The following is a 56,496-nucleotide window of genomic DNA, read 5'->3' on the forward strand; positions in this document are numbered from 1 at the left end:
GTTACCAACAAGGCGTCATGAGCGCAGCTTTCCACGATGTGTGAAAAAGAAACCATCTAAATATCCCTATAAAAAAAAGCCAGTCAGTGTTAACTGACTGGCATTAGGCATTTAAAACCAGCTTTTTATGATTGAATTTATTAGAGCAAGTTACGGCGCCCAATAAACCTCAATATTAATACTTGGGTGATTTAGCACTGCGCGCAGTGGCATGTCGTTTACATCTCCGCCCGCTTTGGCTTGCTTATACACAGCGAGTTTTTCATCACCGCTAATAAGTAGCTTAACCACTTTAGATTGCGCTATCGCGTTTAATGTAAGTGTCATACGCTCAGTTATACTGCCAGTTACATCACTTTCAATGGCATTAATTGCACACACCAGTTGATCCGAGTTTAGGCCTATTTCTAAACCCTCTGCATGTGGGAATAATGACGCAGTATGGCCATCTGGGCCCATACCTAAAATAGTCACATCATACGGGCGTTTTAACGCAGCATAAGCAGCTTCACACACTGCAGTGCCTTGCTGCGCTGTCTCGGCGCTATTTTTCATCGTGACAAAGTTAGCCGCAGCACCATAGTTTTGTAATAACGTGCTGTTAATAAATGCTTCGTTACTTTTTTCGTGGCTCGCATCTACCCAACGCTCGTCAACCATAGCAACATCAACATGTTGCCAATTTAAATCAAGGGTTGATAAATGCTTATACGCCGCAGCAGGGGATGAACCACCCGATACCATTAATACTGCACGGCCATCATTGCTTATACCATCACGTAATGATTGTTCAAGTGTTGCTGACAGCTCCGCTGTAAGCGCCTCTTTACTATCAAAAAATTTTTCAATTATTGTTGCCATTATGCTCCCTTATCACCGGTGTTAAACCATACATGGTTGTTCTCTGCTAATAATTCGTCTGCATCTTCTGGGCCCCAGCTACCTGCACGATAAAGCGCCGGTTTGCCTTTTTCTTGCCAGCGGTCGATGATTGGATCAATCCACTTCCATGCTTGGCGTACTTCATCACGATGGATAAATAACGAAGGATTATTAGCGGCTGCATCTAGCATTAAGCGCTTGTAGGCATCTGAGTGAAAACCATTGCTATAGGCTTGTGAAAGCTCAATATTCATCGTTACTGGCTCAAGCTGCATTTCAAGGTTATCTAAGCGTTTAGACATCAATGTTAGCTGAATAGTTTCCTCTGGTTGTAGGCGAATCACCAAGCGGTTTGGCTCTATTTCGCCTACGCTGTCTTCGTATACATTGTGTGATACTTTTTTATATTGCACTACAATTTCAGCACAGCGTTTAGCCATGCGTTTACCAGTGCGCAAATAAAATGGCACACCTGCCCAACGCCAGTTATCAATATGCGCTCGAATACCTACAAAGGTTTCGGTTTTACTTGAACCTTCATTAAGCTCTTCTAAGTAACCTGGTACAATTTTACCGTTTAGATCACCTGGTACATATTGGCCACGAATAATATTTTTATCTACGTCGCTGCCAATAAGTGGACGCAGCGCTTCTAATACTTTGAGCTTTTCGTTGCGAATACTATTGGCATTAAGTTTATGGGGTGATTCCATTGCTACTAAACATAACAGTTGTAACAAGTGGTTTTGAACCATATCACGCAGCGCACCGGCTTTGTCGTAAAAGCCTGCACGGGTTTCAAGGCCCACAGTTTCTGAAATGCTAATTTGAATATTATCGATTGATTTAGCATCCCACATGTTTTCAAACAACGAGTTTGAAAAACGTAGTGCCATTAAGTTTTGAACAGTTTCTTTACCTAAGTAATGATCAATTCGGAAAATTTGCTCTTCGCTAAAATACTCTGCGATTTTTCCATTGATAGCCTCAGCAGATTCACCACAATAACCAATAGGCTTTTCAACCACTACACGTGAAGTAGGCGTTATTAAGTTTTTAACAGATAATATTTCACAGCAAGTGCCGTACACAGCAGGTGGTAGTGATAAATAAAATACGCGAGATTTAGTGCTGTCGTGCTCATCTAAAATACCTTTTAGCACATCCCAGTTATCGTCAGGGGCTGTTACATTGCTAACAACAGGTACTAAAAAAGTAGCAAAGGCTTTCCAATCTTTAGCATTAAACTCATCCTTTGCTAAAAACTCTTTTAAGGCTTTGTGTGCTGTTTCTATGTACTCAGCACGTTGGGTTTCTTCGCGTACCGTTGGCAAAATACGTGAGCCTTCAGGTAAATTACCTTCTTGATATGCTCGATACATTGCAGGTAGTAATTTGCGTAACGCAAGGTCACCACCGCCCCCAAAAATTATAATATCAAAAGGATTAAGCATAGTTACTCTCTACGTTTGTGCTACCTGGCACTACCCGTTAGGTAATCAGATATAGCGGTTTATTGCTTGAATGATGTCGGTTTTTATAAATATGTTTGCACAAAAACCTGCTTTGTTATGCTGTGATGATGATGTTTTTTATTTAACCGCACTGCTGGCTATTTATTTTTAATTTTATCATCTGCGCTTAAAAATGGGCCTTAGGGAACTGTAATTCCTCTCACAAAAATACAGTCCCTAAGTACACCAGCGCTACCCGTTCAAAGGTATTTGGTTGCTTATGTTACTAAGCTAATTTTTTACTGCGTACGATATTGCTTATAATACGCCATTAAGCCATTAGTTGAACTATCATGAGCATATTTAACGCGCTCATCAACTAACTCGGCTTCTATTTTTGATGCTAATCCTTTACCTAGCTCAACACCCCATTGATCAAATGAGCAAATTTCTAAAATAATGCCTTGGCAAAAAATCTTATGCTCATACAACGCAATTAAGCGCCCTACCGTTTTAGCGTCTACGCTATCTAGTAACATAGAGGTAGTTGGGCGGTTGCCTTGATGAATTTTGTGCTTTAGTAACTCATCTATTTGTGCCTGAGATTTACCCTTAGCGGTTAAATCTGCGGTGATCTCTTGCTCATCTACGCCATTCATTAGTGCTTCTGTTTGCGCAAAAAAGTTCGATAATAAAATATCGTGATGTTTATCAACGTTTACTTGCGGCTTAATTGAGGCAATAAAATCAGCCGGTACAATAACATTACCTTGATGCAAACATTGGTAAAATGCGTGTTGCCCGTTAATCCCAGTCATACCCCAAATAATTGGCACTGTTGTATAAGGCACAGTTTCACCCGCAAAGTTAACATGCTTGCCGTTACTTTCCATTTCGCCTTGTTGTAAGTACGCAGGCAACATGTGCAGCGCTTGGTCATAAGGTAAAATAGCTTGCGAGGTATAACCTAAAAAGCTGGTATTCCACACACTTAATAATGCCATAATAAGCGGAATATTTTGCTCTAGTGGTGCGTTTTTAAAGTGCTCATCAACTTCGTACGCACCCTCTAAAATTGCTTCAAAAGCGTCATATCCTGCATATAATGCAATCGGTAAACCAATAGCGCTCCATAATGAAAAGCGACCACCAACCCAATCCCACATCGTAAATACGTTGTCGTTACTAATGCCAAACTCGGCTGTTTTTTCTAAATTAGTGCTCACCGCAACAAAATGCTTAGCAATAGCGGCGTTATCTTTAGCTGTTTGTAAAAACCAATCAACCGCTGTTTTAGCGTTGGTCATTGTCTCTGACGTAGTAAACGTTTTTGATGCAATAACAAACAAGGTTGTTTCAGCATCAATATTTTTTAATACCGAGGCAATTTGTACCCCGTCAGCATTCGACACATAATGTACATTTAAGGTATCGTCACTTAATGCTTTTAATGCTTCGGTTGCCATTTGCGGGCCAAGGTTTGAACCACCTACACCTATACTTACTACATCTTTTACTGGCTTACCACTGTAGCCTAACCACTTACCACTGCGTACTTTTTCAACAAACAGTTTAATTTTAGCAAGTTCGTTATCAACCAACTCAGTTACATTTTCACCATCAACAATAAGTGGCGTATGAGCGCGGTTACGTAATGCTGTGTGTAACACTGCTCGGTTTTCGGTGATATTAATTTTTTCACCGTTAAACATTTTTTCACGCCAAGCGCTAATGTCACACTCTTTAGCTAATGCAATTAACTGCGTAAAAACATCTTTATCAATACGTTGTTTTGAGTAATCAAATAATAATCCAGGGATTTGCGTAGAAAATTGAGAAAAACGCGCGTCATCTTTAGCAAATAAATCCCTAAGATGGCTTTGTTTCATCTTGGTTGCACTTTTTTCAAGCGCTTGCCAACTTGCTAATTGCGAACGGTTAGTCATGTAAACATCCCCTAAAATATTAATCTATTGATTTAAATGTATTTATTATATAAAACTTAGTTAATTAACATATATAGCAAAGTTAAAAATGAGCTGTTTTTATATTTTATGCTGTGAATGATAACGTAATTTTTTGCTTTTGACACCGGTATCATAAAATTAATATATTAATTTAACAACCCATTCAGAGGCGACTCAGTTAGCTTAATTTGGCAAATAAATAAAAAGGCCGACAAATGCCGGCCTTAATTATATTTATTTGCTAACTAATTTTAACTTCCCAGTGCCAAACCGCCATTTAAATTATAAACCGAGGTATAACCTAGCTCAATTAAATTAGCTGCTGCCAACTTTGAGCGGTTACCACTGCGGCACACTAAAATATATTGATTATTTTTATCTAGCTGCTGCTCTACTATTGCGTTTGCCATACGGCTAAGCGGAATATTTAAGGTTTTAGCTGTAGCAACATTTAACAGTGATGAAATATTATTAGCGCCATGCTCATAGGGTTCGCGCGTATCAATTAAATATACATTGCCGTGGCTGAGCATTTCTTTTGCCTGTGAATAACTCAATTGCTGTGTATTTGTATCTGGTTGCGCATTTACATAACCACAAAGTTGGTTGTTATTATCTGTTTGTTTTTGCTCATCGTGCTGCTGCTTTTTAGCAGCAAATTCATCTTTCGTTATTTGCTTAGATAATAATGCGCTCAATAAAGGAGTTTGCTGTTGTTGCACCGCCCAGTTCATAGCAAAACACTGTTGGTAATCGTGTCCTGAGCAAATAACCGCCTCTGGGGTTAACTGCTGCGCTAATAATATTAACGAGTCAGCCATTTGCTCTGCACTACCACCAAGCAAATGAGTATTACCCAGCCCCGCTGGTAAAATGAGATCACCACAAAAACAATAGCGAACCTCACCCGAGGCTTCTTTTAATAAGTAACTCACACTGTCTTGGCTATGCCCAGGTGTGGCAAGTTTTTCTAGGCGTTGCCCATTTAAATTAATCACCGTTTGGTTAACTGGCCAACCCAATTGATCAACCTCTCCTGCTACTAAACGTGCTGCTAACACACTGCGTAATAGGGTAATTGCACTATTACGCTCTTGGTGAGCATGGGTGTCTAAAATAGCGGTTATGGTTAAATTTTGCGTATTGGCTATTTTTTCAAAGCGCGGTATTAACTCTATAATAGGGTCGATGATCACCGCTTGGTTGTTGCTATTAACATATAACCAGCTGCACGCGCCTTGGTGCCTAAATTGGGTTAAGCCTAGTGCACATAATTCCTGCGTAGGTGTAGCGCTGTCAGATACTACCAGGCAATTTGCTTGTAATACTTGTTTAAGGGCGCGAATTCGCTCACAGGCATGGTCAATATCTTGTTGCGTGGCGGCAGGTCCAAACGATAAACGTATGGCGTTTTCACTTTGCCACTGGCTTGCACCCATTGCATCTAGTACAAAACTTTGTGAAGCACCAGTACTACACGCAGAGCCGCCGCTCACGCGTATGCCGGCAGCATCAAATAAATCAATAACTTCTTTACTGGTTAAGTCGTTAACCGCAAAATTAAGCGTGGTGGGCACTGAGTATGCAAAATCATGGTTAAAGGTAATGGCACCAAATGTATCGCTTATTGCATTGTGTAATTGGCTGCGATATTGCGCAAGCACAGCACTTGATTTAAACGTGTCATCGGTTTTATCTAATAACAAACTAAATAACTTATTAAGTCCTGCAATACCAGGGAGATTTTCAGTACCTGAGCGCATACCACTTTCTTGCCCGCCACCGGCTATAAATGCCGTATAAGCACTGCCTTGACGAATATATAATAAGCCAATGCCTTTGGGAGCGTAGAGTTTATGGCCCGAAAACGGTGCGTAATCTATTGTTGTTTCGCTCAACATAAGCTGCTGCTTACCTAATGCTTGAACGCAATCGACCATCCAAGACACGCTGCTATTGCGATTACGAATAACCTGCTCTATTGCCGCTAGATCTTGGTATACACCGGTTTCATTATTAACCGCCATAGTGCAAATCATCAGCGCATCATCAATATGCTGAGCAATAAAATCTAAGTCTAAAATACCGTTACTATCAACCGGAATAGCAAGTACTTGAGCGTTAATCTCTAGCACTTGATTCCAATGTTTTAGGGTATTTGGTACTGCTTTGTGCTCTGTAGCGCCATAAAGTAACACCGGATTTTTTTTATTATGGGTTTTAGCATTTATCAGCGTAGACACTACAGCCGTTTGAATACCTTCGGTTGCCCCAGAGGTAAATAAAATATCACCATTATTAGCGCCAATTACCGCGCGTGCTTTTTGTCGAGTTTGCTCCAATAAGTGCTTAGCTTGAATACCCGTTATGTGTGGGCTAGAAGGATTACCAAAACAGGTTTGCATTGCATGGCACACCACATCAACTATGCATGGCAACACAGGGGTCGTTGCATTTGCATCAAGGTAAACTTGTTTTACTGGCTCATCGGGTAATAAATACTCAGACATTAAAAAACGCACCTTATTACTAATAAATATATCTTATACCAATATTACATAGTTTTGGCTGCAATAGATAATAATCAATTAGTTTTAAAGATGCGTTTTCTATGCTTTTTTATACTTAAAGCGGTGTTAACTTTTAGCTCAGCTCTTTAATGATTTCTTCTTGAGTAGATGACCACGCATTGATCAGCGCTTTGACTAATGACGCCAGTGGAATGGCAAAAAATACGCCCCAAAAACCCCACAAGCCACCAAAAAACAATACCGCTACAATAATAAATACCGGATTTAAATCAACCGCTTCAGAGAACAATAAAGGCACTAGTACATTGCCATCAAGCGCTTGAATAATACCGTAAATAATTAAAATGGTCCAAAATTGGGTTTCAATTCCAAACTGAAACAACGCCACTGCCGCCACCGGAATGGTTACCAATGCCGCACCCACAAAAGGGATCAACACCGAAAAGCCCACTAATACTCCCAATAACGCAGCATAGCGTAAATCAAGTACCGTAAAGGCAATAAACGACACCGAGCCAACAATCAGTATTTCAAACACTTTACCGCGAATGTAGTTCATTATTTGCTGATTCATTTCATTCCACACCTGCATTATTAAGCGTCGTTGTTGCGGAATAAGTTTAGCAATACTGTGGCTAAGCTCTAGTTTGTCTTTAAGCATAAAAAACACTAACAAGGGCACTAAAATTAAGTAAATTAACCACGCAACCGCATCTTTTAAAGACGTGAGCGACACCGACAGCACTACTTGACCAAATTCAATTACTTTAGTCTCTACTGTTAATACAATTGTTTGTACTTGTTCTGCAGTAATTAAACTAGGGTACTGCGCAGGCAAGGCCAATAAAAACGATTTTCCTTGCTCTACCATATGCGGTGTTTCTTGAAATAAATTACTGGTTTGCTGCCACAGCACAGGGCCAATAACTAAAATAAGTGTCAGCATAATACCTGTAAATATAAGCATAACAATTACTGCAGCGGTAAAACGCCTTAACCCAAAACGCTCTAAGTGCAGTACCGGCCAATCGAGTAAATAGGCAATAATAAGTGCCACTAATACCGGCACTATCAAAGATCCAATAAAATATAATAAGGCTACTAACGCCAATAATAAAAATAATAAAGTAACTGAATGAGGATCAGAAAACTTTTTTTCGTACCACGCTTTTATATATTCAAACACGTAATGGCTCCACTAATAACATTCCTTGGCGCTTATTTAAGGTATAACAATATGCATGCTTTTGTAAAAATCGTTCAATGTCGTTTATATTTTCTGCATTATTAAAACTAAAAGTAATACTTTGTTGTAACGACACGGCTTTACGCAGCCCAAGTTTAAATTGAATAAACTGCTGTGGGCATTTATAAGCTGATAAATTTTGCTCTAGCATACTCGTTTCACCTTGAGTTCACATCAATAATAAGTCCCATAGTCACCACCTAAAAATGTATTAAGTGTGAACATGCATAACTTTTCCTTAAAACAACCTCGGCAATAGTTTATCCTTAGGGCATAATTAGCAGTAAGGATAGGTTAATGCCTGGCACGCATAATAAAGCGCAATTACCCAGTAATCCAACACTCAAAGAGATTAATTGGTATAAAAAACAAATAAATTGGGGCGAATTACCACCTTTTTATCACCTTGTTGCCTCATCGGTCAGCGAAGCTGAAGGTATTTTAGAACATGGGTTTGATAATGCAGTAAAAAGCCTTTTAGACAAACGTAATTGGAACCTTGATCTACTTGACGGCTACGAAACCGAGCTAGGCGAAATTCAATGTAATAAAAAGCCACGCATTGCACTGCATCAAGTATTTACCGAGCGTGGTTTTGAGCTTTGGGCTCAACCGTATGCTAAAGATGTTATTATTGATCAATACGTTAAAAATAATCGTTTTATGGAATTTAAAGTATGGGATCCACTTTCCATGAAGTGCTTAATTAGAATAAATCAATTACATACATTTATTGGCTTTTATTTTGAACGTGGAGACAAAGCCGATAAAGCTATTATTTTACACGCACACAAGGTAGTGCATAAAATTATTACTTTTTTACAAATACAATTGAACGTAGTAAAGCTAGATGGGGTCACAATAAAAGCGCTTTATCAATTATGTGAAAAAGACAGCCGTGCATGCAGTGACGAAATAAACATTGCCAAAATTGCTCTTGGTGAACCAATTAACAGGGAATAAAATGCAGCTAAAATCAGCCTTTATCACTTTATGTAGTGCCGCGCTTACATTTAGCCTATTAGTAAGTGAGCCTTTAAAGGCGCAAACAAACTTTAAATTGCCAGATTTAGGTACCTCAGCCTTACAAGTGCTGCCGCTCGAAAAAGAACAAGCGATTGGCGAAGTAATGATGATGCAAATTAGAGGCTCGTCGCCAATAATTAACGACCCTGTGCTTGATGAGTACTTAACCACAGTGGGCCGTAAACTTGTGGCTAGCGCCAATGATGTGCGGTTTCCGTTTTCATTTTTTTGGTTAAATAACTCTGAAATAAACGCCTTTGCATTTTATGGCGGCCATGTTGGCGTACACACAGGATTAATTGCGCAAGCTGATGATGAAAGTCAATTTGCATCGGTACTTGGCCATGAAATTGCCCACGTTACCCAGCGCCATTTAGCACGGCGCCTACAGCAGCAACAAGACAACAGCGCAATGACTATAGCCGGAATGATTGCCGGTATTTTAGCCGCTGTCGTCGTGCCCGATGCTGGTATTGCTATTATTTCAGCAAGCCAAACACAATCGGCATTTAGCCAACTAACGCATAGCCGCTCAGCAGAGCAAGAAGCCGACCGTATTGGTATGCAAACGCTTAATAATGCAGGCTTTGATCCGCGTGCATCAAGTGAATTTTTAACTAAACTCGCTGCGCAAATTCGTTATAAATATAAGCCACCTGCGTTTTTACTTACTCACCCGCTTCCTGAGAGCCGTGTGTCTGATGTAAGATTGCGTGCGCAGCAATACCCTAAACGCCAAGTAAACCCGAGCCTTGAGTTTAACTTAGCAAAGAGTCGCGTGCTGGCAAGATACGACAATAAACCAGAAGCAGCAGAATCGCTGTTTAGAAAATTAATTCGCGAAAATAGCTACAATAATGCCGCCCTAAAATATGGCTTAGGCATTAGTTTGCTGGATCAAAAAAAGCTTGATGAAGCGCAGCCTATTTTAGATGAACTACTAAAAAGCGATCCTAAAAACTTATTTTATATAGATACCTATACCGATTTATTAATAGCGCAAAAAAAGGCCGCTGAAGCCGTTACCTATTTAGCAGAATTAAACAATTACCGCCCTAACAATCAGGTAATTACGCTAAACTATGCCAACGCAGCCCTAGAAGCAAAGCAATACGAGCTTGCCGAAAACATCTTAAAAAGCTTTTTACTAGAAAAACCAGATCACAGCTTAGGTAAGCAACTATTAACCGACGCCTATAAAAAGCAAGAAAAACTCGCCGCCTATCACGAAGCCAATGCCGATGTATTATCGCAATACGGCGCTTATTTAAAAGCTGCCGACGAAATACAAAAAGCACTCAACTTTATTGAGCCAAACGAGCTAGTTAAACAACAAAGGTTAAAAGCGCTACTTACACAATACCGACTTTTACAAAAAGAGCTTGCTAGGCTTTAAGTCTACAAGCGCTTGGCCTAAAATGGCCGCAACTCATTTATTGGAAGCATTTTATGTCTGTAACTATTTATCATAATCCGCGCTGCTCTAAATCGCGCGAGACCCTAGCTTTATTACAAAGCAAAGCTATTGAGCCAAGTATAGTTGAATACTTAAATACGCCTTTAAGTAGCGAGCAGCTAACTACATTAGTTAAGCAGCTGGGTTTTACATCTGCACGCGAGTTAATGCGCACCAAAGAAGACATTTACAAAACGCTAAACTTAAAAGATGAAACCAGTGAAGCTGCACTTATTAATGCTATGGTACAAAATCCAAAACTAATTGAGCGCCCTATTGTGGTTAACAATGATAAAGCTGCTGTTGGTCGCCCTCCAGAAAACGTATTAAGCGTTTTATAATGAGCACGACCATAGTGGTACTTTACCATTCAAGCCATGGCTCAGTTGAAGCTATGGCTCATGAAATTGCCGAGTCTATAGAGCAACAAGGGGCCAGCGCTTTGCTGCGCACTTTTGTTGCTAAAAACCCACACGACATTATTATCACTAAAGACGATTTAATAAACTGTGATGGCCTTGCCTTTGGCACACCTACTCGCTTTGGTATGATGGCCTCTCAAGCAAAAATGTTTTGGGAAACCACCAGCGAATTATGGTTAAAAGGGCAATTAATTGACAAGCCAGCCTGTGTTTTTTCGTCGTCAAGCAGTATGCATGGCGGCAACGAAGCCACATTACTGAACTTATCGCTACCGTTACTGCACCATGGCATGATGTTACTCGGTGTACCTTACGATGTACCCGAATTGCTGGCAACACAAACCGGTGGCACGCCCTATGGTGCAACACATGTTGCTGGTAGTAGTAATAGTACTGAATTAAGTAAAGACGAAATTAAAATATGCCAAAGTGTTGGCAAACGCCTCACTCAAATTGCGAGAAAACTTCAATGAAAACAGCTGAAATTCCAGCTAAAAAGCCAATTACTATTAAATTTCAACGTACCGCGATTTTTGGTTATGTCGGTTTATTAATTTTAATGCCGTTATGGATGTTTGTATTTTCACCGAGAGAAGGCCACAGCAATGGCTTTATTTTTGCCGTGTACATACTGCCATTATTATTTCCTCTTAAAGGCATAATTCAAGACAAAGCGTATACGTATGCATGGGCAAACTTTATTGTTATGCTTTACTTTATTCATGGCCTTACATTGCTTTGGGTAGCGCAAGATGAGCTGGTATGGGTATTGTTAGAGCTACTATTTGCCTCTGCTATGTTTATTGGCTGTACCTACTATGCTAGGCATCGTGGGCAAGAACTTGGCTTAAAAATTCGTAAATTGAAAGACGATCTCGCCGAAGAAAAAGCAGCGCACGAGCACGAAAAAACAGATTAAATTATAATTTAAACACAAAAAACGCGCTAATTAGCGCGTTTTTTATTTATGCATCGTTATCGCCTATTTATGGGGAACAGCCATACTACATAGGCTCTGCCTTGCCTAAAGGCCAAACACATTGCTGCAAATTTAACCTCGAAAGATAAACTTGCCCTAAATATTTAAACTAAAGAACTTAATGCGGCAAGGGTTACAATAGCGGCTAAACCTAACTGCCCTACTAGGCTAACTAAAGAAAAGCCTCTTAATACAAATAATCCCCACGGGTGTTTAATGTGCGGGTACAGCGCGCAGCGCTTTAAAGTAGCCGCAAAAAAGAAACACACCGCCGCAATCATAGTTAGAGTTAATGTTAATTCGCTTTTTATGGTTATTGTTTCATCAAAAAAGAAAAACAATTGCACCGGCAATAATAAAGTAACCAGAGCATGCAGCGCATGCACTTTTTTAATGCGATCAAACTGCCCTTCAGGCGACAACTCTTTAATACCAAAGTCGCGCTCAAGGCACTTTACTAAGTTACTCGCTTTTATGCTCACCGCTAAGCGATAACAGCTAAGCCCTTCGTTATTACGCACTCTAAAGTCATACCCCGCCTTTAGCAGCAATACCATAAGCGATTCGTTTTTAGAGAGCACAGCATAATGCAAGGCAGTATTCCCCTTATCATCAACTGCTTTTTTATCTTGTTGGCTCAGCAGGGTTTCAACTACATTTACGTAGCCTTTTTCAGCAGCCCACATAAAGGCCGTTTTATTGTGCTCATCGGCAAGCGTACCTGTTGCGCCTTGCTCAATAAAGCGCATGGCCATCATTTGCTTAGCGGTTTTTTTATTTAAATGAGCAAGCAAAGCTTTTTCAAGTAGTACCACAGAATCTACATCCGGCGATACTTGAGTGAGTAAAGTAAAGTAGTCTTTGCCTTTAGCCACTTTTTCACTTGCCAGTTCAGTTAAATGCTCAAGATCGGCAATTGAACCTGGAATATAAGCACTCAAACGCTCTCTAAAATCAACTTCTTGCCACAGAGCTAGCGTGTCAACCGCCGATAATTTACTGCGATTATTTAACGCATGCTCAATTAGAGTAAAGTAGCGTTTAGCAAAAAATAAACTAAATAACGACTGCGGTGTATCAATCTCATTTTGCGCCGATACATTCGCGTATTTTTCGAGCCGTTGGCAAAGCATAAGTACTAAGCTTTCGGGGGTATATTCGTTATCAAAATAATGTTCTTTTACCGCGCTTATATACGTTTGTGCACTTTCGTCATACTCGCAAATATGTTGAAAATAACACTCTTCAAAAGGCTCCAGCGGAGTAAACCACGCTAAATAAAATATGGGCGGTAAAACAGTAGTACATACTCCATCATCTTCATGGGTAGAACGACAGGCAGGCCAAGCTTCTAAAGCATCTAAAATAAAGGCACCATTTTGTTCTACAAGTCCTTTGATAAGTAATGGGTATTCCTTTGGCCAAATCAGTACATTTTCCATTAAAACAACACAACTCCAGTGTAGCTTGGGACAGTGGTCAGTTATAGCAGCTTTTAGCTGACACCACGCTTAATCGACGAGCCGATATTCTAGCACACCTTGATCGCCACGCTAGCGCAAAGTAACGCAATACTTATAAAATAAAAAAGCAGCCAACTACATAACTAGTTGGCTGCTTATTTGGTTGGAGCTGGACTTAATCAGGGTCACATAATCTACTATTAGTTGCTTTTTAATTCGCTAATAACGCTCTCTATACCTACATCTGAAATACGTTGTATAATTTCTTTTTGCTTGGCGCTGAGCAATGAAATGCCTTCTGCAACTATGTCGTATACTTTCCATTGTTCATCTTTCCCTAAGCGCAATTTAAAATGTAAATCTATAGTAGGCGCATTTGCTTGTATTATCTGGGTTTTAACCGTAGCGTACTGTGAGTCGCTCAAAGCGTTATCTTGCTCAAAAACTACTTTTTGACCAGTGTACTTCATTAAAGCACCGGCATAAGTGCCTGTTAAATAATGCTCTACTGCATCAATAAAATTAACTGCTTGCTCGCGCTCAATGCCCTTTATATGTTTGCCTAATAATTTAAATGCTACAAATTTTATATCAATATGCGGCATTAAGCGCTGCTCAACAATGTTAAACATGTCTTCTTTACTTGCATCGCCTTTGGCATTAACTTGGGCTATATCGGCAAATAAAGTATCGGCTACGCTTTTAAGGAGTTGTTGTGGAGATTGTTGCGTTTGAGCAAAAAGTGAGCCGCTAAAGAATACAGCTACAACGAGAAACAGTTTTAAAAACTTCATAATAAATTATTGTCTGTGTGATTAAGATGACGCTAATTTACGCGATAATTACACCTTTAAATAGACTTAAATAAGCAACTTATTAATGCCGATTTAGCACCAATAAAACAAAGTAAATAAATTCAATTAGTTAATCAACCTCGGTTAACACCCTATATACAAACGTATTTTTGTCCCATTGAAAACACCCATGTTGCGCCCTTACTATTTAGTCACTATTTAACTCAGGCACAGCACTGACACCTATGAAAACGTCATTTTTATCATTATTTATATTTGTTTTATTATTCACGAGTCAACACGCATTCGCACAATCGCAGCACGGCTACGCAATTGATCTGCTCAAGGGAGAAGGTGGCGTAAATGGCTTTAAACTAGCCCATCAATATTATCCTACAGGGTTGCAGTCTTTACTTGGCGATACGCGCTTTTATTTCGAAACCAGTGTAAACCTTTGGCAATATAACCATGGCGATAAAACACAGTCTAATGTAGTGCTTGCCATGTCGCCTGTGCTGTTGTTCCCAGCATTTAGCATTAACAATACCCCCATATATGTAGAAGCGGGTATTGGTATTTCATTGGTTGATGAAACCTATTTTGCGGGTAAAAACATTAGCACTCACTATCAGTTTGAAGACAGAATTGGCTTAGTTGCTGATTTTGGCGAAACCAACGTGGCGCTAAGAATTATTCATTACTCTAATGCGGGCTTTAAAGATCCCAACCCCGGGCTAAATTTTTTAACTCTATCGGTAGCAAAACGCTTTTAAATACTGCATTAGCACCATTTTTTAAGTCACTTTATTGCTGTTTTAAACTAAAACGCTCACACTTATACTTTGCTTATAATTAACGGACGTTGCTATGCAAACTTGGCACATGGTTGTTATTGTTATCATTGTATTTGCTATTATTATTGGTAATCTTGCACTGCTAAAGCACTCGGCAAATTTACCCTTTAAAAAAACAAAGCCCGATAAAACTAACTCTACAGATACAAAAAAGCCCTGAATATCAGGGCTTTTTACTGCTTAATCTTTATAACCAACTAACCAACTAACCAACTAACCAGTGCGCCATTAAGGCAATAACTGGTAAAGTGATTAAGGTTCTAAGAATAAAAATAATAAACAATTCAAAAATATTAACCGGTATTTTACTGCCTAGTAAAAGTGCACCCACTTCCGACATATAAATAAGTTGCGTTACACTCATTGCCGCAATAATAAAACGGGTTACGTCGCTCTCAATTGTGCCCGCTGCTAATATTGAAGGAATAAACATATCAGCAAAACCAACCATAATCGTTTGTGAAGCAAGCTCAGCTTCTGGTATTCGTAGCAGCTCTAAAAATGGAATAAACGGCATACCTAAATACTGAAAAACAGGGGTATATGTGGCAATAATTAACGCAAATGTACCTACCGCCATTACGACAGGTAATACAGCAAACACCATATCAAATGCATTGTGTAAGCCTTCTTTTAACGTGCCTTTAAACCCTGGCGATCTATGCGCTTTAGCTAACGCAACATCTAAAGAATGCCCAAACAAGGTTTTACCACTTGGTACAGACTCAGCATGCTCATCGCGTTTACTGCCATCTATAAAGCTATCTTTTTTGAAGCGTAACGGCGGTAAGCGCGGCACAATAATCGCAGCAACCACACCGGCTAAACACACAGTTAAATAAAACGGTGCAAAGTGACTCTCTAAGCCCACTTGTTCAATAACCACTAAGCTAAAGGTAATCGAAACTGCCGAAAACGTAGTACCAATTATGGCCGCTTCACGCTCAGTGTAATGTTTTTCTTCGTACTGACGCGCAGTCATTAAAATACCTACGCTGCCATCACCTAACCACGACGCCGCACAGTCAACAGCACTGCGCCCCGGCACACCAAATAACGGACGCATAAGTTTAGTAAACAAGGTGCCCACTAGCTCTAACAAACCAAAATTTAATAACAGCGGCAGTAATAAACCCGCTAAAACAAATACCGAAAACAAAATAGGCAATAAATCGTTTAAAACCAAGCCGCCCGTATCTGCCGAGGTAATAGCATTAAATACCGGTAATAAAAACGCAGGAAGCGCCGAGCTCACGTCTGCGCCGGTTTGACTAATAAAGGTCAAAACAATAAACAGCATACCCAGTAAGCGAATACCTAGCCAAAGCCAGTTAACATCAAATAAGTGTTTTAGTATAAAAGACTTTTTAATAAAGCTAGGCTTAACAACTTTAGCTAATAGCGAAAGCACACCCGTTACACAAATAATGAATGTAAGCAGCTCAATCATAACAGAGCTAATTCCCTCTTTAATTGCTTTAGCCATTAATGCAATGGGAATGGTCATACCATCAGCAATAGGGATTGGTGTCATAAATAAAAACAAACCAATTAGCGAAGGAACTAAAAAGGTAAGCCAAGTGCGCATATTATATTGCGACGAAGTGGGTAACTGAGACATATTTTTAACCTATAAAAACCACAAAAAGAGCAAAGTGCTCTTTTTGTGGTAAAAACTTATTATTATTAAATATTAATACCGCGCTGAATGAGTGCAGCCACTAATGCTTGCTGTAAACCATTCATAGTACCTGGCTCAAGCGTATCGCCTTGTTCATCCATCCAGGTCAGACTAGTGCCGCCTTGTTTGGTTTTACTTACTAATATTTGATATTGACCTTCATCAATAGGTAATTGGGTTACTTCGTCACCCCAAATAGAATCCCATACACTTGACTCTGGTTTTTTATAATCTGCCGTAATTAAGCCTGTATCTGGGTTAATTTCAACAATAGTGAACGACAAGCGCTCTAAAAACCCTGAAAAACGGTCAAATACAGCTTCATACGACTGCTCAGTTACAAGTGCTGCATTACCTTTGTTATCAAAGCCCATTTCTAAAGAAATAATACCTTGGCGTTTGCGCATATCAACTTCAAGTTGACGATAACGATAATCAAACTCGCTAATAACTTGGTTAAGTGCACGCACTTCTAACTGTTGCTTAAATAAATCACTTAAAGGCTCATCACCTTTAAAGTCAATAAGTTCAGCACTTAATGAAGCCGTACGCTGATGCGACTTTTCTTCAATTGTAAATTTAAAGCGTTCTAAATCAACACTTTCGTCGCTATTCCATAACCAACTTTCTTCTGGCTTAATAATAGCGTACCAATCTGTTTCTATAATGCCTAGTAGCTTGTCTGCTTTAGTCGCTTGCGTGTTATTGTCGGCTAAAACCGCATTAATAGACTCCCAAATAAACTCATCTAGGTCATCAATACCATCGTTTTTATCAAAATAAACACGGGCGTTTTTATCTGTTTCTTCAACCCAACTACCCTTTGCTACTGTAAGTACTTGAGCAGGCGGACGGTAATTTGTAGCATCTGGATTATTACTATATTGGCCTACATCCATTTTATATGTTGGATCTTGAGCGGGTTGTGATAACGATGCAGGCACTTTTACTGCTTCATGAGCGCGATAATTACGCTCGTCATGTGCATCATTAGTAAATACACTACATCCTGATAAACTTACCAATACACTTACTGTTAGTGCTTTTGGGATCCAATACTGCACAGATATTTCTCCTTAGCATACCCTTTAATTGTTTTAACAAGTATATGAGTGGGTAATGCCGATTTGGTTCAGTGTAAAATCAATATTAACTTTACAGTTATAATTTGGTTGCCTGGTTGCTTAATACTCACCTCTGTTAACAAAAGTAAGCAACAAATAGACACATTTGGGCTATGGTACTTTCCCATGCTTGTAAAAACAAGAAACACTGTACTTTTAAACTGCTAAATTAGCAGCCTGTGTAGTTTAAACACGTTTTTGTGTTAAACTTCGCCGCCACGCAACTTTATGTGTTTACTTTTTGTGTTGCCAACTGCGCTGTTGTAATTCAAGTAACTTAGGTATTTAAACCCATGACTGCACACTCAAATCATCAAATTGTTTTAACAGCTATTGGCGAAGACAGGTCTGGCATAGTTAGTGAGTTAACTCAGCTAGTAAGCGATTGCCACTGTAATATAATAGATAGCCGCATTGCTATTTTAGGTAACGAATTTACATTTATCATGCTACTTAGCGGTGACATGTCGGCCATTAGCCGCATAGAACACACCCTGCCTACCAAAGCGATGGAACTGGGTTTGCTCACTATGATGAAGCGCACAGCAAGTCATAACCAAGGAGCGTTTCGCGCCGGTTACACACTAGAGTACACAGGCACCGACGCACCCGGCACTTTGAGTAAAGTTACGCGCTTTTTTGCAGACAACAATATTATTATTTGCTCACTAAAGTCAGACACTTATGATGACGAAGAAGCAGTAATGAGAATGCGCTGTGAACTAGAGTTTAATATTCCTGTTGAAGTAGATGTAGACCAATTTAAAATTAGTTTTGAAAAACTTTCTCACCTTCTCAACGTAGACTATATATTTAGACGTATTCGTTAAATTAAGGAGCAAGCATGAACAAAATCAGCCCATTACAAGCCGGCGACAACGCCCCCGCTTTTAGCTTACAAAACCAAAACGACGAAACAATCACCTTAAGCGAGTTGTTAAAACAGCAACAAGTACTGGTTTATTTTTACCCTAGAGCGTCAACACCAGGCTGTACCGTACAAGCCGAAAACTTACGCGACCAGCAAGCAGAACTGGCAAAATTTAACACCCGCGTAGTAGGCATAAGCCCAGATCCAATTAAACGCCTTAAAAATTTCGAAACTAAAAAAGAACTTAACTTCGATTTACTCTCAGATGAAGATCACGCCATTGCAGATGCATTTGGAATTTGGGGCTACAAAAAATTTATGGGCAAAGAATACGACGGCATACACCGCCTGACGTTTTTAATCGGTCAAGACGGCAAAATTAAACACCTGTTCGATAAGTTTAAAACCAAAGATCACCATCAGGTAGTGTTGGATTATCTCGCAGCAGAATAAGTTAGCGGCAGAGTAAGTTACTCGCTGTTAGAAATTAGACATAAAAAAGCGTTGCTCAAGGGCAACGCTTTTTTGTGGGTGTTGATTAAATTATACTTTTCATCGAAAGGTAAACTCACAGCGACTATCAAACGTTCAATGATGATAATGTCTGAAGTCAAGATTTGACCCCTACGGCTTTAAGATTTGACCCCTACGGCTTTCTATGGTTTTTGTTCTACATTCGCTACGCCCAAGATCGACATATCTATTATCTGATAATTACTGCAAATTTATTTACTCAGCGACGTTTGACAAAAGTAAATTTAAATCATCGATGACTTGAGTCCACATGCTGTTTTTATCCCATTCCTCTTGGAGAAACGTGCGTTGGCTATCATTCCAAATCTTAGATTCTTTTAATGATTCGCCTGCTGCTAATTGATTTTTTTCGATAAACTCATTAATGGCGTCATCCGAACTGTCTAATCCTAATTGCGCAAACAAGTTATTCATCGTATATTCTGATTCTGCTAATATTTTGTTTCTCCTACAATTATTTTAATTTAAACCTTAGCATATTGGCCCGGGTAAGTATACTCAGCCTGGGTAGAGCACGCGGCTTACCCTGTGTTTTGGTTCGTTAATAAATCCCCACATCAAGCCCAGCTGCTATGGTCATACCTAACGCTTCGCATTGCTCAAGAAACGCTGGTTGCCAGTCGCCACGACACACTAATGGTGGATGAGCCCAGTGCCAACGCAAGCCACTACAAATTGATTCAACTGCTCGGCAAGTACCAGTACCATCGTTACCAGCACGAACAAATAATGCACAAGGCAAACCCTGTTTTACATCTAGGCAAGGGTAATAACAACGGTCAAAAAAATCTTTCAATGCGCCACTCATATAACCGAGGTTTTCCGTCGTGCCCATAATTATCGCATCGCAAGCTAATACATCTTCAGGTGTGGCGTTTAATGGTGATACCCAGCGGGCTTGTACTTGCTCAATTTCTGGATGCTGTGCCCCTGTCAAAACAGCATTAACCATTAACTGGGTATTTTTAGAGGGCGCATGGGCAACAATTAACAGTGTTTTCATAGTTTTCCTGCTTTTTATTTTAGCGGCAACTGTTTTTCGCCAGCTGTGTTACTGCCGGTAGAGTAGAATTTTTATACTATAAGATAAAGCCATTGATAAGTTAATACTATGTCATTAGATAAAATACCGGCACAAATTGCCACCGTTCAGCAAAGGCCATGTGAAAAATGCTGCCTGAGACAAAGGTGAGACAAAGGGGTCAGAGACAAAGAGACAAAGGGGTCAAATCTTGACTTCAGACATCACGATTAATTAACGACTGATCTCTAATCGTACGACAATGCTAAATGCTGATAATAATTGGTAAGGGATTTTGCTGTGTCGGATGGCGCTTCGCTTATCTGACCTACGTTTTCAAATATATAATGCGGGTTTATTTGGGGTGGGTATTCGTTGGGTTTCGCTACGCTCTACCCAACCTACGTCGTTTGTCTTAAATTTTTACGCAAGCAAAAATAGCATTGCCCGAATTACCATTCCACGGGGTTATTTGCTCATAGTTATGCTCAAATATATGGATTTCGAAATAAGGCTGCAAAACTGCTTTTAGCTCAGTGAAGCTAAGCGCCACCATGGGGTGTTCATCATTCCAGATGAATGTTTCATCGCTTGTGGTTTTTTCAATACGCAGTTTTAGCGACTGTTTTTCGCCCGTGCCACTGTAATGCCAGCCAGAGCTGAAGGTAAATAAACTATTTTCACTAGTTGCTGTATGTTTTACAAATGAATCGTTATTTATAGTATTTTTATCAACTGCGTTAAAACACAACATGCCACCGGCTTTTAGTGCGTTATGTACGCTGATGATACATGCTTTTAATTTTTCAATGCCATCACAGTAGTGAATTGAATACAAAAAACAGGTAATTAAATTTTGCTGCTGCGCTACGGTAAACTCGCTCATATTTTGCAATGTAAATTGTGCTTCTGGGCAGCGAATAGCGGCTCGATCTAGCATAGGTTGATTAATGTCGAGGCCACTGCTTGTATAGCCAAAATTAATAAAATGCCGTACATGCGGGCCTGTGCCACACGCTAAATCTAGGTGTGTATTTGCGCCATTACCAAAAATTTGGTGTAACCGTTTAATAAAATGGCTTTGAGCTTGATAATCTATATCAGCGCACATTAAGTCATAGTAACCAGAGAGATCTGTGTATAAAGCATTTGCGGACATATTGGCCTAGTTATTAAAGGGTAAGTAATTTGGGTGGCGCATAGTAAACTAGTTATTAGTATTAGCGAAGTAAGCTTTAGGGTAGATGTAATTAAGGGTGTCGGATGGCGCTTCGCTTATCCGACCTAGGTAATATAAATTAACGCCGAGCTGGTATTAGCTCAAAGCTAATCACTTAAAACCCGGCTTAATTATTAGTTAATCCCTAAATACTTATGCACTTGAATTGATAAGCGCCAGTTTTTAGCAATACAGGTTTTAATAGCCAGTTTAGTTGCTGACTCTTTTTGGCTAATAGGCTGTAAATAAACCAATTTAGGGTTAACACCCGTTTTAACAAACAGCTCTTCTAGCTCCTCTACATGCTTTTGCATGGCAACGGGGTGTTTAATTTCGTTGGCGCGCTGCATGGCGGTTGTAAGTACCTCAAAACCGCCGCGCATATTAATTTTTGGCGATACAGTAACCCAAGTTTGCGCTGGGGCAAGTATTTCAAAGGTGCCGCTGGTTTCTATTTGCGTACTGAAGCCGTTTTCGTGCAATAAATTACACACTGGGTTTAAGTCGTACATGCAAGGCTCGCCACCTGTGATCACCACATGCTTTGCGGTATAACCACGTGATTGAAATAACGCTAATATGTTTGCTGCGCTGGCTTGTGCCCAATGATCTGAATCGGCCTTTTTTTCTACTGTTTCGTCAAGCGACACTTTGTACACATTATCAACATCCCATGTTTGTTTTGTATCGCACCAAGAGCACCCTACTGGGCAACCTTGCAAACGCAAAAATATAGATGGTGTACCAGTATAACTAGCTTCACCTTGGATGGTTTCAAACACTTCATTTATTTTGTACAAAAGAGAACTCACTTACGATCAAGCAGCAAAATTGCTACCATTAAGGACTAAATAGCGCAGCGCAAAAATTGTTATTTATGCCGTGGGCATGTAGTATATCGTGCCCTGATATAAACCTCTATTAAAACTAAAGAGCAAAACCAGATATGACGCAAAAAGTAGTAGTTATTTATTCCGGCGGTATGGATTCATTTACCGTATTAAATAAGGCCCTGCAACAAGGACATGATGTTTATGCCTTATCGTTTGACTATGGTCAGCGTCATGTAAAAGAACTTAAGGTGGCAGCCCAGGTATGTAAGCAATTAAATGTGCCACACAAAATTGTTGATATTTCGGCTATTAATCAAATTATTGGCGGCTCATCTTTAACTGATGATATTGACGTGCCAGAAGGCCATTACGAAGAAGACAGCATGAAAAGCACAATAGTGCCAAACCGTAATATGATTTTACTGTCTTTAGCGGTAGGTTATGCAGTGTCGCTTAAAGCGAGCCAGGTTTATTATGGTGCCCACTCTGGGGATCATGCGATTTACCCTGATTGTCGTCCTGAATTTGTGCAAAAAATGGATGATGTGTGCCGCATTGCCAACTACGATGCCGTAGAAATTTTTAGCCCGTATTTAAACAATACAAAAATTGATATTTTAACCGATGGTATTGCAATGGGCTTAGATTACAGCCAAACATGGACCTGTTATAACGGCCGTGAAAAAGCCTGTGGTAAATGTGGGGCATGCCAAGAGCGCTTAGAAGCATTTGAGGTCAATAACTTAACCGACCCGCTAGAATACGAATAAACAATTTATTAAGGCTATCATCGATAGCCTTTTTTATGGGTGCTTGTTTATAGCCAGCGTTTTACTTTGTTTTTGTATTGGATGTAATCCTCACCAAAGAGCTGAGTAAGCGCCCGCTCTTCAGGAATAATTTGAAACAGTGTTAAGTAGGCAATAAAACCCGCCACACACAAAAGTGCCCATAACGAGCTTAACCAAATACCCCACCCTAGTAGTATAAATACAAAACCCACATACATAGGGTTACGAGAAAACCTATAAACGCCACTGGTAACTAAATTTGTCGCTTGCTCTGGTTTACTTGGGTTTACTGTGGTGTTAGCCAAACGAAAACTAACCAATCCGGCAATACAAAATACGCAGCCTATAGTTACTAAACTCACCGTTAAATATAAAATAAAGGCACTAAAATCAATCACACTATAATGTGCAATTAAGGCCATTATTAATGCAAAAAAAAGCACAACAACAAGTGGAGGAATTTTATTATTTAACATAGCAGCTCACTTAATTAGTTAATAAAAGGGGCAAACTCTTTGCTTAATCATTACACAATATAGCCAATGTATAAACTACCAGCACACCGGCAATCAACATTTAGAAAAATAAAGTTACAATTAGGCGCTTTATCGTAAATGTATTACGGTTATACTTTAACCAAAGTAATTAACAGGAAGCGGTTATGTCGGGCACTACCATGATTGTATTAATTGTACTTATATCTGTTGGCTCTGGAGTTATATACGATATGTACAAAAAACATTTAGAATTTAAACACCGTATGCAAAATAATAATAGCGATGCTAATAAGCACCTTGCTGAAGTAAGTGCGCAAGTTCAAGCATTAAAAGAGCGTGTGCAAACCCTTGAAACCATAGTTACCGATTCAAGCTTTGACGTAAAACAAGAAATAAATAAACTATAAATAATTTTCATATAAATGGGCATTTTCTGGCTGCTCAATACCGTGGGCAGCTAAAAAACCACCAATAACCTGACCACAGCCCTGTGGTGCTCGGGTGCTGTCTATTTCAAAGTTTAATTGGTTAGCGTGCTGCTTGCCCATAGAGCACAAGCCTACCGCGTCTGGCGAACGTATAGCTACACTTAACTCCCCTATTTGCTCGGCCATTACCTGTTTGCTAAAGCGTGCAAAATTTTTATATTTAAAGTGCTCGCTTACATACTCGTTACTAATGGCTACAAGCGCTGTAATAAAGCCATGTAAAAAGCTATTTGCCGACGTATCGGTTATTAAAAATGCCATGGTTTTATTATTAAACTCATTTAATTGGCAATCACTGCAATTAAGCTCAAGCGTATATAAGTGCTGTTTACTGGTTATTACTTGATGGTTTTTAATCACTATGCTCATACCGGCAAATATCAGCCGTTTAGCTATCGATTGAGCGCTCGCTTGATCAGTGCTATTACTTACCAACTCAGGGTTTTGCGCCATTAATGACAAGTCGTGATGGTTATTAAATGGCGTACTTGTTGCCCCTTTATGCGTTAATTGCAGCAGCTCTCGCACTTCGTGCTCTCGTGCTATTTTAAGTGCTAAAAACGCAGTTTGAATAAGCTCTGAGGTTGGTAGGTTTTTTTCTACTAGCCAGCGCCTGCCAAATAATAATTTTTTTGCGCGAGTGTGGTTTTTGTTAGCTGCGCTATTTTTCTCGCAGTTTGAATTATTTGAATAGTTGTCTGGGCTAAGCACTGCCACTTGTAAGTAAAGCTGTTCATTTTGCTGGGCAGCAACCACTCTAAAGTGCGCCGAAAAGTCGATATTTTCAAGCACTGTATTAACACTTTCAAGTGTGTGTTGGTAGCGTAAAAAATGCTGTGGAACAACCCAATTATTATTCTTTAATTGCACCAAAGGGGCATACGAAATTGGCTGCTCGTAACTGTATTGCCATTTTTTATTATTGACGAGAGGTATACGGTGGCTGTTTTTATTTGGCATAAATTAGTTCGCACATGGCAATATATTGTCTGTAGCTATTTACGTTATTAGCGGCAATATTAGATCACATTTATGTGCAATTCTAAGTGGCTAATATTTAATTAATTAAGCTCTGCGTTTGTGATGATCGGGTGCAGGAATGCCTGCCTTAAAAGTAAAATCACCTATTACCCCCATAAACACTACTTTAGGTAAATAGCGCCTTAGTAATAAAAATGGCGCATGTATTATAAACATTGCGCCACGGCTCATTTTTTACTGGTAACTAATAACTAAAAACTGGTTATTAATTAAGAGTCATAATTTAAATTAGGCTACTGTTTGCGATGTTTTATAAACAAGCGCTTTTAAGCTTCTGTCACGATCTACTTCAATAAAACGCTCTGTAGCAGCTAACCGTTCAACAAACTCAATAGCGCCCTCTGTGTGCTCTGTAATTAAGGCTTTAAAAGCCTCTTCACTAAGCTCTGGGCTGTTAGCGCAAAGTAATAACTGGGTTGTATCGCTTAATAGCTCAGGTAATCTGCGCAGTACTTTTTGATAGTCTTTCGTTAAAATAAAGCTGCCTTTTTGAAAGCTTGGCGGATCAACAATAATGAGATCAAACGGCGCTGCTTTTTTTAATTTACCAAACGACTTTAAAATATCATGCGGTAAAAAGCTCACCCCTTTATTAAAGCCATTGAGCTGATGATTTTGTTTACCCACCCTAAGCACGCCTTTGCTCATATCCATGTTCATTACATGATCGGCTCCGCCTTGCATTGCCGCCAGCGAAAACCCACAGGTATACGAAAATAAGTTAAGTACTTTTGCCTGTTTACTGTTTGCTTGCACAAACTCACGGCCGCTGCGCATATCAGGAAATATTCCAGTATTTTGGCGGCTGGTTAAATCAACTAAAAAGCCAATACCGTTTTCTTTTACCACATGTTGGCTAGGCAATTGCCCATAAACCAGAGTGTTTTGGCTTTGTACACCCGCGCGCTGCTGATACACAAGCGCAGTAATAAGCTCAGGGTGATGTTGCTGCGCCCATTGCCACAGCACACTGGTTAGTTCGCTCAGCGTTGGCTCATCTATTTCATCATAAGACACTAAAAACAAACTAGGTGGGTAAAAGTCTAAGTTAATATGGCTTAGCGCTTCTACGCTATGGCCGCGGCCATGAAACACGCGGCACAGCTCATTTTTTAATAAAGGGGCATCGGCTAATGCGTCAATAAGTGGAGTAAAATTAGGGGTCATAGTTAATTTATCAACTGTTGTTGGAGTTCGTGTATTTCATCACGCACTGAGGCTGCTTTTTCAAATTCTAGATCACTGGCGTAAGCGTGCATTTTACTGTCGAGTTGCTTAATTTGCACTGTGATTTCTTTAGCACTAAGGACTTTTTTAGACTCTTTACGAATGAGTCTAAGGTTATCTTTTGGCCCTGCTTCTTCGCCTACGTCCATCGAATCTAGAATCTTTTTGGCTAACGAATGTGGTTCAATACCGTGTTCAATATTATAAGCATGCTGAATTTCGCGCCTACGTGCGGTTTCGTCCATCGCCTTAGCCATCGATTTTGTAATTCGGTCACCGTATAAAATTGCGCGCCCTTCTAAATGACGTGCGGCGCGGCCTACGGTTTGAATAATAGAGCGCGCTGAGCGTAAAAAGCCTTCTTTATCGGCATCAAGAATTGCCACCAGTGCTACTTCTGGCATATCGAGGCCTTCACGCAGTAAGTTAATGCCTACTAACACATCAAATACTCCAGCGCGTAAATCGCGAATAATTTCGACTCGCTCTACGGTGTCTATATCTGAGTGAAGGTAGCGCACTTTTACATTGTGCTCACTTAAGTAGTCGGTTAAATCCTCCGACATACGTTTGGTTAGCGTGGTAACCAGTACCCGCTCACCTTTCTCAACACTTTTATAAATTTCTGAAAGCAAGTCGTCAACCTGGTCCCCCACTGGGCGCACTTCAATAAGTGGATCAAGCAGTCCTGTTGGTCGAATTACTTGCTCTGCAATTGCGCCTACGCAGCGATCTAATTCAAAATCGCCTGGGGTTGCCGACACATAAATTGTTTGTGGCGAAATAGCTTCAAATTCTTCAAAGCGCAGTGGGCGGTTATCCATAGCCGATGGCATTCTAAAACCATATTCAACCAGGTTTTCTTTGCGGCTTCTGTCGCCTTTGTACATAGCGCCAATTTGCGACACTGTTACATGCGATTCATCAATAATCATTAATGCATCGTCGGGTAAATAGTCAAGTAAAGTTGGCGGCGGATCGCCCGGTGTACGCCCCGATAAGTAACGGCTGTAGTTTTCTATGCCCGAGCAATAACCAAGCTCGCGCATCATTTCAATGTCGTACTGCGTACGCTGTGTTACGCGCTGCTCTTCTACCAATTTATTGGCACTTAATAGCTGTGCTCGGCGATCTTTTAGCTCTTCTTGTATTTTTTCGATAGCACCAAGAATTTTTTCACGCGGGGTTACATAGTGTGTTTTAGGGTAAATAGTGGTGCGCACTATGTGTTTTTCAATTGCGCCTGTGAGGGGGTCAAAAATACTTAAGCGTTCTATTTCGTCATCAAACATTTCTACGCGTATCGCAAATGTGCTTGATTCTGCAGGAAATATATCAACCACTTCGCCACGTACTCGGTACGTGCCGCGGCTAAAGTCTACATCATTACGGGTATATTGTATTTCGGCTAAGCGGCGTAGCATATCGCGCTGATCCACTTTTTCGCCCACTTTTAAAAGTAGCATCATTTTCATGTATGATTTTGGATCGCCCAAACCATAAATGGCCGACACTGAGGCTACAATTATAGTATCGCGGCGCTCAAGCAGTGCCTTTGTAGCACTTAAGCGCATTTGCTCAATGTGTTCGTTAATAGATGCGTCTTTTTCTATAAACGTATCACTAGAAACCACATAGGCTTCTGGCTGGTAATAATCGTAATAAGAAACAAAATATTCAACTGCGTTTTTAGGAAAAAACTCTTTCATTTCCCCGTAAAGTTGCGCGGCTAAGGTTTTGTTATGTGCCATTATTATCGTTGGACGGTTTAAGTCGTTAATAATGTTAGCCATGGTAAAGGTTTTACCTGTGCCGGTAGCACCTAGCAAGGTTTGATGAGCAAGCCCGGCCTCAAGTCCTTCGCATAACTGCGCAATCGCGGTGGGCTGATCTCCCGCAGGCTTAAAGTGTGACTTTAGTTGAAAATGATCGCTCAATGACTGCACTCCTGTAACGATTGGTTACTTAATGTTTCAAGCTCTTTCATAAACCATTTATAGGCCACCAAAGCGGTAAACAAGTTACCCACAGCAGCGCCAATAAATAACCCCAATAAGCCAGCAAGTTCGTTGCCTATATACGCAAAGGGTAAATAAAAAATAAATAAACGAATAATACTTAAAAACAATGCGTTCATCGGTTTATGTAAAGCATTAAACGATGAGTTTGATAATATGATCACCCCTTGCAAGCCGTAGCTTAATGGAATGGTGTAAATAAATAGTTTTATAACATCAATAACGGCTTGTTCTTTGCCAAATAACTGGCTTAACACGCCTGCACTAGCAATTAGTAATATATAAATAATAAACTGCCAAACCATTACAAATTTTAAGGTGCCGGTGTAGGCGTCTTTCACTCTTGATAATTTACTAGCACCAAAGTTTTGGCTTATAAATGGGGGTAATGTCATCGAAAGCGCTAATACTAACAAGCTGGCAATAGATTCTATTTTACTCCCTACCCCAAATGCAGCAACCGCTTCGGGTCCATGGTGAGCCACTAATGCGGTCATTACTGCCATTGCAACTGGCGTAAGCATATTTGCCCCTGCCGCAGGCAAACCAATTTTTAATATTTTACTAATAGAGCCAATAACCGTTTGTTTACCTGCTTTTAAACTCAATAAACGTTTTTTTAGTAATATATATAAAATAACCACTACCGCTACTGACCAGGCAATAACACTGGAAATAGCAGCGCCTTCAATACCTAATGCCGGAATAGGTCCAAAGCCAAAAATAAGTATAGGATCGCAAATGGCATTTATTAGCCCTGCCCCGCCCATCACAAAGCTAGGCGTTTTGGTGTCGCCGCTGGCACGTAATACCGAGTTGCCAATCATAGGTGTTATTAAACACACGCTGCCTAAAAACCATACATTCATATACTGATGTATTAGCGGTAATACGTTTTCACCAGCCCCTAGTAAAGTAAATATGGGGTCAATAAACACATAACCAAAAAAAGATAATATAAGTACCAAAATCACAGCCACCAATAAAGAAATACTGGCATCAAAACGTGCTTCATTTACTTTGTGGCTGCCCAAGGCTTTTGCAATAACCGCAGAAGTGCCTATGCCCAAACCAATGGCTAAGCTTATTACCATAAAAGTAACCGGAAATGTAAAGCTCACGGCTGCTAATGGCTCTGTTCCTAATAAGCTAATAAAAAACGTATCAACAATGTTAAACATCATCAACGACACCAGGCCAAATATCATTGGAATGGTCATTTTTTTTAGTGTTGGCGAGATAGGATCATTGAGTAAATCAGGGCGAGTATGTTTTTCTGAAATTACGCGCATAGAATAAGTTGGCCTCTTTTTACTGAGCTAAACATTTTAAAGCATCTGGGCAATTCAAGCCATGCTTTATTGAGTATAGAGGGCTAAATACCTAACTAAGGAGTAAAGCTTTGTTTTCAAGCCTTAGCGTATAAATTCACCTTGAGAGCGCCAAAAAACAAATATAGATCATTTAAATTACTTTTATAACATTTAACGCTTCATAAATGGTGCATTATCACACAACATATTTTTTTACTTTATCGTCACGAAAAGTTTTACTTATCGTTAGAGTCGCTTTCAGCATCAATTCGTAACACACTGTTTTTTAATGATTTAAAAAAACATTCTTAAAGACTTGAAATCGTTGCAGCCCCCTAAAATACTGGGGGTACTGAAGTTCATAAAGTTTAATAAACAGAGTTATCCACAGAAACCGTGGATAACTCATTCAAAGCCGCATTTATAAAGGGGTTACAGCGGATCAAATAAAATGCCGTATTAAACTTATCCACGTTACCAATATGAAAACTTTCTTGGGCTTTAATGTAAAGCTTGCTGTTAGCTGCAATCACCACCTTATTGAGCAACCTAAAGGTGTAAATAAAATTATTTAAGCTATTGATTGTGTTGTTTTTGTACAAACCTTTGCGATTGGCTAATTATTAACTAATAAGTAATTAAATAAAGATATTTTTAGTTTTTGCCGTATTCGTTTTTTATGGAATTTAAGTATTAAATCGATTTTAAGCGTTAAATTTTAAAAACCACTCTGCCTGTGTAAGCTCTTTACGGTAATGTTTTTGTAATATTGAGCGCTATTTTTAGGTGTAATGGCTGTTTTTTATATTTTAAATTAAGTAAATACGCCCTTTAATTTAATAATTTTTAAAAACAAAAGTACTTTTTCATAAAAATGATGCGCTTTAATTTTGGCATTTGTGCTATAAAACGTGCAGATCGAACACAAAAACAACGAATAGAGTTCTTTTTTGTATTTATGATCTTTTATGTGTTGACACTTTGCGGCTGGATCATTAATATTTCGCCCCGTTGAAAGGCAAGACGCTTCCCCCTTAGCTCAGTTGGTTAGAGCGACGGACTGTTAATCCGCAGGTCCCCCGTTCGAGTCGGGGAGGGGGAGCCAAGTTTTTTCAACCATAAACGATTCCCCCTTAGCTCAGTTGGTTAGAGCGACGGACTGTTAATCCGCAGGTCCCCCGTTCGAGTCGGGGAGGGGGAGCCAAGTTTATGTTTATGATAGTAGTTCCCCCTTAGCTCAGTTGGTTAGAGCGACGGACTGTTAATCCGCAGGTCCCCCGTTCGAGTCGGGGAGGGGGAGCCAAATCATAAAATAGCACTACTTTAGTTCCCCCTTAGCTCAGTTGGTTAGAGCGACGGACTGTTAATCCGCAGGTCCCCCGTTCGAGTCGGGGAGGGGGAGCCAATTGCTAATAATTCCATAGACATTCCTCTCAATATCTACTACCCTTTCTGATTAATAACTAAAGTATATTCACTCAATTTTCGTGTTACGATTAGTTTATAAATCAAGGATTTGATTCCTTCCCTTTCTGACAATTAAAAGATTGAAAAAATGGCAGGCTTTAAAAAACTCATATTAATACAAATACTCTCTTGGTTAGCATGTGTTGCCGTTGGTAGTTATTTTATAGCTATTAGCTTTAATTACACAGTTAACGAAGCGCAAAAAAATGCACAAGCTACAGTCCAAAATTATATAGATGGTTTAACTTTATCTGATATATCAACAAACAATTTTAAACGCGCTATTACTAATAACGATACTTTTGCAAACTTCATCCTCAGAGACAATCAAGGAGCTGAAGTATTTAAAGTAACGCATTCCCCTGCACTGCCTTTTATTGCCGAATTTGTACAAACAAATTTTAACTCGGTACGTCCCCAGTTTGTAAGCGGTAGTAATACTGATATAAAAGTAGAATTTACACTTAATGTGCAACGTTTTGCACACTTATTACAAAGCGCGTTTTTTATTATTGTGCTTGTTAGTACTTTTTTAGTCCTTATTCCTATGGCGTTAATGAAGACCCTTTCTCATAGAGTAAATAAAAGAATTAGTATGGACGTGGCTGATGTTATTGATGTTTATATAAATCAAAACCAGTTAGATCATGACCTAGAAGTCAGCCTTGATACAAGCAGGCTCAAAAGCCAAGGAAAGAGCTTAGTTCCTAGCTTTAATCGTTTATCGCACTTTTTGAAAAGTAAAAATGAAGATCTGCAAAACGCAGCACTCACAATAAAACACCAAGCCTATAAAGATGGTGTAACCGATTTAGGCAATCGGAATATGTTTGTTGAGTATTATGAAAAAAATATAGAAAACAGCGAAAAAAGCACTTTTGGTACACTCGCTTTAATTAGGTGTAGTGAACTGCAATCTATTAACCAAACCCGCGGTTATCAAAAAGGTGATGAATACATTAAAGGTGTGGCTGATATTATTAAGCACATTAGTGGCACCTACACTGGCAGCCAAGTATTTAGACTTAATAGTTCTGATTTTGTAGCTGTATTACCTAATATACCGCTAAAAGAAGCCGAACGTTTTGGTGAAAACTTACAATCTCGCTTTACTCAGTATCAACAAACCCAAGAGCTCAGCTCAGTGGCTAATACTGGTATTGTGGGTTACGAAAAAGCAAAACCACTTGGTGAGTTACTTTCGGTAGTAGATAACGCCATGAGTATGGCGCAATCAAAACATGCTAACGCTTGGCATGTACAGCGCGAAAGCGATTTAATTAATAATGTAAGTGCTGGATTTGGTAATCAAAATTGGCGCAAAGTTATAAATGAAGTAATTGAAGCTAAACGTGTGCATTTAGTAATGCAAAATATTATGCCTTTGGGCAAAAATATTAAAGCGTATGCTGAGATTCAGGTGCGATTTAAAACCGAAGATAATCAAATGCTACCTACAGCCTCATTTTTAGCCATGGCCGAAAAACTTGATATGGCTATAGAAATCGACAGGCTAATTATTGACTCATCACTTGAGAAAATAAAAAGCCGAAATCTTTCAGAAAAGTTTTTTGGTTTAAATGTTACGCCTTCAAGTGCGCACAACGACCAGTTTGTAATTTGGTTAGAACGCCGATTATTAAAAGATACCCATATTGCATCAAAACTTGTTTTTGAAGTAAGTGAATTTGGGCTACAACAAAACATTAAAGCGAGTAAACGCTTTATTGACATGATTCATCGCGTGGGTGCTCGCATAACAGTTGAGCGTTTTGGTGTTGGCTTAACATCGTTTAAGTTTTTCCGCGATTTAAAACCAGACTTTATTAAAATGGATGCCAGTTATACCCGCGGCCTAGAAGATGATAAAAACAATCAATATTTTATGCGCTTAATGGTCGATTTAGCACACAGGATTGGTGTAAGTGTTTTTGCTGAAGGGGTCGAAAGCCAAGAAGAAAAGCACATTATAGAAACCCTGTGCTTAGATGGTGTACAAGGTTACTACATAGAAAAACCTAAAGACATTTGATATAAGGGCGTAGTTAACCCAAGTTCAGGTTATTTAATTAATAAAAAGAGCACTTGTTGCTCTTTTTTGCTTTATTTTCAGTACTGTCACCCATACTAAAACCATAACGTTAAATAAACTCTACAAACAAATTACAGTAATTTTACATCTTCATTATGCGTTAATTATTTTACCTTATTTATTTGACTGATAACTACTCCACATGTTGTTTATCTCGGCAGAAAAAAGGATAATGCATTGGATTTTAATAGCGCGAGGCACACATGACAGAATATGTATTGTTATTGATTGGCACTGTTCTGGTTAATAACTTTGTATTAGTACAATTTTTAGGCTTGTGTCCGTTTATGGGCGTGTCGAGTAAACTAGACACGGCTATAGGTATGTCTTTGGCTACCACTTTTGTGCTTACCCTTGCCTCTGTAACCAGCTACTTAGTTAACCAATATATTTTAATACCGTTGGATATTACCTATTTACGCACCATGAGCTTTATTTTAGTGATCGCTGTAGTAGTACAATTTACCGAAATGGTAGTACGTAAAACAAGCCCTACTTTATATCGCTTGCTGGGTATTTTTTTACCCCTTATAACCACAAACTGTGCTGTGCTAGGCGTTGCATTACTTAACATTAAAGAAGATCACTCCTTTTTACAGTCGGCGGTTTATGGCTTTGGTGCCGCAGTTGGTTTTTCGTTAGTACTTGTATTGTTTGCTGCCCTGCGAGAGCGCCTTGCAGCGGCCGATGTTCCTACCCCCTTTAAAGGTGCCTCTATTGCCTTAATTACCGCAGGCTTAATGTCGATGGCATTTATGGGGTTTACCGGATTAGTGAAGTTTTAATATGACCTTGTTTTATGCATTAATAGCACTAGGCTCACTGGCATTAGTTTTTGGCCTAATTTTAGGATTTGCCGCTATCCGCTTTCGGGTAGAAAGTAACCCTATTGTTGAGCAAATTGATACCATTTTACCGCAAACTCAATGCGGCCAATGTGGCTACCCTGGCTGTAGGCCATACGCCGAAGCGATTGCCAATGGCGACGAAATAAACAAATGCCCACCTGGCGGCGAAGCTACTATGAAAAAGCTCGCCGAATTAATGGGCGTTGATCCCAAGCCCTTAGCTGGCGGAGAGCAAGCTGAACCAATTAAAACTGTGGCATATATTCGCGAAGACGAATGCATTGGCTGTACCAAGTGTATACAAGCATGCCCAGTTGACGCCATTGTTGGTGCAACTCGACAAATGCATACTGTATTAATTGACGAATGTACTGGCTGCGATTTATGCGTAGAGCCCTGCCCTGTAGATTGCATTGATATGCTCCCTGTAGCCGAAACTAAACAAAACTGGAAATGGCAGTTAAATGCAATTCCCGTTACACAAATAGATTAGAGGTTTGAGTGGATAAGTTACTTGAACAAATAAAAAAAGGGGTCGTTTGGCCATTCCCTGGCGGCGTTCACCCACCACAACAAAAATCACTCTCTAATAGTGCCAGTATTACTCGCTTGCCATTACCCGACAAACTCGTAGTTGCACTTAAACAACACATAGGTGCTAACGGTAAACTTATTGTTGAGAAAGGTCAGCACGTTTTAAAAGGCCAAGCTTTAACCATACCTAAAGCTAACTGGTCGGTGCCTATGCATGCGCCAACCTCAGGCACAATAGCCGACATAAAGTTAATGCCTTCGGCGCACCCTTCGGCCCTACCTGAACTTAGTGTAATAATTGAGCCCGATGGTAAAGATTTATGGTGCGAGCTTAACCCAATTAAAAACCCAGCAACGCTAAGCCACGATGAACTTGTTAATATTATTCATCAAGCGGGCATTAGTGGTATGGGAGGCGCTGGTTTTCCAACTTATGTTAAAGCCGATACTAAGCAACCTATCGAGTTTTTAATTATTAATGCGGTTGAGTGCGAACCTTATATAACAGCTGATGACATGCTAATGCGCGAGCATGCCAAGCAAATAGTGCAAGGTATTGAGCTAATGCAACAACTGCTCAATCCTACGTTATGCATTGTGGGTATAGAGGACAACAAGCCAGAAGCAATTGCTGCAATGATACAAGCAGCGGAGCATAATAGCTTAATATTGGTGCAAAAAGTGCCCACTATTTATCCCTCTGGTGGCGAAAAACAGCTTATTAAACTGCTTACTAATCGCGAAGTGCCTAATAATGGCATTCCGGCAGATGTTGGTATACTGGTACATAACACCGGTACTTTATTTGCTATACAACAAGCTGTTTATGAAGGTAAACCCTTAATTGAGCGCGTAGTCACAGTAACGGGTAATACTATTCATAAACCCGGAAATGTATGGGCTTTATTAGGCAGCGAAATAAAGCACTTGCTCGATTGCCAAGGTTTTTCGCCGGTACCACAGCAACAAGTAATTATGGGCGGCCCAATGATGGGCTTTACCCTACCAACAATTCGTATTGGCGTGGTAAAAACCACTAACTGTATACTCGCGCCCGATCATAAAGAGCTTGCAGAGCCCGGCCCAGAAAAAGCCTGTATACGCTGTAGTGCCTGTGCGGATGCTTGCCCTGCTTCTTTATTACCTCAGCAATTACAATGGTTTGCTAAGTCAAAAGAATACGACAAACTACAAGAACACAATTTGTTTGACTGCATAGAATGCGGCGCGTGTGCCTACGTTTGCCCAAGTGAAATACCGCTAGTGCAGTACTACCGAGTAGCCAAGGTAGAAATAAAAGAGCAGCAAGCAGAAAAAATTAAAGCAGATCGTGCTAAAGAGCGTTTTGATGCGCGAAAAGAGCGCCTTGATCGCGAACAAGCTGAGCGGCAAAATCGCCATAAACGTAAGCCTGCAGTTAAAACACCAGACGAAAAACAAAAAGTAGCCGATGCTTTAGCAAGAGTTAAAAGTAAATCAGCTAATAGCGATGAAAAATCAGCCGTAGCCGCAGCGATTGCCCGTGCTAAAGCTAAAAAGCAACAAGGCGATGCACTTGAACCTGATAATAGCGAAGTAGCAAAAGAACGCGCATTGCGTAAAGAACAAGCTCGACAATATAAAGAGCAAAAAGCACAAAGTGATGAGCCAGCAAGCCCTGATGATAAAAAATCAGCTGTAGCCGCAGCCATAGCTCGCGCTAAAGCTAAAAAGGCCGCACAACTAGCAAACGCTGAAAGTACAACTGACGATGCACCGCAAAACGAGGCCCCCGTTGATGACAAAAAAGCCGCTGTAGCCGCAGCCATAGCTCGCGCTAAAGCTAAAAAGGCCGCACAACTAGCAAACGCTGAAAGTACAACCGATGATGCGCTGCAAAACGAGGCCCCCGTTGATGACAAAAAAGCTGCTGTAGCCGCTGCCATTGCTCGCGCCAAAGCGAAAAAAGCCGCTAAAGCGTTAGCCGATGCTGAAAGTACAACTGATGATGCGCCGCAAAACGATGCACCCGTTGATGACAAAAAAGCTGCTGTAGCCGCAGCCATTGCTCGCGCCAAAGCGAAAAAGGCCGCAAAAGCATTAGCCGATGCTGAAAGTACAACTGACGATACACCGCAAAACGATGTACCCGTTGATGACAAAAAAGCCGCTGTAGCCGCAGCCATTGCTCGCGCCAAAGCGAAAAAGGCCGCAAAAGCATTAGCCGATGCTGAAAGTACAACTGATGATGCGCAAGTAACGAGCGCTGTTGAGAATAACGACGCCGCATCTAGTACTAAAGCCGACGAGCCTAAAGCGAACGATGACAAGAAAAAAGCCGCAGTAGCTGCTGCTATTGCTCGAGCAAAAGCCAAAAAGTCTCAAAAAGAAGGAAATGATCAGTCGTGAAATTAACCATGGCCAGTTCGCCTCACAGCCATAGCCATAAATCGTTAACCCGATTAATGCTTTGCGTTATTGCTGCGTGTATTCCTGGGCTAATTGCTCAGATCATCTTTTTTGGTACAGGTGTGCTTATTCAGCTCATATTAGCGCTGATTGCTGTAAGTGTATTTGAAGCTGCAGTAATGCTACTTCGCAAACGCCCCGTTTGGCCTGCGTTAAGTGATGGCAGCGCGTGGCTTAGCGCAGTACTACTTGCATTGAGCATTCCGCCATTAGCCCCTTGGTGGATAGTTATTATTGGCTGTTTATTTGCCATCGTTATAGTTAAGCAGCTCTATGGTGGTTTAGGGTTTAATTTATTTAACCCTGCTATGGCCGCTTATGTATTATTATTAATTTCGTTTCCGGTACAAATGACCGCGTGGATGCCAATTACCGAGTTATTAAATACTCCGATTGGTTTTACCGAGCAGCTTAGGGTTGTTTTTACCGACTTTACTGCCACCGGTTTTAGTTTAGATCAAGTACGTGCAGGTATAGATGGCATTACTATGGCAACCCCACTGGACACTATTAAAACAGATATTGCCCATGGTTTAACCGTAACCGAAAGCATGCAAAAGCCGATATTTAATGAGTGGGCTGGACATGGATGGGTGTGGGTTAACTTAGGCTTTTTAGCCGGTGGTTTATACCTTTTAAAAGAAAAAATAATTAACTGGCATATCCCAGTAAGTTTTATTGCAAGCTTAGCACTGTGCAGTGGCATAGGTTATATAGCAGCGCCCGGTACAGAGCCTGGCATAATATTTCATCTATTAAGTGGTGCCACTATGATGGCTGCATTTTTTATTGCTACCGATCCGGTGTCGGCTGCCACCACCAATAAAGGGCGCTTAATTTATGGCGCAGCTATTGGCTTATTAGTGTATTTAATTCGCACCTTTGGTGGCTTCCCTGATGCTGTTGCTTTTAGTGTATTACTGCTCAATATTGCTGTTCCCTTAATTGACTACTACACACAGCCGCGCACTTATGGCCACGGAGCAGCAAAATGATACTATCCTCTATGGCTAAAAACGGCGCTATTTTAACTGCTTTTGCATTAGTGACTACAGGGCTGGTTGCCTCTATTAATATGCTTACCGCCGATAAAATAGCAGAGCAAGAGCTATTGCACCTTACTTCACAATTACAAGAAGTGCTCGACCCTAGTACTTACGACAACGAGCTAACAACAGATTGCGTTATTATTTCAGATGAACGACTAGGCCCTTACGCTAATCAAATAGTTTACCGTGCCCGTAAAAACAATGAACCTGTAGCCCTTATTGTAAGGCACGTAACGCCAAGTGGTTACAGTGGTGATATTAACTTACTAACCGCGGTTTTAAGTGATGGTAGTATTGCCGGTGTGCGTACCACTAAGCACGAAGAAACTCCAGGCCTTGGTGATAAAGTAGAAGTTAAAAAATCACCGTGGATCACTAGCTTTAAAACGTTAACTGTACAAAGCAGTAGCGATGCACGTTGGGCGGTTAAAAAAGACGGTGGCCAGTTTGATCAATTTACCGGTGCAACTATTACACCTCGCGCTGTGGTTGGCTCGGTAAAAAATGCCGTATTATTTGCTCAAAGTGAATTTGATGCTATTTTTGCAGCACCTAATGCCCAATGTGTGGAGGTAACTAAATGAGTGAATTAAAAACACTATATAAAGACGGTATGTGGGTCAACAACCCTGCCCTAGTACAGCTATTAGGCCTTTGCCCACTGCTTGCTGTTACGTCTACCATTACTAACGCACTTGGCTTAGGGCTGGCTACACTGCTTGTTTTAGTGGGTTCTAACATTAGTGTATCAATAGTGCGAAACTGGGTACCTAAAGATATTCGTATACCGGTATTTGTCATGATTATTGCCGGCTTTGTAACTATAGTGCAGCTATTAATGAACGCTTATACCTATGGGCTTTATCAGTCGTTAGGTATTTTTATTCCGTTAATTGTTACTAACTGCGCCATTATTGGTCGCGCTGAAGCATACGCGTCTAAAAACCCAGTTCACTTATCGGCGTTTGATGGGCTAATGATGGGTTTGGGCTTTATGATTGTGCTTGTTGTTTTAGGCGCAATGCGCGAGCTAATTGGGCAAGGCACTTTATTTGATGCCGCCGACTTGTTACTTGGCCCTTGGGCACAAAGCTTACGCATTGAAGTATTTAGCTTTGATAATCAATTTTTACTCGCAATTTTACCACCGGGTGCCTTTTTAGGTCTTGGGCTACTTATTGCCGCTAAAAATGTAATTGACGCACAAATAAAATCAAAGCAAATTGCACCGCCAGAGGCTGAAAAAGGCCCTCGTGCTCGTGTTACTAGCTTAACTTAATAGGAAAAGCGCACATTAATAAGGTGTGCGCTTAAGTAATATGAATAAAGAAAAACGCCACCAAATTCTTACTCGCTTACGCGACGATAACCCGCACCCAGAAACCGAGCTTGAATACTCAAGCCCGTTTGAGTTACTTGTCGCTGTAACGCTCTCAGCGCAAGCAACCGATGTAGGCGTTAATAAAGCCACTCGAAAGTTATTCCCTGTGGCTAACACACCACAAGCCATTTTAGATTTAGGCCACGATACACTGCGAGATTATATAAAAACCATCGGCTTATTTAATTCTAAAGCGGCAAACGTTTATAAAATGTGCCAAATTTTGGTGGATGAACACAACAGCATAGTTCCCGAAAACCGAGAAGCACTAGAAGCCCTACCTGGCGTTGGCCGAAAAACCGCAAACGTAGTACTCAACACCGCGTTTGGCTGGCCTGTAATCGCCGTAGACACGCATATTTTTCGTGTTTCTAATCGTACTAAGCTCGCCATGGGTAAAGATGTTGTAGCCGTTGAGCAAAAGCTTGAAAAAGTAGTGCCTAAAGAATTTAAGGTCGATGTACACCACTGGCTAATACTGCACGGGCGTTATACCTGTGTGGCGCGCAAACCTAAGTGTGGCAGTTGTATCATCGAAGATTTATGTGAGTTTAAAGAAAAGACCGAAGAATAAAAAGCAGCTAAATAGCTGCTTGATTTATTTACAGAGAGGAGCATTTCTGTCTAATTTTTTTGATTGCTTAGATGAATAAATCTTACTTGATCTGTCAAATCCAACTAATAGGGCTCGATCAAATCTGACAGTCCCATATGTACCATTAACGGGCCTTCAAGGCGTGAATCTGAAACTTTGTTGGGTGGCGCCTTCGGCTTAACCAACCTACCTTTTGACGTTGGTTTGAGCGCAGCGAAACCCAACGAAAAAAGGCAGTGCCAGTTAACATTAGCGTTATGTATTATCGATTACCTAAAAAAGTACCGGATGTAGGTCGGATAAGCGAAGCGCCATCCGACACAGTAAAATATCTTGCCAATTATTATTATCAGCATTTTATATTATCGGATGGCTGGAAAGTGCCATAAGCAGACGTTAGATGATGGTGGGAGTAATACATAAACTCAATGGTAACGACATTATTCCTACTTTGATTAAAAAGCCCTGCTAAGGAGTTTTTTATTGTGTGAGATCAAGCTCATGCCTAACCATTAGCTATTTGTTTTATTTAAAAATATTATTGTGATATGGTCAAATTTAGTGGGTAATCAATCAGACAATATATACAAGGAAAGCCAAGCTTAATTCGAAAGAAAAGCTAGGTATTTATAAAGGACTAAAATTGAAAATATCAAAAATTCAAATTAAAAATTTCAGGTTGTTAAAGGATTTTTCTTTAGATCTTGAAGATGAACTTTCGCTTATTCTTGGTAAGAATAACACAGGAAAAACTTCTGTATTGACCGCACTTGATAAATTTCTTAATCAATCAAGCCGAAGATGTATTACGCTAGATGACTTTAACGTTGAACTGAAAAAAGATTTACTTCAATACCTATTAGGTCATAAAGATCTTCCTATTGCTAATGACTATCAACCGTTAGGAATTGAACTTAAAATATATATTGATTACACAGGCCAAGATGATTTGTCACAAGTCCGTTCACTAATAATGAGCTTAGACCCCGATGACAATAATATTGTCCTTAAGTTTGAATATAATATCGGCCATGAACAGCTTCTGAAACTTAAAGATGACTATACTGAACAATCTGAGAAGTTTGATAATAACCCTGAATTATTTCTTAAGGAGCACCTAGGTGACTATTTTGGCTCGGTAAAAAAGAAGAGCCTTTTATTCAGCAATGAAGCTGTTTTTATTGACCTTGTAAAAGAGAATATACTCCTCAACAACATTTTGTCATTCAACTTTATTAGTGCCAAAAGAAGCGTAACAAATAAAGATAATGATAAAACATTATCTCATCAAACGGCTAAGATTTATAAACGCTCTGACGAAACCAATGAACAAATAGATGCATCCGATAAGTTTAAAGAAACTCTTCGAAATACTGATGAAGAATTAAGTAGAATTTATGCTGAAATGTTTAATGGCTTAATCGAGAAAGTTAATCAATTTGGTGGTGTAAATCCTACGGATACCAAACTAAAAGTAGCATCAACGTTACAGCATCGAGATTTACTTGATGGCAATACAACAGTGATGTACTCGCACGATACTCATGACCTACCAGAGCATTATAATGGTTTAGGGTATATGAATTTAATAAGCATGATCTTTGACATTGAAATGGTCATGAGTAAATTTCGACGTACGCTAAAAGATAAACCTGCTGCTATTAATTTATTTTTTATTGAAGAGCCAGAAGCGCACACTCATCCTCAAATGCAATATATCTTTATCAAAAACATTAAAACATTATTGAAAGGTAATCGAGAACGCGATGATGGAATAACGATTCAACTTCAAACGGCTATTACAACACACTCATCTCATATTGTTTCTGAATGTGATTTTGATGATATTAAGTATTTGCGAAAAAACAACTCAACCTGTGATGTTAAAGCAAAAAACCTGAAATCACTTCAAGATGAGTACAAATCAGAAGATGATGCTGAAGATATTAAACTGAAAAAAGCTTATAAGTTCTTGAAGCAGTATTTGACTTTAAATCGAGCAGAGCTATTTTTTGCGGACAAAGCTATTTTTATTGAAGGAGAGACTGAAAAAATATTAGTCCCTGCCATGATGAAAAAAATTGATCAAGAGTTTAGTGCTCCTGATGAAACACCATTATTATCTCAAAATATCTCAATGGTTGAGGTTGGTGCTTATTCGCAAACATTTGAGAAATTCATCGATTTTATCGGGGTTAAATCATTAGTTATTACTGATATTGATAGTCAATATGTACGAGATATTATTAAGGATGGTAATACAAAGAAAGAGACAATTAAATGTAAGCCTTCAGATCCACTCGCTGACCAAACTTCAAATGCATCATTAAAATTTTTCTTCGGTAATGACGATTTAGCTTTTTACAAAAATTTATCCATTAATCAAAAGTCATTAAGAAAAGATGGTACCCAATGGATTCAAGATCCTGATGGATACTTCCTAATGGCTTACCAAACAAACGAGGACGGCTATCATGGACGTAGCTTTGAAGACGCCTTTTTTAGTTTAAATAAAGATCTATTAGGTAAGAATGCAGAAGCTTTTCCTTCATTAACAAAGAAACATTTTGATATTTATGTAGACAGTGACGATGCTTGCCCATTCGACTTTGCTGAAAAAGCAGTAAATAGCAAGCCAACATTAGCTATTGAAATATTACTGAATAGCGAAAAAACTGTTGATAATGAATTTAGTAATTGGCAAGTCCCTAGCTATATCAAGGAAGGATTATTATGGCTACGCAAGAATTAGATATATCGCATCTTACTACTGAATCCCAAAAAGTTATTGGGTTAATAAGACAAGGCTATAGCTTTTTATTAAGCGGTGGTGCTGGTAGCGGTAAAACCTACTCTCTAGTTGAAATATTAAAAGCCGTTTTAGTTGAAAATCCAACAACATCTATTGCCTGTATTACCTATACGAATGTAGCAGTCGATGAGATTGAAGAGCGTGTTCAGCATGAACATCTTCATGTTTCGACTATTCATGATTTTTTATGGAGTAATATTAAGCACTTTCAGTGTGAACTGAAGAGTACGCTAATTGAATTAATAAATGATGACGAACAGCCCAAAATAAAATCTCCAGATGGAGAGAAAGTCGCAAATAATTATTTTGATGATCTTGATGGTGATATTAAATACAAAGAGTTTGTGAGGATTAAAGATGGTTGTATTTCTCATGATGAGGTGATCATTCTTGCCTGCAAAATGTATGAAAAATATGAAAAACTCTGCACTATAACTAAAGATTCATACCCATTTATTCTTGTTGATGAGTATCAAGATACAGCTCCTAACGTAGTAAAGTTGCTGCTAGAGAACTTAAATCAATCACCTAAAAGAAACATTGTTGGTTTTTTTGGTGATGCGATGCAGTCAATTTACGAAGGAAGCGTCGGGAATTTAAATGGAAATACTCAACCTAAACGTATTACCGCATTAAAAAAGGAACAGAACAAGCAGGGAACTTACTTCTCAGTCATTAATAATTTAAAAGAATATACTCTACTGACACCAACAGTTATGGAGGTCAAAAAAGTCCAAAACCGACGGAATCCTCAACTTGTTATAGATCTCGCTAACAAAATAAGAACTGATGGCTTAATGCAGGAGCCATCAGAAGATATTAACGCGCCTAATATGAATGCAGATGGGACAGCAAAACAAGGAAGTGCACTTTTCCTATATTCCAATAACGATGATTTAGGCGCAGTCCGTCATCACTTAGCTTGGGACTTTGATAGTTCAATTGAGACCAAAGAACTTAACCTAACTCACAATCTAATTGCAGGAAAAGCAGGTTTTGGTGATTTAATGCGCATTTACGATAAAGATAAAATTTTAGAATCTATTAAGCGTGTTAAGGGGTATATAAAAAAGAATGATATTAAGATAGATACTGAAGGCAGAACATTTAAGCATGTATATGAGGAGTTATGTGGTTTACAAGATGGTATTCCTAAACTTCTTGCACCTACCGAAGGGCAGCAAAAATATATAGATGATAACCCCCATGTTTATGAATTAGCATTCGCGCAGCTTTATGACGAAATATCCAAACTTTACATTGATAAAGACATGTTGCTTGATGATAAAAAAAATAGGGCTGATGACTTAAGCAAGCCAAGTTCTAATAGGGACGATCTGATCAAGCATTTATTTAAAATTGAGCACTGTATTTATTTGTATAAAGAAAAAAGATTTAATGAGTTTTCAAGAATTACTGATTTCTCAATAACATCAGTTGCTGATAAGAAAAACTTAAAAGAATCAATGGAAGAATTGATTAAAGTTGAAAATAGATCTATTGACGAAGTTATAGCTCTTGCGAATCAACTTAACCTTGTTGTTGAAGATGATAAATTAGAAAGGTTTAAAGTATCTAGAAATTATGTTTATCAGCAAGTTTGTCAAATACCTTATCAACAATTTAGAGGGTTATATCAATACTTAGAAGGCTACACTCCTCTTTCAACACAGCATAAGACTAAGGGTGCAGAGTATCCTAATGTACTTGTCGTTCTAGATAATGGCCAATGGAATAGCTATAACTTTAAAAATTTATTTGAAGGAGGAGGAAAAGAAAGTGTACGGCAGAGGACAGAAAAAATATTTTATGTGTGTTGCACACGGGCTAAAGAAAACCTTGCTGTTTTTTTCCATCAACCTAGTGCAAATGTGATTGCTAAAGCCAGTGAGTGGTTTGGTGCTCACAATATTGTTAATTTGGATGAGAAATAGCAATCTTTTAAAGGGGAAACAGAATGACCATATTTTATGTTAACCCTGCTTAAATTGGTGTGCTATTACTGGTCATACTTCTATATATGTTTATGTCAGCTTTCTCTACAAGCTGACATAAACAATAGTTTTTACTTTTTCAATGTCCGCTTATCGCTCCAAGCCGAACTTCGTTAAAGTGCCAATTGCAGACAGTGGTAACGCCCGCTTAAGCGGACAAAAATTGTTGGTTATAATGTGGAGCGAAGCGGAACCTAACCAACTGTTTTTGTTACGTTTAAAGCGCTTGTTATGCCATTAAGTTAGCAAAGTTACCAAAGTATGGTTTTAATGTATTTCTTAACTCGTTTACTGCATCTGTTTTGGCAATTCGTACTACAAACTCAGGTAACTCGCCACCTTTCAAACCTAAATGCACTCCTATTTGGCTAGAAAGTGACTTTCTATTATATGTTTTTAGTAATTTGTTGTAATCGGATGTTTCTATTATTCCTTCAAATAAAGCCTTATTTTCTTGATATATTTCACTTACATCTATATTTTCAGTAAGAGTCGTCAAGGCAATATAGAGGTTTTCTGCACCTTTAGTATTATCGTCAAACATGTTGAGACGAAATTTAATTTCACCTACAGTCCTTAATGATATTTGATTTTCTAGCTCTGAACTCAACCGATTAATCACAAATTTAACGACTGCATTAAAGTCATCTTCTTCGTTTCTTGAAAGTCTCTTACTTACAATTGCTAGTAACTCTTTAGTGCAAAATAAGTTTTCCACTTCTGCTACTTGTAACGTAAATACCCCTTTAGCTTCTAAAGATGAAATTTCAGCATCAACGCGTCTATCTCTATCAATAATTCCATACACATTTAAGTGATGCAACTGTGGACTACTCTTAAGTGCTTTTGTTGATTCAATGACTTGAGTGCATGACCCTCTTGGTATTACTAGAAAATCACTTAGTAGAGAGCGATAAAGAGATGTATCAAAACTTCCATTTTCTCCTTCAATGAATACAATAGGCTTTCTGCTACCCAAAATCTCAACTAATAATTCTTCAGGTAAACCATCCACACTTTCTACTAAATCCCACTCCCAGTTTTGTCCGTCATAGGCTTGTAACCAGATTTTCTCTGATTCCTGTAATGACACAGCAAAATCCACATCATGAGTTAAATACACAAATAGACAATCTGCCCTTAATTTTTGTATTTCTCTCCATAATGGAGCTTGTACAGACTTATGTAAGTGGATTTCAGGCTCGTCAATAACAATTATTCCGTTTTCTTTTGCTGCTAAGCATTGCCCAATAAGGTAAAAGATGACTCTTTCACCATCACTCATTTCTGATGAACTATATAAGCTATCATCTGATCCTTTTACTTTAGTTTGAATTCTCAAACCACCAAGAACCAACTCTCTATGAGGAAGAACTTTCTCCCAAACTTACTTAACTAAATCTAGTTTGGTTGTAGGCGTACTAACTTTGTCACTAGTCAACTTAGATGCGGCAAGATACTTTGCCCCTTCTTCAGTATGATCCGAGAATAAATACACCATTAATTTCTGATAGTCATTTAAAAGAGTAATTGCAGGTTTACTACTCCATTTAGAATTAGGTTTATACACCATACCTTGTCCTTCAGGTGTATCTGCATAGCCGTAAAGTAAATTATTTTGGGCTTTTTCAATTGATGTTGGCGTTGTATTATCAGGCATAGCCAATGACTTCTGGGCAGAGATTCGATGCACTTTATCTTTCTGCGTTGATTCCATTTCAATCCAAGTCCCTAATCGGGTTTTTCCTGAACCATTTGCTCCAATTAATAAAAAGCTATTTTTTGTTGTTACTTCTTTTATTGAGCCATCTGCTTCAGGTAGCTCTAAGGTGAACGATTTATCCATTAAACACTCTCAAATATTGGATTACACTGTGGCATAACGAGACTGTAGAATAACTCCAACAGCCAAATTCAATTAAAAAACGAGTTCCTGCAATTAACTCTAAGCGTTTTTAAAGCATGAGGTGATGCATTTGGAACCCGTAAAACAGGCTGTTTTTCTTGAAAAAGAGTAATTCTACAGCCTCAACGCAGCCAGCACGCGCGGCTTTGTAGTGAAAGCAACGCCGTAACGGAAAAGACGTCGCCTGGCCTTGTTAAATTTTCGCCCAAAACTCATAATACTTAGTAAGCGCTTTAGGCACAGAAACATATGGATTTGCATTATGCCCAGCACCTTCGCTATAACTGTGTGCCCATTGTAAATTGGCGGGAGCATTGGTTTCCAAAGCACTAAGTAGCCCTTTGAAAGAACCAGTAATAATTTCGTTTTCTTTTGCACCCAAGCTAAGGTATAAGAAAATAGGTTTACCATCGGTAGCGGGCAAGTTTTCTGCAAACTCTTTTACAACCACCGAATCGTCGTACCAAGCTGCTGGGCTAAAAGCAAAGTACCCGCTAAAAAGATCCGGTTTAGTAACAATTGTATAGAGTACCAAACTCCCACCTGCCGAAAAGCCACTTAACAACCTGTTGTCGTTGATAGAGTAATTCTTCTCAAGATATGGGAGTAATTCAGTTTCGATGAATGCTAAAAATTTATCAGCTTTACCAAATATATCCGGATGATTATCGTTTTCAGGGCGAGCTTCAATACTTACATCACGTCGAGCGTACGGAGGAACTAAATCCCTGTTTCTCGAATCAACCCAAAATAAATTAGGTATAGCAACAATTATAGAATCTTCTATAATGTCCTGTGAGCTTAGCTCAGCCAGTGTTTCATCCCAGCGTACCAGATTAAAATTGCCGTCAGTTTTAATAATTAGCGGGTATTTTTTACTTCGCTCGTAACTACTAGGTAGCCGAACAAAGATTTTCCTGTTTTCGCTTAATACCGAAGAGTAAATCGTTTCATCAACAAAATCAGAAGTGTAATCCTCTTTGTATTGTTGTGCCTTAAAAAATGCAGCAGCCACCGCGGCTAGCACAATTCCAATTAATACAACATTTTTAATAACTTTGAAATTCATAAATTCTTCCTTGAAAAGTTTAATAGTTCACTCATCGAGCATATTTCTGCCGATTTAACGCTCATTTATCTACTTTATATAGTTTTAGCAAATTACCTAAGGTATTACTACCACTAAGTTTTTTAAAGCTTTAAAGTAAAGTTTAATAGAACAATAATGCGCGCGTCGCTCATTTTCATTAATATATGCGCTAACGACACAGTTTAACCAATTAATTCACGACGATATTTGGCCAATCTCAATGTCCGCTTCTCGCTCATAGCTGTAAGTCAGGTATGAGCTACTTCAACTCAATAATTAATGCGCATTCCAGTATTACTTTTTGTTTTTTAAAGTAGGTGGCTGACTTTGGCACCTTTGATTTTTCATACCTTGTAAGTCAATTTAAATAAAATCTATTTATTCGTGATTTTGCGTAATTATTGGCGCATTTTCAAACTATTAATTTCACAAGTATCAATCCTTTGGTTATGCTACTAAACATTATGAAATTTTATTGCGAAAACGCCTATGTTACCTTTACTTCGTATCTTGTTAATTGAGCAAGACCCTATCATCTTGCAAGAGCTTTCAACAAATCTGTCGAAAACGATCCCTAACTTTGAGCGAAATGATGTTCATATCGACATAATTGAATGTCTTGATCTCAAGCAAGCGTTGGAATATGTAGAGGAAGATGGTGATATTCAAGCTGTGGTTCTCAGTTGGGATGTACACAACAAGGGCGAGAGAACATATAGTCGCTTTATCGAGCAGTTAAAAGGGATCCGTATCGAGTTGCCTGTGTATGTAATCGGCGACGACACTAAAGGGTTAGAAATAGTTAACGAGTCGGGGGAAATTGAGTCTTTCTTTTTTAAAGATGAGGTGATTTCTGACCCAGAAGCTATATTAGGTTATATGATCAACGACTTCGATGATCGAGGAGAAACCCCATTCTGGACGGCATATCGCCGTTATGTTGGCGAAGCAAACGATTCATGGCACACGCCTGGCCATAGCGGCGGTTCTAGCTTTAGAAACTCCCCTTATATCAAAGATTTTTATCAGTTTTATGGCCGTAATGTATTTGTTGGCGACCTGTCGGTTTCAGTCGATTCGTTAGGTTCATTGTCAGACAGTACCAATACCATTGGCCGCGCTCAAGAATCAGCAGCGGCGACGTTTGAAGTTAAGCATACCTATTTCGTTACGAACGGTTCATCTACCTCAAATAAAATCATTTTGCAGACACTGCTACGCAAGGGCGATAAAGTAATCATCGACCGAAATTGTCATAAATCTGTGCACTATGGCATATTGCAATCAGCTAGTTTTCCCATTTATTTATCGAGTATTTTAAATCCTAAATATGGGATCTTCGCACCACCTTCGTTGGCCGACATAAAGCAGGCGATCGAGCAAAATACCGATGCAAAATTGCTGGTTCTCACTGGTTGCACTTACGATGGCCTACTTAGCGATCTGAAACAAGTGGTAGCTTTTGCCCATCAACATGGTATTAAAGTGTTTATCGACGAAGCGTGGTTTGCTTACTCCCTTTTTCATCCCAGCTTACGCTATTATTCTGCCATTCATGCTGGGGCCGACTATATCACCCATTCTGCGCATAAAGTGGTATCGGCGTTTTCTCAGGCGTCTTATATTCATATTAACGATCCAGATTTTGATGCCGATTTCTTTCGAGAAATTTACAGCATATACGCCAGCACATCGCCGAAGTATCAACTTATAGCGTCGCTTGACGTGTGCCAAAAGCAATTAGAAATGGAAGGCTATAAGCTGCTCAATGCCTTGCTAAAACATGTGGAAGAATTTAAACAACAAATGGCCTCGCTCAACCATATTAAAGTGCTTGGTAAGCAAGACTTTATGGAAATATTTCCGCACTTTAGCGGAGACAATATGGGCCATGATCCACTAAAAATTCTCATCGATATTAGTCAATTGCCTTATTCCTTAAAAGATATTCATAAATTCTTGCTGGATGAAATTGGGCTAGAAATAGAAAAATACACTCACAGCACCATCTTGGTTTTACTGACGCTTGGAGGTACGCGTTCGAAGATCATTCGTCTGTACAATGCATTAAAAAAACTCGACAGCGGTAAGGTAAAACTGTCAACATCGACGCGTCGCTCCCGCTTGCCGGAGAATTTACCTGCCATCGACCTAGCGTGTATTCCAAGCGATGCATTTTATGGCGAACGCGAATCTGTGCCTATTAGCAAAAGTAACAACCGCATTTGTGCCGGTTTAGTTACGCCATATCCACCGGGCATCCCACTGTTGGTTCCGGGGCAGCATATAACTGAAGATCATATAGAGTATCTGAAAGAGTTAGCGGGACAAGGATTGACGATTCAGGGAAGCTTCGATGGCGAGATCTATGTTCTTAAAGGCAAGGTTAAGAAGTAAGGCGTCTTTTGGTCATAGTCTTTTTACTGAGCAGCTGTGTCGCTAGGCATTGCTGCTGTATAAAGCGTTATTGAGTTAATTTTTGAATTACTATTTTAATGTTTAGCTGTATTTTATTTAACGAATAAATAGTTTAGTAATAGAAAACGGCGTTATTAGTATTAAAAGGCTCAACAGATCTGTTGAGCCTAACATACCGAGTAACTTACCTTAGCTTACTAACAAGCTATTTTTATGAGCTGTACCGATTTACACAATTTAAATCGTTAAAACATTGCTCTAGTCTTGCGGCCATATGCTGCTCTGTATGACGAAGCCATACGCGAGGATCATAGTATTTTTTATTAGGCTTGTCGTCCCCTTCTGGGTTACCAATTTGCCCTTGTAAATACGCTTGTTTGTCTTGGTAATAGTTTAAAATACCGTTCCAACACGCCCACTGCGTATCTGTATCAATATTCATTTTTACTACGCCGTATGTTAACGACTCTGCAATTTTATCGTACTCAGAGCCACTACCGCCATGAAACACAAAATTGATTGCGTTATGCTCTAAGCCAAATTGTTTTGCTACATAGGCCTGTGAGTCTTTTAATATAGTAGGAGTAAGCACAACATTACCCGGTTTATATACCCCATGAACATTGCCAAATGACGCCGCTATAATAAAGTTTGGACTAATACGACTTAAGCGCTCGTAAGCGTAAGCTACATCTTCTGGCTGGGTATAAAGCGCAGAGCTATCGAGATGTGAGTTATCCACCCCGTCTTCTTCACCACCGGTACATCCTAGTTCAATTTCTAGGGTCATGCCTATTTTTGCCATGCGCGCTAAGTAACGTTCACATATTTCAATATTTTCTTCTAAAGATTCTTCTGAAAGATCGATCATGTGCGAACTAAAAAGCGGCTTGCCAGTAAGTGCAAAATGCTGCTCGCCTTCATCTAATAAACCATCAATCCAAGGTAATAATTTTTTTGAAGCATGATCGGTATGTAGCATAACCGCTACACCATAATGCTTAGCAACAGAGTGAACATACTTAGCAGCACTAACCGCGCCAAGTACAGCCCCTTGGTGTTCAGGTAGCGACAAGCCCTTACCACAAAAAAACTGCGCTCCACCATTTGAAAGTTGAATGATAACCGGTGACTTCATTGTTTGCGCGGCTTCAAGAGTTGCATTTATAGACGAGGTACTAACAACGTTAACTGCAGGTAATGCATATTGATTTGTTCGGGCATGCTTATATACCGCACTTACTTCATCGCCAACTATAACGCCGGGTTGAATAGTTGTAGCTAAATAATTCATTATAGGTTCCTTACTGTTTTAAAGCTTTTATACAAGCATCTGTAATTGCTCGCCAGTTTTGTTGCTCTACTCACCCTTTTTAGCAACGCCTGTTACGGCAAAAACTAACAGAGCAAAAAATACGCCGATAAAAAATTAATACCATCACACAAAGATGGCGGAAAATGTTTTTGCTCATCAAAGCCGTATTTTAACGCCATAATATCACGGTATTAAAAACACCGGGCAATACTGGCACATTACAGTTAACAAGTTCGCTGAGTGATTTTGGTTACGTAGCAGTTGTACCTATTAAATCGGTAGCCACTGCACATACTTGCTCTAGTATAGCTGTATTTATGACTGTACCTGTACCTACTTTACGCTTCGGCTGGTGTTTTTATTGCTTTTAATACCTCAACTAAGCTTGCGCCTTAGTAGAAACAGAGCAATTAGATTCTGCGCGCTAAATAAATGCCATAGTGAAATTGTTTAAGAGATTGTGCAACCTAGATGTATTGCAAATCTATATGAAAACCATAGAATGTGCATCAAGACTTACTACTGTTATATTTTCCGGCCTGCGCTGAATACGCAATTATATTTTGAGTCTAAAATTGCAGTGTTTTACTCTGTGTATGGCCAAAGTAGCTGCTAAGCAAACATGCGATATATTATAAAAATGAGTTTTAGCTTACTTTTATAATAAGCGCTATTTTGCGCAGCCTTCGTCATGTTGTAACAGTATTTTTTAAATTTAAAGACAATCCAAGGGTGCTTAAATGCGTTTATTACACACTATGTTACGTGTTGCTGATTTAGAAAAATCAATCGAATTTTATACCAAAGTACTTGGGATGAAAGAGTTACGCCGTGCAGATAACGAAGAATATCGTTATACCTTAGCCTTTGTTGGTTACGGAGACGAAAAGGACAATACGGTATTAGAGCTAACCTATAACTGGGATCAAGACAGTTACGACTTAGGCAATGCTTATGGCCATATAGCCATTGAATTTGATGATATTTACAAAACATGTGCTGATATTAAAGCTGCCGGTGGTAATGTGAGTCGTGAGCCTGGCCCGGTAAAAGGTGGTACTACTGAAATTGCTTTTGTAAAAGACCCTGATGGCTATGCAATTGAGCTTATTCAGAAAAAAGAAGATATGAGTCGTTTTTAAATTTGTATTAAAGCAAGTAGGTTTAAATTAAAAAGGTGCTTTTAGCACCTTTTTTTAGCGCAATTGACTGTCTTTACTGCCTCGGCGATTAAAAGCCCCCACTGTTGCGCTCTTGCCTTCAATTGCTTGCTGGCATGCAACACAATAACGAACACCGGGTAACGCCAATCTACGCGCTTGAGGGATCGCAGCATCACATTCTTCGCACAACTCAGCACTTGAGCCTGAAGCCAAATTACTGCGAGCGTACTGAACAGCATCGTTAACACTTGCGTCTATTTGATCTTGAACTGCACCTTCTCGTGCCCATCCACTTGCCATATATAACCTCCTAATGAGTTGGACGTTTATACTTATAATAGCTATTAACAGCTTTATTGGCACTGAATAGAACAAAAAAGCCGCTTGTAGCGGCTTTTTGTTTTTAATCGATTAATTTTAACAGTTATAAACTGTAATCAATCACCTGCATGCCTAACTTTTCAAGCTCAGGGCGCAAGGTTTTGGCATCACCAACAACTAAATAAATCATCTCTTTAGTGTTTAAATGTTTTTTAGCTAAGGCGTTAACTTCTTCTTTGCTAATATTACTAACAATTTCATTTCTTTCTTTTACAAAGCTAGGTTTTAAATCAAACTCTAATATTTGTGCTAAAAAGCCAAGTTTTGCATTAGGTGTTTCGTATTTAAGCGCATCTTTTTGGTTAATAGCTTTGCGCATAAACATAAGCTCTTGGTCTGTTACACCATTTTGAGCGTAGTTATTAAGCTCGTTGGTAAACTCTGTAATAGACGCAGCAGTAGAATCTGCTCTCACCGCTGCAGAGGCTGTAAAGCCACCTGATGTTTTATCACCCCAAAAATGAGAGCGAGCACCATAAGTGTAGCCTTTATCTTCGCGTAAATTTAGATTGATACGGCTGTTAAACGTGCCACCCAATGCAAAGTTCATTAAGTTAGCTTTAAAAAACTCACCGGTAATATCTTCAACCATGCCACGCTTACCAATACGAATTTCTGATTGCGGTGCGCCAGGCTTATCAACTAAATAAATTACATTTGTTTGTACTTTTGGCTCAGCAAAATTTAAATCAACGCTTGAAGCTTTGCCCTGCCAGTTTGTAAGGGCAGCTTTAATTTTAGGTTCAATTGTTGATTCTTTTAAATCAGAAACAATAATAACTTGGGCACCCTGCGGTTTAAAGTTTGCATTATAAAAAGCTTTAACATCATCGAGCGTAATGGCTTCTATACTTTCAACAGTACCGCTACTTGGTAGTGAAGCTATGTTATTTCCGTATAGTAATTTGCTATACGTATTAGAGGCTAAATAACCTGCATCTTTCATTGAATGTTGGATGTTTTGAATGCTTTGCTTTTTATTACGCTCAAAGTCATCTGCATTAAATGCCGGTTTAAATAACTTTTCTTCTACAAGCTTTAATGTTGCATCTAGATTTTTAGTTAAGCTAGAAACATATACATTTGTATGTGTTTTATCAGCGTATATGCTTACTTGACTACCCAACTTTTCAAGCGCGTTACTCATTTGCTCTGTGGTGTAGTTTTGCGTAGCCTCACTCATTAGCGATGCAGTCATTGACGATAAACCCACTTTACTCGCTTGTTCATTATACAAGCCACCCGGAACTTTAATAAAAATAGCAGTCGTTGGCGTTTCGGTGCTTTGAGTACCTAATATTTTAATACCGTTTGCAGTATTAGCTTGCCAAAGTGCAGGAACATCCACAGCAGGATTTGCACCGGCCTCTGGATGAACACTTCGATCAAATGTATCAACTGCTCTTCGTGCCACTAAATCATCAGCTGAAGTGGTCGATGGCCCTCCAAAATCATGCGCTTTAGGAGTAAAGTTGTCTGGGGCAGCTATAAGTTGAGTCTGCCCTTCTGGCACAACACTCATAATAACGGCAGATTTACCTTTGATATATTGATTAAAAACACGCATAACATCAGCTTTTGTAACTTTGTTATAACGTGCAATCTCATCTTTAGCTGAGTTTGGGTTACCTGTAAACGTTTCTGACGCGGCAAGTTGAGAGACTTTTCCTGATACGCTTTGCAGACCAAAAATTGCACCCGATTCTATTTTAGCTTTTACTTTATCTAAATCATCTTGTGTAACACCACGCTCTTCAAATTCAACAAATGAATCACGAATAATTTTTTCCATATCAGCTAACGTTTTTCCTGCTGTAGGATTAGGTAAAGCATAAAGACTAATTGAGCATGCTAACTCTTGGCATGGATGGTTTGCACTTGCTTGAACTGCAAGCTGGTTTTTAACTAGGTTTTTGTATAGTAATGAATTGTTCCCCCCACCTAATATTTCTGCAAGTATATCCAGCGGTGCTTCATCTTCAGAGCGAGCGTAAGTCGTTGGAAAACTCATACTTAATAAAGGTAAGTGAACCTTATCTTCCATTGAAATATATCTATCAGCATTTAGTGTTACCGCTGTTTTTTCTACTTTAGGTATTGCAGGGCCTTTTGGAATTGGCGCAAAGTATTTAGTAACCAGTGGTAGTATTTCATTAGCGTTGATGTCGCCACCAATGGTAAGCGTTGCATTATTAGGGCCATACCACTTTAAAAAGAATGCTTTTAAGTCATTCACATTTACACGGTTAAGGTCATCCATAAAACCAATTACAGGCCAAGAATACGGATGCCCATCTGGATACATTGCTTGAGCAACACGCTCACCTAAACGACCATAAGGGCGATTATCAACGCGTTGGCCGCGCTCATTTTTTACTGTTTCGCGTTGTACTTCAAATTTTTCTTGGGTTACAGCATCTAGTAAAAAGCCCATTCGATCAGCTTCTAGCCACAACATTTTTTCTAATTGATTTACAGGTACGGTTTCAAAATAATTTGTTCTATCTGAGTTAGTTGTACCATTTAAAGTACCGCCTGCTTCAGATATTATTTTAAAATGTTCCTCATCAGCAACGTTTTCTGAGCCTTGAAACATCATATGCTCAAAAAAGTGAGCAAAGCCTGACTTACCCAACTCTTCGCGAGCAGAACCAACGTGGTATGTTACATCAACGTGTACTAAGGGATCTGAATGATCCTCATGCACAATTACAGTTAAACCGTTATCTAGTTTATATTTTTTATACGGTATGTTGATTTCACCTGCGTTTGATTTCACTGATTCAATAAGTGTAACGCCTGGGATTGATGCTTCTGTAATAATCTTTTTATCAACAGCTTGAGTTGAGCTATTACATGCAGCTAACCCTGATGCAAGTAAAACAGCAAGTGCGATTTTTGTGAGTTTCATTTTTTAGTCCATATTTAAATTAACTCAATGAGTTTAAAGACTAATTAAAAGTACAACAAGGAATATGAAACAATTGTAAGATTGGTTTTGTAACGAAGTGTAAATAGATAGATATAAAAATGAAGTGTGAAATGAGGGTATAAATTTGTAGTTTTATTCTTATAACACTGCACTAGCTTATTAAATAAATTAAGCGGCATTTACAAGATATAATTGTTCTTGATAACGTCATGAATAGAACGTCTGGTATCACACTGCTTTATACAATACTTAAAATAAGTAAGTGGCGTCCCCAAGGGGATTCGAACCCCTGTTACCGCCGTGAAAGGGCGGTGTCCTAGGCCTCTAGACGATGGGGAC

Annotated in this window: 49 protein-coding genes and 5 tRNA genes; 27 read left to right on the forward strand and 27 right to left on the reverse strand. The window is 39.3% G+C overall.

Translation table 11 applies throughout. From position 1 onward, the window contains the following. Positions 1-150: 150 nt before the first annotated feature. The 6 genes from pgl to J5X91_RS11730 all read right to left on the reverse strand — a co-directional run bounded on the left by pgl (position 151) and on the right by J5X91_RS11730 (position 8,231). Entirely contained in the window at positions 151-861 is a 711-nt protein-coding gene (pgl, locus tag J5X91_RS11705) for a 6-phosphogluconolactonase (protein WP_182676874.1), read from the reverse strand. Further along, positions 861-2,336 carry a glucose-6-phosphate dehydrogenase gene (zwf, locus tag J5X91_RS11710; RefSeq protein ID WP_011327826.1) on the reverse strand — a complete coding sequence of 492 codons (1,476 nt, stop codon included), beginning with the start codon at positions 2,334-2,336 and terminating at the stop codon, positions 861-863. The genes pgl and zwf overlap by 1 nt, the downstream gene beginning before the upstream one ends. Before the next feature lie 299 nt (positions 2,337-2,635). After that, the gene (gene pgi, locus J5X91_RS11715) at positions 2,636-4,282 is read right to left on the reverse strand and encodes a glucose-6-phosphate isomerase (protein WP_208834909.1); all 1,647 of its coding nucleotides are present in this window, start codon (positions 4,280-4,282) and stop codon (positions 2,636-2,638) included. A gap of 272 nt (positions 4,283-4,554) precedes the next feature. Further along, positions 4,555-6,813, reverse strand: coding sequence for an aminotransferase class V-fold PLP-dependent enzyme (locus J5X91_RS11720; protein ID WP_197182860.1), 2,259 nt, complete (start codon positions 6,811-6,813; stop codon positions 4,555-4,557). A 133-nt stretch (positions 6,814-6,946) separates the two neighbouring features. Then, the gene (locus J5X91_RS11725; protein WP_208834910.1) at positions 6,947-8,020 is read right to left on the reverse strand and encodes an AI-2E family transporter; all 1,074 of its coding nucleotides are present in this window, start codon (positions 8,018-8,020) and stop codon (positions 6,947-6,949) included. Further along, positions 8,013-8,231 (reverse strand): hypothetical protein, encoded by a 219-nt coding sequence (locus J5X91_RS11730; protein ID WP_011327822.1) that lies wholly within the window; start codon positions 8,229-8,231, stop codon positions 8,013-8,015. Before J5X91_RS11730 ends, J5X91_RS11725 begins: the two co-directional genes overlap by 8 nt. Positions 8,232-8,377: 146 nt before the next feature. Here J5X91_RS11730 and J5X91_RS11735 point away from each other — a divergent pair, with 146 nt between their 5' ends. From J5X91_RS11735 to J5X91_RS11755, 5 genes are read left to right on the forward strand one after another with little or no spacing between them, the layout of a single operon-like run. After that, positions 8,378-9,043, forward strand: coding sequence for a hypothetical protein (locus J5X91_RS11735; protein ID WP_011327821.1), 666 nt, complete (start codon positions 8,378-8,380; stop codon positions 9,041-9,043). Position 9,044: 1 nt separating this feature from the next. After that, entirely contained in the window at positions 9,045-10,502 is a 1,458-nt protein-coding gene (locus J5X91_RS11740; RefSeq protein WP_011327820.1) for a M48 family metalloprotease, read from the forward strand. Between the two features lie 53 nt (positions 10,503-10,555). Continuing rightward, complete coding sequence (gene arsC, locus J5X91_RS11745; RefSeq protein ID WP_011327819.1) at positions 10,556-10,903, forward strand: arsenate reductase (glutaredoxin); 348 nt, start codon at positions 10,556-10,558, stop codon at positions 10,901-10,903. Continuing rightward, positions 10,903-11,457, forward strand: a complete 555-nt coding sequence (gene wrbA / locus J5X91_RS11750; RefSeq protein WP_011327818.1) for an NAD(P)H:quinone oxidoreductase — start codon at positions 10,903-10,905, stop codon at positions 11,455-11,457. Before arsC ends, wrbA begins: the two co-directional genes overlap by 1 nt. Further along, positions 11,454-11,903 carry a DUF2069 domain-containing protein gene (locus J5X91_RS11755; protein WP_208834911.1) on the forward strand — a complete coding sequence of 150 codons (450 nt, stop codon included), beginning with the start codon at positions 11,454-11,456 and terminating at the stop codon, positions 11,901-11,903. Before wrbA ends, J5X91_RS11755 begins: the two co-directional genes overlap by 4 nt. 164 nt (positions 11,904-12,067) lie before the next feature. Here the strand turns inward: J5X91_RS11755 and J5X91_RS11760 are convergent, their stop codons facing one another. After that, entirely contained in the window at positions 12,068-13,405 is a 1,338-nt protein-coding gene (locus tag J5X91_RS11760; RefSeq protein WP_089368009.1) for an ankyrin repeat domain-containing protein, read from the reverse strand. A gap of 221 nt (positions 13,406-13,626) precedes the next feature. Then, on the reverse strand, positions 13,627-14,220 hold the full coding sequence (locus J5X91_RS11765) for an ABC transporter substrate-binding protein (RefSeq protein WP_011327815.1): 594 nt from the start codon (positions 14,218-14,220) through the stop codon (positions 13,627-13,629). Positions 14,221-14,465: 245 nt separating this feature from the next. Here J5X91_RS11765 and J5X91_RS11770 point away from each other — a divergent pair, with 245 nt between their 5' ends. Together J5X91_RS11770 and J5X91_RS11775 are read left to right on the forward strand one after the other, a co-directional pair. Then, on the forward strand, positions 14,466-14,993 hold the full coding sequence (locus J5X91_RS11770) for an acyloxyacyl hydrolase (RefSeq protein WP_011327814.1): 528 nt from the start codon (positions 14,466-14,468) through the stop codon (positions 14,991-14,993). A gap of 94 nt (positions 14,994-15,087) precedes the next feature. Then, a complete protein-coding gene (locus J5X91_RS11775; protein WP_011327813.1) occupies positions 15,088-15,234 on the forward strand; it encodes a DUF2897 family protein in 147 nt (48 codons plus the stop codon). A gap of 45 nt (positions 15,235-15,279) precedes the next feature. On the opposite strand, the gene J5X91_RS11780 is transcribed toward J5X91_RS11775, so the two are convergent. Beyond that, a complete protein-coding gene (locus J5X91_RS11780; protein ID WP_011327812.1) occupies positions 15,280-16,695 on the reverse strand; it encodes a YjiH family protein in 1,416 nt (471 codons plus the stop codon). Positions 16,696-16,760: 65 nt separating this feature from the next. Then, positions 16,761-17,819 carry an outer membrane protein assembly factor BamC gene (bamC, locus tag J5X91_RS11785; RefSeq protein ID WP_011327811.1) on the reverse strand — a complete coding sequence of 353 codons (1,059 nt, stop codon included), beginning with the start codon at positions 17,817-17,819 and terminating at the stop codon, positions 16,761-16,763. A 353-nt stretch (positions 17,820-18,172) separates the two neighbouring features. On the opposite strand from bamC, the gene J5X91_RS11790 reads away from it, so the two are divergent. Both J5X91_RS11790 and bcp read left to right on the forward strand, forming a co-directional pair. Continuing rightward, positions 18,173-18,709, forward strand: a complete 537-nt coding sequence (locus J5X91_RS11790) for an ACT domain-containing protein (protein ID WP_208834912.1) — start codon at positions 18,173-18,175, stop codon at positions 18,707-18,709. Positions 18,710-18,723: 14 nt separating this feature from the next. Further along, positions 18,724-19,203 carry a thioredoxin-dependent thiol peroxidase gene (bcp, locus tag J5X91_RS11795; RefSeq protein WP_011327808.1) on the forward strand — a complete coding sequence of 160 codons (480 nt, stop codon included), beginning with the start codon at positions 18,724-18,726 and terminating at the stop codon, positions 19,201-19,203. 276 nt (positions 19,204-19,479) lie between these two features. Here the strand turns inward: bcp and J5X91_RS11800 are convergent, their stop codons facing one another. The 4 genes from J5X91_RS11800 to queE form a co-directional block, all read right to left on the reverse strand. Beyond that, positions 19,480-19,722 (reverse strand): DUF2789 domain-containing protein, encoded by a 243-nt coding sequence (locus tag J5X91_RS11800; protein WP_011327807.1) that lies wholly within the window; start codon positions 19,720-19,722, stop codon positions 19,480-19,482. 103 nt (positions 19,723-19,825) lie between these two features. Then, a complete protein-coding gene (locus J5X91_RS11805) occupies positions 19,826-20,287 on the reverse strand; it encodes an NAD(P)H-dependent oxidoreductase (RefSeq protein WP_089368007.1) in 462 nt (153 codons plus the stop codon). Between the two features lie 433 nt (positions 20,288-20,720). Beyond that, positions 20,721-21,464 carry a class I SAM-dependent methyltransferase gene (locus J5X91_RS11810; protein ID WP_089368006.1) on the reverse strand — a complete coding sequence of 248 codons (744 nt, stop codon included), beginning with the start codon at positions 21,462-21,464 and terminating at the stop codon, positions 20,721-20,723. A gap of 194 nt (positions 21,465-21,658) precedes the next feature. After that, positions 21,659-22,324 (reverse strand): 7-carboxy-7-deazaguanine synthase QueE, encoded by a 666-nt coding sequence (gene queE / locus J5X91_RS11815; RefSeq protein WP_089368005.1) that lies wholly within the window; start codon positions 22,322-22,324, stop codon positions 21,659-21,661. A 146-nt stretch (positions 22,325-22,470) separates the two neighbouring features. Between queE and queC the strand changes: the two genes are divergently transcribed. Beyond that, positions 22,471-23,127: a 7-cyano-7-deazaguanine synthase QueC gene (gene queC / locus J5X91_RS11820; RefSeq protein ID WP_011327802.1), complete on the forward strand. Its 657-nt coding sequence runs from the start codon at positions 22,471-22,473 to the stop codon at positions 23,125-23,127. A 47-nt stretch (positions 23,128-23,174) separates the two neighbouring features. Here queC and J5X91_RS11825 read toward each other — a convergent pair whose 3' ends face one another. Beyond that, on the reverse strand, positions 23,175-23,624 hold the full coding sequence (locus J5X91_RS11825) for an isoprenylcysteine carboxylmethyltransferase family protein (RefSeq protein WP_011327801.1): 450 nt from the start codon (positions 23,622-23,624) through the stop codon (positions 23,175-23,177). 185 nt (positions 23,625-23,809) lie between these two features. Between J5X91_RS11825 and J5X91_RS11830 the strand changes: the two genes are divergently transcribed. Further along, complete coding sequence (locus tag J5X91_RS11830; RefSeq protein WP_011327800.1) at positions 23,810-24,052, forward strand: hypothetical protein; 243 nt, start codon at positions 23,810-23,812, stop codon at positions 24,050-24,052. On the opposite strand, the gene J5X91_RS11835 is transcribed toward J5X91_RS11830, so the two are convergent. From J5X91_RS11835 to J5X91_RS11850, 5 genes are all read right to left on the reverse strand, one after another. Next, positions 24,047-25,093, reverse strand: coding sequence for a hypothetical protein (locus tag J5X91_RS11835; protein ID WP_208834914.1), 1,047 nt, complete (start codon positions 25,091-25,093; stop codon positions 24,047-24,049). The genes J5X91_RS11830 and J5X91_RS11835 overlap by 6 nt on opposite strands. Before the next feature lie 105 nt (positions 25,094-25,198). Beyond that, complete coding sequence (locus J5X91_RS18160) at positions 25,199-25,330, reverse strand: hypothetical protein (protein ID WP_280117935.1); 132 nt, start codon at positions 25,328-25,330, stop codon at positions 25,199-25,201. 72 nt (positions 25,331-25,402) lie between these two features. Continuing rightward, the gene (locus J5X91_RS11840) at positions 25,403-26,341 is read right to left on the reverse strand and encodes a class I SAM-dependent methyltransferase (RefSeq protein WP_011327797.1); all 939 of its coding nucleotides are present in this window, start codon (positions 26,339-26,341) and stop codon (positions 25,403-25,405) included. 2 nt (positions 26,342-26,343) lie between these two features. Next, a complete protein-coding gene (gene uvrB, locus J5X91_RS11845; protein WP_011327796.1) occupies positions 26,344-28,338 on the reverse strand; it encodes an excinuclease ABC subunit UvrB in 1,995 nt (664 codons plus the stop codon). Beyond that, entirely contained in the window at positions 28,335-29,711 is a 1,377-nt protein-coding gene (locus J5X91_RS11850) for an MATE family efflux transporter (RefSeq protein ID WP_011327795.1), read from the reverse strand. Before J5X91_RS11850 ends, uvrB begins: the two co-directional genes overlap by 4 nt. 1,049 nt (positions 29,712-30,760) lie before the next feature. Between J5X91_RS11850 and J5X91_RS11855 the strand changes: the two genes are divergently transcribed. From J5X91_RS11855 to J5X91_RS11920, 14 genes are all read left to right on the forward strand, one after another. After that, positions 30,761-30,837: transfer RNA gene (locus tag J5X91_RS11855), tRNA-Asn, on the forward strand. Between the two features lie 22 nt (positions 30,838-30,859). Continuing rightward, positions 30,860-30,936, forward strand: a tRNA-Asn gene (locus tag J5X91_RS11860). A gap of 22 nt (positions 30,937-30,958) precedes the next feature. After that, positions 30,959-31,035: transfer RNA gene (locus J5X91_RS11865), tRNA-Asn, on the forward strand. A gap of 25 nt (positions 31,036-31,060) precedes the next feature. Then, positions 31,061-31,137: transfer RNA gene (locus J5X91_RS11870), tRNA-Asn, on the forward strand. A 150-nt stretch (positions 31,138-31,287) separates the two neighbouring features. Continuing rightward, positions 31,288-33,231 carry an EAL domain-containing protein gene (locus J5X91_RS11875; protein ID WP_011327792.1) on the forward strand — a complete coding sequence of 648 codons (1,944 nt, stop codon included), beginning with the start codon at positions 31,288-31,290 and terminating at the stop codon, positions 33,229-33,231. 263 nt (positions 33,232-33,494) lie between these two features. After that, positions 33,495-34,076, forward strand: coding sequence for an electron transport complex subunit RsxA (rsxA, locus tag J5X91_RS11880; protein WP_011327791.1), 582 nt, complete (start codon positions 33,495-33,497; stop codon positions 34,074-34,076). A gap of 1 nt (position 34,077) precedes the next feature. Further along, a complete protein-coding gene (gene rsxB, locus J5X91_RS11885) occupies positions 34,078-34,632 on the forward strand; it encodes an electron transport complex subunit RsxB (protein ID WP_011327790.1) in 555 nt (184 codons plus the stop codon). An 8-nt stretch (positions 34,633-34,640) separates the two neighbouring features. Beyond that, positions 34,641-37,061, forward strand: a complete 2,421-nt coding sequence (gene rsxC / locus J5X91_RS11890) for an electron transport complex subunit RsxC (RefSeq protein WP_208834915.1) — start codon at positions 34,641-34,643, stop codon at positions 37,059-37,061. Then, positions 37,058-38,116, forward strand: a complete 1,059-nt coding sequence (gene rsxD, locus J5X91_RS11895) for an electron transport complex subunit RsxD (protein ID WP_041454387.1) — start codon at positions 37,058-37,060, stop codon at positions 38,114-38,116. The genes rsxC and rsxD overlap by 4 nt, the downstream gene beginning before the upstream one ends. Beyond that, the gene (gene rsxG / locus J5X91_RS11900; protein ID WP_011327787.1) at positions 38,113-38,754 is read left to right on the forward strand and encodes an electron transport complex subunit RsxG; all 642 of its coding nucleotides are present in this window, start codon (positions 38,113-38,115) and stop codon (positions 38,752-38,754) included. Before rsxD ends, rsxG begins: the two co-directional genes overlap by 4 nt. Next, entirely contained in the window at positions 38,751-39,449 is a 699-nt protein-coding gene (locus J5X91_RS11905; RefSeq protein WP_182683227.1) for an electron transport complex subunit E, read from the forward strand. The genes rsxG and J5X91_RS11905 overlap by 4 nt, the downstream gene beginning before the upstream one ends. 40 nt (positions 39,450-39,489) lie before the next feature. Next, entirely contained in the window at positions 39,490-40,125 is a 636-nt protein-coding gene (nth, locus tag J5X91_RS11910) for an endonuclease III (RefSeq protein WP_041454385.1), read from the forward strand. 664 nt (positions 40,126-40,789) lie between these two features. Next, positions 40,790-42,898 (forward strand): ATP-dependent endonuclease, encoded by a 2,109-nt coding sequence (locus tag J5X91_RS11915; protein ID WP_208834916.1) that lies wholly within the window; start codon positions 40,790-40,792, stop codon positions 42,896-42,898. Next, positions 42,880-44,892 (forward strand): UvrD-helicase domain-containing protein, encoded by a 2,013-nt coding sequence (locus tag J5X91_RS11920; protein WP_208834917.1) that lies wholly within the window; start codon positions 42,880-42,882, stop codon positions 44,890-44,892. The genes J5X91_RS11915 and J5X91_RS11920 overlap by 19 nt, the downstream gene beginning before the upstream one ends. A 289-nt stretch (positions 44,893-45,181) precedes the next feature. Here the strand turns inward: J5X91_RS11920 and J5X91_RS11925 are convergent, their stop codons facing one another. The 3 genes from J5X91_RS11925 to J5X91_RS11935 form a co-directional block, all read right to left on the reverse strand. Beyond that, on the reverse strand, positions 45,182-46,294 hold the full coding sequence (locus J5X91_RS11925) for a DUF4435 domain-containing protein (RefSeq protein ID WP_208834918.1): 1,113 nt from the start codon (positions 46,292-46,294) through the stop codon (positions 45,182-45,184). Positions 46,295-46,339: 45 nt separating this feature from the next. Next, entirely contained in the window at positions 46,340-46,798 is a 459-nt protein-coding gene (locus J5X91_RS11930) for a hypothetical protein (RefSeq protein ID WP_208834919.1), read from the reverse strand. A gap of 253 nt (positions 46,799-47,051) precedes the next feature. Continuing rightward, positions 47,052-47,927, reverse strand: coding sequence for an alpha/beta hydrolase-fold protein (locus J5X91_RS11935; RefSeq protein WP_179807943.1), 876 nt, complete (start codon positions 47,925-47,927; stop codon positions 47,052-47,054). Positions 47,928-48,437: 510 nt separating this feature from the next. Here J5X91_RS11935 and J5X91_RS11940 point away from each other — a divergent pair. Continuing rightward, positions 48,438-50,345 (forward strand): aminotransferase class V-fold PLP-dependent enzyme, encoded by a 1,908-nt coding sequence (locus J5X91_RS11940; RefSeq protein WP_179806768.1) that lies wholly within the window; start codon positions 48,438-48,440, stop codon positions 50,343-50,345. Positions 50,346-50,577: 232 nt separating this feature from the next. Here the strand turns inward: J5X91_RS11940 and fbaA are convergent, their stop codons facing one another. Further along, positions 50,578-51,660, reverse strand: a complete 1,083-nt coding sequence (gene fbaA / locus J5X91_RS11945) for a class II fructose-bisphosphate aldolase (protein WP_011327779.1) — start codon at positions 51,658-51,660, stop codon at positions 50,578-50,580. Positions 51,661-52,421: 761 nt separating this feature from the next. Here fbaA and gloA point away from each other — a divergent pair. Further along, the gene (gene gloA / locus J5X91_RS11950; protein ID WP_011327777.1) at positions 52,422-52,823 is read left to right on the forward strand and encodes a lactoylglutathione lyase; all 402 of its coding nucleotides are present in this window, start codon (positions 52,422-52,424) and stop codon (positions 52,821-52,823) included. Between the two features lie 54 nt (positions 52,824-52,877). Here the strand turns inward: gloA and J5X91_RS11955 are convergent, their stop codons facing one another. The 3 genes from J5X91_RS11955 to J5X91_RS11965 form a co-directional block, all read right to left on the reverse strand. Then, positions 52,878-53,144 carry a DksA/TraR family C4-type zinc finger protein gene (locus J5X91_RS11955; RefSeq protein WP_089367986.1) on the reverse strand — a complete coding sequence of 89 codons (267 nt, stop codon included), beginning with the start codon at positions 53,142-53,144 and terminating at the stop codon, positions 52,878-52,880. Between the two features lie 124 nt (positions 53,145-53,268). Further along, positions 53,269-56,136: a pitrilysin family protein gene (locus J5X91_RS11960; protein ID WP_011327775.1), complete on the reverse strand. Its 2,868-nt coding sequence runs from the start codon at positions 56,134-56,136 to the stop codon at positions 53,269-53,271. 284 nt (positions 56,137-56,420) lie between these two features. Further along, a tRNA-Glu gene (locus J5X91_RS11965) sits at positions 56,421-56,496 on the reverse strand.

It is taken from the genome of Pseudoalteromonas sp. K222D (assembly GCF_017653575.1).
In the GTDB taxonomy this organism is placed as follows: domain Bacteria; phylum Pseudomonadota; class Gammaproteobacteria; order Enterobacterales; family Alteromonadaceae; genus Pseudoalteromonas; species Pseudoalteromonas nigrifaciens.

What these genes read in the sequence shown, in the direction of transcription:
- pgi (WP_208834909.1), bottom strand. Translation starts at nt 4,282, where the DNA reads ATGACTAACCGTTCGCAATTAGCAAGTTGGCAAGCGCTTGAAAAAAGT.
- J5X91_RS11850 (WP_011327795.1), bottom strand. Translation starts at nt 29,711, where the DNA reads ATGCGCGTAATTTCAGAAAAACATACTCGCCCTGATTTACTCAATGAT.
- arsC (WP_011327819.1), top strand. Translation starts at nt 10,556, where the DNA reads ATGTCTGTAACTATTTATCATAATCCGCGCTGCTCTAAATCGCGCGAG.
- J5X91_RS11960 (WP_011327775.1), bottom strand. Translation starts at nt 56,136, where the DNA reads ATGAAACTCACAAAAATCGCACTTGCTGTTTTACTTGCATCAGGGTTA.
- queC (WP_011327802.1), top strand. Translation starts at nt 22,471, where the DNA reads ATGACGCAAAAAGTAGTAGTTATTTATTCCGGCGGTATGGATTCATTT.
- J5X91_RS11840 (WP_011327797.1), bottom strand. Translation starts at nt 26,341, where the DNA reads ATGACCCCTAATTTTACTCCACTTATTGACGCATTAGCCGATGCCCCT.
- J5X91_RS11770 (WP_011327814.1), top strand. Translation starts at nt 14,466, where the DNA reads ATGAAAACGTCATTTTTATCATTATTTATATTTGTTTTATTATTCACG.
- rsxB (WP_011327790.1), top strand. Translation starts at nt 34,078, where the DNA reads ATGACCTTGTTTTATGCATTAATAGCACTAGGCTCACTGGCATTAGTT.
- J5X91_RS11955 (WP_089367986.1), bottom strand. Translation starts at nt 53,144, where the DNA reads ATGGCAAGTGGATGGGCACGAGAAGGTGCAGTTCAAGATCAAATAGAC.
- pgl (WP_182676874.1), bottom strand. Translation starts at nt 861, where the DNA reads ATGGCAACAATAATTGAAAAATTTTTTGATAGTAAAGAGGCGCTTACA.
- J5X91_RS11830 (WP_011327800.1), top strand. Translation starts at nt 23,810, where the DNA reads ATGTCGGGCACTACCATGATTGTATTAATTGTACTTATATCTGTTGGC.
- wrbA (WP_011327818.1), top strand. Translation starts at nt 10,903, where the DNA reads ATGAGCACGACCATAGTGGTACTTTACCATTCAAGCCATGGCTCAGTT.
- nth (WP_041454385.1), top strand. Translation starts at nt 39,490, where the DNA reads ATGAATAAAGAAAAACGCCACCAAATTCTTACTCGCTTACGCGACGAT.
- J5X91_RS11735 (WP_011327821.1), top strand. Translation starts at nt 8,378, where the DNA reads ATGCCTGGCACGCATAATAAAGCGCAATTACCCAGTAATCCAACACTC.
- J5X91_RS11775 (WP_011327813.1), top strand. Translation starts at nt 15,088, where the DNA reads ATGCAAACTTGGCACATGGTTGTTATTGTTATCATTGTATTTGCTATT.
- J5X91_RS11810 (WP_089368006.1), bottom strand. Translation starts at nt 21,464, where the DNA reads ATGTCCGCAAATGCTTTATACACAGATCTCTCTGGTTACTATGACTTA.
- J5X91_RS11905 (WP_182683227.1), top strand. Translation starts at nt 38,751, where the DNA reads ATGAGTGAATTAAAAACACTATATAAAGACGGTATGTGGGTCAACAAC.
- gloA (WP_011327777.1), top strand. Translation starts at nt 52,422, where the DNA reads ATGCGTTTATTACACACTATGTTACGTGTTGCTGATTTAGAAAAATCA.
- J5X91_RS11825 (WP_011327801.1), bottom strand. Translation starts at nt 23,624, where the DNA reads ATGTTAAATAATAAAATTCCTCCACTTGTTGTTGTGCTTTTTTTTGCA.
- J5X91_RS11755 (WP_208834911.1), top strand. Translation starts at nt 11,454, where the DNA reads ATGAAAACAGCTGAAATTCCAGCTAAAAAGCCAATTACTATTAAATTT.
- zwf (WP_011327826.1), bottom strand. Translation starts at nt 2,336, where the DNA reads ATGCTTAATCCTTTTGATATTATAATTTTTGGGGGCGGTGGTGACCTT.
- fbaA (WP_011327779.1), bottom strand. Translation starts at nt 51,660, where the DNA reads ATGAATTATTTAGCTACAACTATTCAACCCGGCGTTATAGTTGGCGAT.
- J5X91_RS11805 (WP_089368007.1), bottom strand. Translation starts at nt 20,287, where the DNA reads ATGAAAACACTGTTAATTGTTGCCCATGCGCCCTCTAAAAATACCCAG.
- J5X91_RS11790 (WP_208834912.1), top strand. Translation starts at nt 18,173, where the DNA reads ATGACTGCACACTCAAATCATCAAATTGTTTTAACAGCTATTGGCGAA.
- J5X91_RS11765 (WP_011327815.1), bottom strand. Translation starts at nt 14,220, where the DNA reads ATGAAGTTTTTAAAACTGTTTCTCGTTGTAGCTGTATTCTTTAGCGGC.
- J5X91_RS11760 (WP_089368009.1), bottom strand. Translation starts at nt 13,405, where the DNA reads ATGGAAAATGTACTGATTTGGCCAAAGGAATACCCATTACTTATCAAA.
- bcp (WP_011327808.1), top strand. Translation starts at nt 18,724, where the DNA reads ATGAACAAAATCAGCCCATTACAAGCCGGCGACAACGCCCCCGCTTTT.
- J5X91_RS11740 (WP_011327820.1), top strand. Translation starts at nt 9,045, where the DNA reads ATGCAGCTAAAATCAGCCTTTATCACTTTATGTAGTGCCGCGCTTACA.
- J5X91_RS11875 (WP_011327792.1), top strand. Translation starts at nt 31,288, where the DNA reads ATGGCAGGCTTTAAAAAACTCATATTAATACAAATACTCTCTTGGTTA.
- J5X91_RS11930 (WP_208834919.1), bottom strand. Translation starts at nt 46,798, where the DNA reads ATGGATAAATCGTTCACCTTAGAGCTACCTGAAGCAGATGGCTCAATA.
- J5X91_RS11940 (WP_179806768.1), top strand. Translation starts at nt 48,438, where the DNA reads ATGTTACCTTTACTTCGTATCTTGTTAATTGAGCAAGACCCTATCATC.
- J5X91_RS11920 (WP_208834917.1), top strand. Translation starts at nt 42,880, where the DNA reads ATGGCTACGCAAGAATTAGATATATCGCATCTTACTACTGAATCCCAA.
- J5X91_RS11835 (WP_208834914.1), bottom strand. Translation starts at nt 25,093, where the DNA reads ATGCCAAATAAAAACAGCCACCGTATACCTCTCGTCAATAATAAAAAA.
- J5X91_RS18160 (WP_280117935.1), bottom strand. Translation starts at nt 25,330, where the DNA reads ATGTTTATAATACATGCGCCATTTTTATTACTAAGGCGCTATTTACCT.
- rsxG (WP_011327787.1), top strand. Translation starts at nt 38,113, where the DNA reads ATGATACTATCCTCTATGGCTAAAAACGGCGCTATTTTAACTGCTTTT.
- J5X91_RS11780 (WP_011327812.1), bottom strand. Translation starts at nt 16,695, where the DNA reads ATGTCTCAGTTACCCACTTCGTCGCAATATAATATGCGCACTTGGCTT.
- J5X91_RS11935 (WP_179807943.1), bottom strand. Translation starts at nt 47,927, where the DNA reads ATGAATTTCAAAGTTATTAAAAATGTTGTATTAATTGGAATTGTGCTA.
- J5X91_RS11720 (WP_197182860.1), bottom strand. Translation starts at nt 6,813, where the DNA reads ATGTCTGAGTATTTATTACCCGATGAGCCAGTAAAACAAGTTTACCTT.
- rsxA (WP_011327791.1), top strand. Translation starts at nt 33,495, where the DNA reads ATGACAGAATATGTATTGTTATTGATTGGCACTGTTCTGGTTAATAAC.
- J5X91_RS11730 (WP_011327822.1), bottom strand. Translation starts at nt 8,231, where the DNA reads ATGCTAGAGCAAAATTTATCAGCTTATAAATGCCCACAGCAGTTTATT.